Annotated in this window: 51 protein-coding genes (1 of these 51 only partly in view); 18 read left to right on the top strand and 33 right to left on the bottom strand. The window is 69.8% G+C overall.

Annotated features, from left to right (window positions below; translation table 11 throughout):
* The 8 genes from BZB76_RS13460 to BZB76_RS13425 form a co-directional block, all read right to left on the bottom strand.
* A protein-coding gene (locus tag BZB76_RS13460; RefSeq protein WP_121434725.1) for a hypothetical protein crosses the window boundary here: on the bottom strand, positions 1–1,026 show its 5' portion. 447 nt of this gene lie to the left of the window's left edge; the window shows 1,026 of its 1,473 coding nt (coding positions 1–1,026); its start codon is at positions 1,024–1,026; its stop codon lies beyond the left edge, outside the window.
* A gap of 7 nt (positions 1,027–1,033) precedes the next feature.
* Entirely contained in the window at positions 1,034–2,128 is a 1,095-nt protein-coding gene (locus tag BZB76_RS13455) for a hypothetical protein (protein WP_121434724.1), read from the bottom strand.
* A complete protein-coding gene (locus BZB76_RS13450; protein WP_121434723.1) occupies positions 2,125–2,937 on the bottom strand; it encodes a serine/threonine-protein kinase in 813 nt (270 codons plus the stop codon). The genes BZB76_RS13455 and BZB76_RS13450 overlap by 4 nt, the downstream gene beginning before the upstream one ends.
* Before the next feature lie 52 nt (positions 2,938–2,989).
* On the bottom strand, positions 2,990–3,589 hold the full coding sequence (locus BZB76_RS13445; protein WP_121434722.1) for a class I SAM-dependent methyltransferase: 600 nt from the start codon (positions 3,587–3,589) through the stop codon (positions 2,990–2,992).
* 67 nt (positions 3,590–3,656) lie between these two features.
* Complete coding sequence (locus tag BZB76_RS13440) at positions 3,657–4,523, bottom strand: NAD(P)-dependent oxidoreductase (RefSeq protein ID WP_121434721.1); 867 nt, start codon at positions 4,521–4,523, stop codon at positions 3,657–3,659.
* Positions 4,524–4,597: 74 nt separating this feature from the next.
* On the bottom strand, positions 4,598–5,614 hold the full coding sequence (locus BZB76_RS13435; protein WP_121434720.1) for a phosphotransferase enzyme family protein: 1,017 nt from the start codon (positions 5,612–5,614) through the stop codon (positions 4,598–4,600).
* Positions 5,615–5,746: 132 nt separating this feature from the next.
* Entirely contained in the window at positions 5,747–6,148 is a 402-nt protein-coding gene (locus tag BZB76_RS13430; protein ID WP_121434719.1) for a nitroreductase family deazaflavin-dependent oxidoreductase, read from the bottom strand.
* 1,150 nt (positions 6,149–7,298) lie between these two features.
* Entirely contained in the window at positions 7,299–8,165 is an 867-nt protein-coding gene (locus BZB76_RS13425) for a helix-turn-helix domain-containing protein (RefSeq protein ID WP_246007014.1), read from the bottom strand.
* A gap of 599 nt (positions 8,166–8,764) precedes the next feature.
* On the opposite strand from BZB76_RS13425, the gene BZB76_RS13420 reads away from it, so the two are divergent.
* Entirely contained in the window at positions 8,765–9,073 is a 309-nt protein-coding gene (locus BZB76_RS13420) for a hypothetical protein (protein ID WP_121435456.1), read from the top strand.
* A 106-nt stretch (positions 9,074–9,179) separates the two neighbouring features.
* Here the strand turns inward: BZB76_RS13420 and BZB76_RS13415 are convergent, their stop codons facing one another.
* The 4 genes from BZB76_RS13415 to BZB76_RS13400 form a co-directional block, all read right to left on the bottom strand.
* Entirely contained in the window at positions 9,180–9,869 is a 690-nt protein-coding gene (locus tag BZB76_RS13415; RefSeq protein WP_121434717.1) for an alpha/beta fold hydrolase, read from the bottom strand.
* A 294-nt stretch (positions 9,870–10,163) separates the two neighbouring features.
* Positions 10,164–10,805 (bottom strand): nucleoside triphosphate pyrophosphohydrolase, encoded by a 642-nt coding sequence (locus tag BZB76_RS35855; protein WP_246006931.1) that lies wholly within the window; start codon positions 10,803–10,805, stop codon positions 10,164–10,166.
* 314 nt (positions 10,806–11,119) lie between these two features.
* A complete protein-coding gene (locus BZB76_RS13405; RefSeq protein WP_121434716.1) occupies positions 11,120–12,022 on the bottom strand; it encodes a hypothetical protein in 903 nt (300 codons plus the stop codon).
* 554 nt (positions 12,023–12,576) lie between these two features.
* A complete protein-coding gene (locus BZB76_RS13400) occupies positions 12,577–13,860 on the bottom strand; it encodes a citrate synthase (protein WP_121434715.1) in 1,284 nt (427 codons plus the stop codon).
* 129 nt (positions 13,861–13,989) lie between these two features.
* Between BZB76_RS13400 and BZB76_RS13395 the strand changes: the two genes are divergently transcribed.
* Positions 13,990–14,652: a thiaminase II/PqqC family protein gene (locus BZB76_RS13395; protein ID WP_121434714.1), complete on the top strand. Its 663-nt coding sequence runs from the start codon at positions 13,990–13,992 to the stop codon at positions 14,650–14,652.
* A 384-nt stretch (positions 14,653–15,036) separates the two neighbouring features.
* Here BZB76_RS13395 and BZB76_RS13390 read toward each other — a convergent pair whose 3' ends face one another.
* Both BZB76_RS13390 and BZB76_RS13385 read right to left on the bottom strand, forming a co-directional pair.
* Complete coding sequence (locus BZB76_RS13390) at positions 15,037–15,978, bottom strand: serine/threonine-protein kinase (protein ID WP_121434713.1); 942 nt, start codon at positions 15,976–15,978, stop codon at positions 15,037–15,039.
* A 31-nt stretch (positions 15,979–16,009) separates the two neighbouring features.
* Positions 16,010–16,840: an aldo/keto reductase gene (locus tag BZB76_RS13385; RefSeq protein ID WP_475647901.1), complete on the bottom strand. Its 831-nt coding sequence runs from the start codon at positions 16,838–16,840 to the stop codon at positions 16,010–16,012.
* A gap of 247 nt (positions 16,841–17,087) precedes the next feature.
* On the opposite strand from BZB76_RS13385, the gene BZB76_RS13380 reads away from it, so the two are divergent.
* Positions 17,088–17,876 carry a hypothetical protein gene (locus BZB76_RS13380; RefSeq protein WP_121434711.1) on the top strand — a complete coding sequence of 263 codons (789 nt, stop codon included), beginning with the start codon at positions 17,088–17,090 and terminating at the stop codon, positions 17,874–17,876.
* A gap of 883 nt (positions 17,877–18,759) precedes the next feature.
* Here BZB76_RS13380 and BZB76_RS13375 read toward each other — a convergent pair.
* From BZB76_RS13375 to BZB76_RS13360, 4 genes are all read right to left on the bottom strand, one after another.
* Positions 18,760–19,998 (bottom strand): hypothetical protein, encoded by a 1,239-nt coding sequence (locus BZB76_RS13375; RefSeq protein ID WP_147449429.1) that lies wholly within the window; start codon positions 19,996–19,998, stop codon positions 18,760–18,762.
* A 141-nt stretch (positions 19,999–20,139) separates the two neighbouring features.
* Positions 20,140–20,466, bottom strand: a complete 327-nt coding sequence (locus tag BZB76_RS13370; RefSeq protein ID WP_121434709.1) for a hypothetical protein — start codon at positions 20,464–20,466, stop codon at positions 20,140–20,142.
* Positions 20,467–20,638: 172 nt separating this feature from the next.
* Positions 20,639–21,598 carry a hypothetical protein gene (locus BZB76_RS13365; RefSeq protein WP_121434708.1) on the bottom strand — a complete coding sequence of 320 codons (960 nt, stop codon included), beginning with the start codon at positions 21,596–21,598 and terminating at the stop codon, positions 20,639–20,641.
* A gap of 94 nt (positions 21,599–21,692) precedes the next feature.
* Positions 21,693–22,226, bottom strand: a complete 534-nt coding sequence (locus BZB76_RS13360) for a 2,4'-dihydroxyacetophenone dioxygenase family protein (RefSeq protein ID WP_121434707.1) — start codon at positions 22,224–22,226, stop codon at positions 21,693–21,695.
* 298 nt (positions 22,227–22,524) lie between these two features.
* Here BZB76_RS13360 and BZB76_RS13355 point away from each other — a divergent pair, with 298 nt between their 5' ends.
* Positions 22,525–22,737 (top strand): helix-turn-helix domain-containing protein, encoded by a 213-nt coding sequence (locus BZB76_RS13355; protein WP_117404772.1) that lies wholly within the window; start codon positions 22,525–22,527, stop codon positions 22,735–22,737.
* Positions 22,738–22,809: 72 nt separating this feature from the next.
* Here the strand turns inward: BZB76_RS13355 and BZB76_RS13350 are convergent, their stop codons facing one another.
* From BZB76_RS13350 to BZB76_RS13340, 3 genes are all read right to left on the bottom strand, one after another.
* Positions 22,810–24,114: a DUF2786 domain-containing protein gene (locus tag BZB76_RS13350; RefSeq protein ID WP_121434706.1), complete on the bottom strand. Its 1,305-nt coding sequence runs from the start codon at positions 24,112–24,114 to the stop codon at positions 22,810–22,812.
* Positions 24,115–24,240: 126 nt separating this feature from the next.
* Positions 24,241–24,507, bottom strand: coding sequence for a hypothetical protein (locus BZB76_RS13345; protein WP_121434705.1), 267 nt, complete (start codon positions 24,505–24,507; stop codon positions 24,241–24,243).
* 269 nt (positions 24,508–24,776) lie between these two features.
* Entirely contained in the window at positions 24,777–25,877 is a 1,101-nt protein-coding gene (locus BZB76_RS13340) for a winged helix DNA-binding domain-containing protein (RefSeq protein ID WP_121434704.1), read from the bottom strand.
* A gap of 243 nt (positions 25,878–26,120) precedes the next feature.
* On the opposite strand from BZB76_RS13340, the gene BZB76_RS36375 reads away from it, so the two are divergent.
* From BZB76_RS36375 to BZB76_RS13330, 3 genes are all read left to right on the top strand, one after another.
* Positions 26,121–26,252, top strand: a complete 132-nt coding sequence (locus tag BZB76_RS36375) for a hypothetical protein (RefSeq protein WP_281273870.1) — start codon at positions 26,121–26,123, stop codon at positions 26,250–26,252.
* 164 nt (positions 26,253–26,416) lie between these two features.
* Positions 26,417–26,848, top strand: coding sequence for a hypothetical protein (locus BZB76_RS13335; protein WP_147449428.1), 432 nt, complete (start codon positions 26,417–26,419; stop codon positions 26,846–26,848).
* Between the two features lie 1,367 nt (positions 26,849–28,215).
* On the top strand, positions 28,216–28,920 hold the full coding sequence (locus BZB76_RS13330; RefSeq protein WP_121434702.1) for an RlpA-like double-psi beta-barrel domain-containing protein: 705 nt from the start codon (positions 28,216–28,218) through the stop codon (positions 28,918–28,920).
* A gap of 100 nt (positions 28,921–29,020) precedes the next feature.
* Here the strand turns inward: BZB76_RS13330 and BZB76_RS13325 are convergent, their stop codons facing one another.
* From BZB76_RS13325 to BZB76_RS13305, 5 genes are all read right to left on the bottom strand, one after another.
* On the bottom strand, positions 29,021–29,809 hold the full coding sequence (locus BZB76_RS13325) for an IclR family transcriptional regulator (protein WP_121434701.1): 789 nt from the start codon (positions 29,807–29,809) through the stop codon (positions 29,021–29,023).
* A gap of 71 nt (positions 29,810–29,880) precedes the next feature.
* Positions 29,881–31,527: a thiamine pyrophosphate-binding protein gene (locus tag BZB76_RS13320; RefSeq protein WP_211343005.1), complete on the bottom strand. Its 1,647-nt coding sequence runs from the start codon at positions 31,525–31,527 to the stop codon at positions 29,881–29,883.
* A gap of 135 nt (positions 31,528–31,662) precedes the next feature.
* On the bottom strand, positions 31,663–32,415 hold the full coding sequence (locus BZB76_RS13315) for an SDR family NAD(P)-dependent oxidoreductase (RefSeq protein WP_121434700.1): 753 nt from the start codon (positions 32,413–32,415) through the stop codon (positions 31,663–31,665).
* 498 nt (positions 32,416–32,913) lie between these two features.
* The gene (locus tag BZB76_RS13310) at positions 32,914–33,852 is read right to left on the bottom strand and encodes a TIGR03621 family F420-dependent LLM class oxidoreductase (RefSeq protein ID WP_121434699.1); all 939 of its coding nucleotides are present in this window, start codon (positions 33,850–33,852) and stop codon (positions 32,914–32,916) included.
* A 377-nt stretch (positions 33,853–34,229) separates the two neighbouring features.
* Entirely contained in the window at positions 34,230–35,294 is a 1,065-nt protein-coding gene (locus BZB76_RS13305) for a phosphotransferase family protein (RefSeq protein WP_337959750.1), read from the bottom strand.
* Between the two features lie 147 nt (positions 35,295–35,441).
* On the opposite strand from BZB76_RS13305, the gene BZB76_RS13300 reads away from it, so the two are divergent.
* Complete coding sequence (locus tag BZB76_RS13300; RefSeq protein ID WP_121434698.1) at positions 35,442–35,804, top strand: VOC family protein; 363 nt, start codon at positions 35,442–35,444, stop codon at positions 35,802–35,804.
* Between the two features lie 76 nt (positions 35,805–35,880).
* The gene (locus BZB76_RS13295) at positions 35,881–36,423 is read left to right on the top strand and encodes a GNAT family N-acetyltransferase (RefSeq protein WP_246007013.1); all 543 of its coding nucleotides are present in this window, start codon (positions 35,881–35,883) and stop codon (positions 36,421–36,423) included.
* 60 nt (positions 36,424–36,483) lie between these two features.
* Here BZB76_RS13295 and BZB76_RS13290 read toward each other — a convergent pair whose 3' ends face one another.
* Positions 36,484–37,296: a PIG-L family deacetylase gene (locus BZB76_RS13290; protein WP_121434697.1), complete on the bottom strand. Its 813-nt coding sequence runs from the start codon at positions 37,294–37,296 to the stop codon at positions 36,484–36,486.
* Positions 37,297–37,426: 130 nt separating this feature from the next.
* Between BZB76_RS13290 and BZB76_RS13285 the strand changes: the two genes are divergently transcribed.
* Positions 37,427–37,927, top strand: coding sequence for an HAD domain-containing protein (locus BZB76_RS13285; RefSeq protein ID WP_121434696.1), 501 nt, complete (start codon positions 37,427–37,429; stop codon positions 37,925–37,927).
* A 36-nt stretch (positions 37,928–37,963) separates the two neighbouring features.
* Here BZB76_RS13285 and BZB76_RS13280 read toward each other — a convergent pair whose 3' ends face one another.
* Positions 37,964–38,596 carry an HNH endonuclease family protein gene (locus tag BZB76_RS13280; protein ID WP_121434695.1) on the bottom strand — a complete coding sequence of 211 codons (633 nt, stop codon included), beginning with the start codon at positions 38,594–38,596 and terminating at the stop codon, positions 37,964–37,966.
* A gap of 228 nt (positions 38,597–38,824) precedes the next feature.
* On the opposite strand from BZB76_RS13280, the gene BZB76_RS13275 reads away from it, so the two are divergent.
* On the top strand, positions 38,825–39,832 hold the full coding sequence (locus tag BZB76_RS13275; protein ID WP_147449427.1) for a methyltransferase: 1,008 nt from the start codon (positions 38,825–38,827) through the stop codon (positions 39,830–39,832).
* 42 nt (positions 39,833–39,874) lie between these two features.
* Here the strand turns inward: BZB76_RS13275 and BZB76_RS13270 are convergent, their stop codons facing one another.
* Positions 39,875–40,714: a helix-turn-helix domain-containing protein gene (locus BZB76_RS13270; RefSeq protein ID WP_211343003.1), complete on the bottom strand. Its 840-nt coding sequence runs from the start codon at positions 40,712–40,714 to the stop codon at positions 39,875–39,877.
* A 61-nt stretch (positions 40,715–40,775) separates the two neighbouring features.
* Here BZB76_RS13270 and BZB76_RS13265 point away from each other — a divergent pair, with 61 nt between their 5' ends.
* Positions 40,776–41,384, top strand: coding sequence for a TIGR03086 family metal-binding protein (locus BZB76_RS13265; RefSeq protein WP_246006930.1), 609 nt, complete (start codon positions 40,776–40,778; stop codon positions 41,382–41,384).
* Between the two features lie 36 nt (positions 41,385–41,420).
* A complete protein-coding gene (gene gltX / locus BZB76_RS13260) occupies positions 41,421–42,827 on the top strand; it encodes a glutamate--tRNA ligase (protein ID WP_121434693.1) in 1,407 nt (468 codons plus the stop codon).
* 477 nt (positions 42,828–43,304) lie between these two features.
* On the opposite strand, the gene BZB76_RS13255 is transcribed toward gltX, so the two are convergent.
* Positions 43,305–43,937 (bottom strand): response regulator, encoded by a 633-nt coding sequence (locus BZB76_RS13255; protein ID WP_121434692.1) that lies wholly within the window; start codon positions 43,935–43,937, stop codon positions 43,305–43,307.
* 80 nt (positions 43,938–44,017) lie between these two features.
* Complete coding sequence (locus BZB76_RS13250; protein WP_121434691.1) at positions 44,018–48,256, bottom strand: HAMP domain-containing protein; 4,239 nt, start codon at positions 48,254–48,256, stop codon at positions 44,018–44,020.
* 331 nt (positions 48,257–48,587) lie between these two features.
* On the opposite strand from BZB76_RS13250, the gene BZB76_RS13245 reads away from it, so the two are divergent.
* From BZB76_RS13245 to BZB76_RS13235, 3 genes are read left to right on the top strand one after another with little or no spacing between them, the layout of a single operon-like run.
* Positions 48,588–50,894, top strand: a complete 2,307-nt coding sequence (locus BZB76_RS13245; protein WP_246006928.1) for a SpoIIE family protein phosphatase — start codon at positions 48,588–48,590, stop codon at positions 50,892–50,894.
* A 31-nt stretch (positions 50,895–50,925) separates the two neighbouring features.
* Positions 50,926–51,264, top strand: coding sequence for an STAS domain-containing protein (locus BZB76_RS13240; RefSeq protein ID WP_121434690.1), 339 nt, complete (start codon positions 50,926–50,928; stop codon positions 51,262–51,264).
* A gap of 42 nt (positions 51,265–51,306) precedes the next feature.
* Positions 51,307–51,675 carry an ATP-binding protein gene (locus BZB76_RS13235; protein ID WP_033333276.1) on the top strand — a complete coding sequence of 123 codons (369 nt, stop codon included), beginning with the start codon at positions 51,307–51,309 and terminating at the stop codon, positions 51,673–51,675.
* Between the two features lie 800 nt (positions 51,676–52,475).
* Here the strand turns inward: BZB76_RS13235 and BZB76_RS13230 are convergent.
* Both BZB76_RS13230 and BZB76_RS13225 read right to left on the bottom strand, forming a co-directional pair.
* Complete coding sequence (locus BZB76_RS13230; RefSeq protein WP_211343002.1) at positions 52,476–53,822, bottom strand: class II 3-deoxy-7-phosphoheptulonate synthase; 1,347 nt, start codon at positions 53,820–53,822, stop codon at positions 52,476–52,478.
* Between the two features lie 187 nt (positions 53,823–54,009).
* The gene (locus tag BZB76_RS13225) at positions 54,010–55,032 is read right to left on the bottom strand and encodes a sigma-70 family RNA polymerase sigma factor (protein WP_246006927.1); all 1,023 of its coding nucleotides are present in this window, start codon (positions 55,030–55,032) and stop codon (positions 54,010–54,012) included.
* 130 nt (positions 55,033–55,162) lie between these two features.
* Here BZB76_RS13225 and trxA point away from each other — a divergent pair, with 130 nt between their 5' ends.
* Entirely contained in the window at positions 55,163–55,516 is a 354-nt protein-coding gene (trxA, locus tag BZB76_RS13220; RefSeq protein WP_121434689.1) for a thioredoxin, read from the top strand.
* 107 nt (positions 55,517–55,623) lie between these two features.
* Entirely contained in the window at positions 55,624–56,475 is an 852-nt protein-coding gene (locus tag BZB76_RS13215) for a putative RNA methyltransferase (protein ID WP_246006926.1), read from the top strand.
* Positions 56,476–57,162: the final 687 nt, after the last annotated feature.

The raw sequence follows: 57,162 nt of genomic DNA, 5'->3' as shown, positions 1-57,162 counted from the left end.
GGCCCGCTGCGCCTCGTAGGCGTCCTGGGCGCGTTCGAGGTCGTGCAGGCGCCGCGCGGCCCGGACGGGCGGGTCGCGGCGGGGCTGCGGATACGCCTCACCGAACGTCTGGTGGTAGTAGGTGAACGCGTCCCGGTCGCGTTCCCAGCGTCCCCGCACGCCGGCGCCCTCCGGCAGCGCGCGCAGCAGGCCCACGGCACGCCACATGAGGTCCCAGGTCGGGGCGAGCTGGGAGGTGAGGGCGGCGCGGAGCCGTTCCTCGGCGGCGGAGCCGGGGCCGGACCGGTCGTAGGCGGCGATCGCCGGGGCGAGGACCTCGTTGTCGAACGTGGGATCGGTCGCCGGACCCGCCGGGGGGCTGAGCACCGGGTCTTCGGCACGGGCGGCGGCGGTCGGACCGTCCAGGCCGTCCGGCGGGTCGATCCAGCCGAGGAGCGCGGCGAGGTTGCCGTCCTCCAGAGAGCTCTGGCCCGTCGCCCAGTGCAGCCGGAGCAACTGCGTCATCGCGCCCATCAGCGACGAACCGGGATGGTCGTGGCGGTCGGCGAACCAGGTCAGCCACCGCCCGAACACCGGCACCGCCGCGTCGACCGCGTACTGGCCCTCCGTGCTGCGGAACCGTGTCGAACGTCCCAGCAGCCGGAGGAACGCGACCCCGCCGAGGTTCGGGACGAGGAGTTGCGGCGCGTCCCCGTACCGGATCCGTTCCTCGCCGTCCTTGCCGGGCGGAAGCTCCTCAACCGCGCCGCGGCTCGCCTCGATGTGGTTCAGGACGATCTTGGCGAGGGCGGACGCGAACGCGAACCGCAGATCGCGGTTGCGCGGCTGCGGCACGATCAGCGTCGTCGGGTCGTCCGGCTCGCCGCCGAGCATGACCGCCAGCGGCGCGGCCGCCTCCCCGGCGAGCTTCAACGGGACGATCACCAGCGGCCGGTCCGACACATGGCAGTGCCGGACCGTCGCGAGCGGTTGCGCGACACCGGCGGCCGCCGCCTCCAGCCGCGCCAGCGAGGACAGTGCGCTCATCGGCCGATCACACGGCCCCGCGCAGCGCCTCGGCGCGCAGGCGGGACGCGGCGCGCAGCTGCTCGGCGGTCTCGGCCAGATCATCGGACGGGGTCAGCGACCCGTCCGCCAGCGCCAGCGCGGTCCCGATCGTGTCGATGCCGCCGAGATCGTCGCGGACGGACCGGCCGAGCGCGCCCGTCTCCCCGCACGCCCGCGCCTCGTCCCGGCAGAACAACGCCATCTCGCACCCCGAGATGCACTCCGGGGCGTACCGGGCCTTCACCGTGCGGACCGACGCGGCGAGCGTCGCGCCGGGCTCGAACGTCAGGTCGTCGGGCAGTTCCGCCAGCAGCTCGTCGACGCGGGTGAGGCGCGCGAGCTGCCGTTCGAGGACGGCGAGCTGCGGCCGGACGTCCAACGGCGTCGCGGTCGGACGGTTGGAGAAGTTCTCCGGGCAGACCAGGAACACCTCGTGCGAGACCCGTCCCGGATCGTGCCCCAGCTCAGCCACGAGACGGCGCAACGCCAGCACGTACACGGCCGCCTGGCGGGCCGCGGCGGCGACCTGCTCCGGCTCCGCCTGCCCGTCCACCACGGCGAACGACTTGATCTCGACGACGTGCAGCCGTCCCGCGAGCTGGAACGCGATCACGTCGGGCTCCAGATAGGCGGGGCTCCCGGCGATCTCCAGCCGGAGCAGCGGATGGTCGAACAGCGTGCCCGCGCCGGTCTCCAGCGCGCGGGCGATCAGCCGCCTGGTCCGCGAATGCCGCAGTTCGCGCCCTTCGTCACCGGCGACGACCTCCAGGTCGTCGTAGGCGACCTCGGGCACGTCGAGGCCGAGCTGGTCGCGCAGCAGCGCCAGCAGCTCCGCGCCGCCGTCGGCCTTCACCTGCGCCTCGAACGCGTTCCCCCGCGTGATCGCGAACTGGGACTGGCCGAACGGCGCGGGAAAGCCCAGTTCCCGCGCCACCGCGTCCTTGTCGACACCGGCGGCGTCCAGCACGCCCCGGCGGGCACAGCCGGGATTGGACGTCAGCGCGGCGATCGTGCGGGCGTCGTGGTTGCGCGGGGGAGCGCCGCCGCGCAGCCGCTCCAGGTCCGGTGCGGTGTCGATCATCGGTCCGTCTTTCCGTCGATGGCGCGCTTTCCCTTGGGGGCGGGGCCCCGGCCGAAGAGCCGTTCCGCGTCGTGCAGCCGGTCGCGGGCGCGCCGCGCGGCGGACTCGCGGTGCCGCCGGTCCGTTTCCCGGTGCACGTCCAGCTCTGCGCGGGCGGCCTCGGCGAGCGCGGCCGGATCGACTGTACCGGCCGTACCGGTCGCGGCGCCGGGAATGGCGTACGCGAAACGCCGCAGCAGCCGCCGCGACTCGGACGACCGCGTCCCGAGCCCGGCGGTGTGCTCGGCGAGCCGGATCGCGGCGGTGAGGAAGTCGGCGCGAAGGCTCAGCGGCCCGACGATCCGCTGCTCCAACGGCCAGGTGCTGAGGGTGATCAGCCCCCGGGCGGGCGCGAACGCGTCGGCCGTGAGGGCGGCGCACAGGTAGTACGGCCGGGAGTACGGCGCCCTCCGGAAGGAGCGCTCCTCGTCGCGCCGCAGGCTCGTCAGCCGGGCCCCCGGGATCTCCCCGGGGAAGAACGCCGCGTACACCGAGCAGATCAGCTTCGGCGCGGCGGGCGCGCCGAGCAGGGTCAGCGCCTGGTGGGCGCGTTCGCGGACCGGCGGCAGCCCACGCGACCGGCCGCCACCGGGGGAGTCGTCGCCGAGGACGGCCTCGTCCCAGGCGCGTTCCGCCGCGCGCAGCTCGGCGCGCAGCTCACGGGCCGTCCGGCGGTCGCCGGTCGCCATGGCCCTGCGCACGGCGGCGCGCAGCTCGGTGATGCGCGTCTCCAGCTCGTCGGGGGTCGGGACGCCGGGGGCCCGGGACATGCGGCAGACAGTACAGGAGGCTTCGGACGCTTCCGGCGTTCCCGCCCGCAGGTCAACGCGGTTTGCGCCACACGATGGAGTAGCGCCACAGCAGATGCCGCTGGAAGACGGCGCCGGGCAGCAGCCGCAGCGCCTCCTCGCGCACCTCGTCCCAGGTCATGTGCGGATCGGAGAGCGGCGCTCCCGGCTCGCCCACGCGCCGCCGGTTGCGGAGCCGGTGCACGTGATGCAGGGGGAAGCCCGCCACCGCGAACGCCCAGTCACGAAGGTTCCCGTTGACGGCGAGGCCGATCACGGCGAGGCTCCCACCCGGACGGACGGCGTCGCGCATCGCCGTCATGCCCTTGGTGAAGTCCATGTGGTGGATCGCGGCGACGCTGCACACGAGGTCGTAGTGCTCCTCGGGCAGGTCGTACTCCGGCAGCCCGGCCTCGACGAAGTCGACGTTGTCGAACCCGGCACCGAGCGTCTTCGCCTTGAGGATCATGTCGGGCGACCGGTCGATGCCGGTGACGCGCCGGGCGCGGGGAGCGAGCCGCCGGACGAGCAGGCCGTCCCCGCAGCCGACGTCCAGCGCCTCGTCGCATCCGCGCGGCATGGCCCGCAGCACGATGCCGTGGTAGTGCGTGTTGTGGTTCCAGTAATCGGTCATCGTCTCCGCCTGATCTGGAGCGTGCCGCAGGGGACGGTCGTCCGGACCACGATAACGATCTCCGGGATCAGCCGGGGAAGCTCGCGCGGTAGGTGGCGGCCATGTCCTCGTCGCCGTGCCCCTGCGCGATGACGCGCCGCAACCGTTCGCCCGTCGCGTCGTTGACGTCGACCCGGATCCCCGCGGACTCCGCCGCTTCGTGGATCAGCCGGGTGTTCTTCTCCGCGTTGTCGACGGCGAAGCTCGTGGAGAAGTCGCCGGTCACCATGGCCTTCATCTTGACCTGCAGGTAAGCGTTGTCGAGTGGCCCGCCGGTGAGAACCTCGCCGAGCAGGGACGGGTCGAGGCCGAGCCCCTCCGTCAGCGCGACCGACTCGGCGATCACGGACGTCAGCGAGATCGCGTAGCTCACGGCGGCGAGCTTCAGCCTGGTGCCCGCCCCGCTGGCCCCGTCCTCGTCCAGCCAGTGCGTCCTGGACCCGACCGTGTCGAACAGCGGGTCGAGGACGGTCCGCGCGTCCTTGGGACCGGCCGCGAGGATCACCAGCTTTCCCTGTTCCGCGGGCTGCTTCGTCCCCTGGACGGGAGCGTCCACGAACGCGAGCCCCCGCTCGGCCGCGAAACCCGCGAGTCGCGGCACGTCCGCCACACCGACCGTCCCCATCTGCGCCCACACCTGCCCGGCGCGCAACGACTCCGCCGCCTGCTCCATGACGGACAGGGCCGTCGCGCCGTCGTTCAACATCGTGATGACGACGTTCGCGTCGGCGACGGCCTCGGCGGGGGAGTCGACCACCCTTGCCCCGTCCGCCGCCAACGGCTCGGCCCGAGACCGGGTGCGGTTCCACGCCGTGACCGCGTGGCCGTCCTTGAGCAGGTTGCGGGCCATCGCCGCGCCCATGATCCCGGTACCGAGCATCGCGATCGAGCTCATCGTCCCCTCCTTTTGGACTGTACGATCCAGAATTTCTACCACACACCGATCATCCCGTCCGCGCGCGGCCCCGGTCACCCGTAGGCGGGACTGTCCCCCAACGCGTCGTCGGTGTACGGCGCGGCGAACGCGTCCAACGTGCGGTCGAGGTGAACCGACCACCAGGCCACAAGCGCGATGTCGGCGGGCGCCGACCCGGGCCCGCCCAGATACCGGTGCCGCAGCGGCGCCACGTCGCAGAGCCGCTCCCACCACTCCCGGTGCACCGCCGACTGGATCTGCCCGGCGTCCAGCGGGAACGCCGTCCGGTGCCCGCGGACGAACGCCTGAACCCGGTCGAGGTCGAGACCGCGTTCGTCGTCGCACACGAACAGCCGCGCCGCCGCCCGCACCACCTCACCGGCGACCGGCCCGGTCGTGAGCCCACCCCAGCCGAGAACGGCGGTGACATTGCCCGCCCCGCCGTACCGCAGATGCCCGGCATGGAAGGACCCGTGCAGATGCCCGACCGTGCTGGTCTCGATCTCCGGCGGCTGGTGACCGGCGAACTCGGCGAGCAGGTCGCGGCGCTCCCGCAGCCGCCGCGCGGTCAACGCGTCGAAGTCGGTGCCGTCCCCGGGGACGTCCCGCGCCATCTCCTCGACGGCGACCGCCGCGTCGGCGGCCCGCGGCGTCGGCACCAGCAGGCTCTGCTGCACGGGCGGCGTCAGCCGGTCGAGCGCCGCGTGCAGGCGCCCGAGCAACTCCCCGAGCGCCTCGCACTGACCGAACGTGAGCTCCAGCCCGCCACGCCCACGCCCCCCGACCCACGGATACAGGACATAGCCGCGCCCGGCGGCGGTGACCAGCGTCCGACCGCCACGCGCCGCCATCGGCGCGAGAACGGGCAGGCCCGCCTCGTCCAACGCGGCGGTGACGGCATGCCGGAACACCAGCCGCCGCCGCTCGGGCTCGACGTACTCCTTCAGATAGAACACACCGTCCGCGGAGTCGACGCGCCAGGACCGGCGACCGGTGCCCACCGCCTCCACACCGGACGCGTCGATCTCCCAGCGCCTCAGCAGCCGCGGCGGCGGGTCAGCGTCGAGCACTTCTCGTCCCCGGCCGGAACGACTGTTCGCTCTGTGACGTCGGCACCTCGACACCTCGGACGGACGACGGTCGAATGAATGTTCTACGGCGACGCTACACGTCCCGTCCGCGCCGCGAAAGTGAAACGGGGTTCAGACGCGTTCAAGGACGACCACGGGTATATCGCGGTCCGTCTTGGTCTGGTATGTCGCGAAATCGGGCCAGACGGCCACCATCTTCTCCCACAACGCGGGCTTTTCCTCGGGTGTCGCCGTCCGGGCGCGCGCGGTGAACTTGTCCCCCTTCACCTGGACTTTCACCTCGGGGTTAGCCTGCAGATTCTTGTACCAGAGGGGATGGTCGTCGGCCCCGCCCTTGGACGCCACCACGGCGTAGGCGTCCCCTGCGGGCTGGTAGATGAGCGGCGTCGTGCGCTCCTTCCCACTGTGCCGCCCGATCGTCGTGAGCAGCAGCGTGACGGTCCCCTGCCACTCGTGCCCTACTTCACCGTCGGTCTCCTGGTAACGCGCGACATGCTCCTTACCGAACAGCATGAATTCTCCTCAACGTTGAGTTCGGTCCGCTCCGGTACGGCCCCCCACATAACAGCCGAACCTTCCGCGACCTTCCCCCACAGAACGCCCCTCATTCAGCCCCCCTCCCACCTGCACCAATCCCGCCCCAACACAGTTCCCAGCACCCACACCGCCATCACCCCTGGCAGGATCCATTCGCAGCATCCGCCACGCGTGAGCCGCACCTCCTACGGCCCCGGACGAAGATCGAAGACCCTCCCGCCCAGCGGCGCCCGCACCACGCGACCCGCCCAGGCCCCTCCCGTGTCATCGGTGCGCAGGGCAGGGTCAGAGTCGTTTCGTCGCGTCCGCGATCGGTGAGCTGCACCTTGTACGGGGACGTCCACGACCTCATTGCAGGCAGCCTGGAGGGAGGACTTCCCCGCCCGGCGGTGTCCGCACCCGCACAAGCCGCCAGGGCCCCTCCCGTGTCATTGGTGCGCTGGGCAGGGTCAGAGTCGTTTCGTCGCGTCCGCGATCGGTGAGCTGCACCTTGTACGGGGACGTCCACGACCTCATTGCAGGCAGCCTGGAGGGAGGACTTCCCCGCCCGGCGGTGTCCGCACCCGCACAAGCCGCCAGGGCCCCTCCCGTGTCATTGGTGCGCTGGGCAGGGTCAGAGTCGTTTCGTCGCGTCCGCGACCAGTGAGCCGCACCTCGTACGGGGAGACCCACGACGTCATCGCAGGTAGCCCGGACGGGGGCTAAGGTCTCGCCTGCTCAGCTCGGTGTCCGCACCAGGCGAGCCGCCAACGCACCTCTTGCGCCATGAGTGCGCCTGGGACGATCAGGGATCGTTTCGTTGCCTTCGTGATCGGTGAGCTGCGCCTTGTACGGACTCAGCGACCCCACGACGTCATCGCAGAAGGCTGGGAGCTGGGGACGCGCCTGCCCGGCCTGGTGTCCGCACCGCGCGAGCTGCCAAGGCACCTCCCGTGTCATCGGTGTGCTGGGCAGGGTCAGAGTCGTTTCGTCGCGTCCGCGATCGGTTAGCCGCGCCTCGTAGAGGCTCAGCGCACTCACGTCGTCGTTGCAGGTGGCCCGGACGGAGAGCGGAAGGCACTCCTGCCCGGGCCTGGTGTCCGTACCGGACGAGCCCGCGAACGGCCTGTTGGTGTGTTCGGCGGAATCAGATGTCTTTGAGGATGCCGGCGAGAAGGTCCGCGGTTCGGTCGGGACGGGCGGCCGTGATGCAGAGGTTGTTCATGGCGCGCATGTAGGTGTCGACGTCCGTCGGCTTGTCGAGGTAGAGCGCGCTGGTGAGCTGCTCCAGGTAGACGACGTCGGACAGGCCTGGCTCAGCGAACCGCAGGATGGTGAACGGGCCGCCCGCCGCGGCGTGGCCTCCGGCGCCGAACGGCACGAGCTGCAGCGTCACGTTGGGCAGTTCCGACATTTCGATCAGATGCTCGATCTGCTGCCGCATCACCGTGCGGCCACCGAGTGGACGCCGGACGACCGCCTCGTCCACGACGGCCCACAGCGTCGGGGCGCTCGCGGATGTGAAACGTTCCTGCCGGGTCGCGCGGAGTTGCACGCGCCGCTCGACCTCGTCCTCGGCGGCGTCGGAGAAGCCGAGCCGGACGACGGCCCGCGCGTAGTCCTCGGTCTGCAACAGGCCGGGTACGAACTGCAGTTCGTAGGTGCGCAGGAGCGACGCCGCCTCTTCCAGCCCGAGGTAGACCTCGAACCAGCTCGGTAGGACGTCGCCGTAGCGGTGCCACCAACCGGGAGTGTTGGCCTCCTTCGCCAGCTCCAGCAGCGGCGCGCGTTCGGCGGGGTCGGAGACCCCGTAGAGGGTGAGCAGGTCGGAGACGTCGCGCTCCTTGAAACCGACGCGACCGAGCTCCATCCGGCTGATCTTGGAGTGCGAGCCGCGGATCTCGTATCCCGCCTGCTCGGTGGAGATCCCGCGGGCCTCGCGGAGACGGCGTAGCTGCGCGCCGAGCAGGATGCGCAGGACCGTGGGCCCGCCGCGGCGGGGATACTCGATCAGCCGTCCGACCGGTTCACCTTCGGACGGAGGTGTTGGGGCAGCTGAACTCTGGGCCAAGGGGTCACCAGCCAGTCGACGGGTCTGCTCGGAGAGGGCATGGCACCGCACTATGTTAGAGGATGCGACCGCCTTTTTGGGAAGCATGAATTCGCCTTCCTTGGATGGTGTAAGGCGACGAGCCAGGTAGTGCGTCCACCCGCTGGCGGGCACGGTCGGTGAGTCCGTGCCGTGGGTGTTTACATGAATGCGGAACGTGGCACCCCCGAGGAAGCGGGGACGGGCGGACGGACCGTATCCGGAGCCGAGGTCCGGCTGGTGCACGAATTGACAGGCGTTCTCCGACGCCGCCGTCGACCAATCTGGGGCGCGTGATTTCACGTGCGGCACATGGCGTTCGAAAGACGTTCACTCCGCATTCCGGTGAACAAACGGGGGCCTGCCGCCAAAGGGATGATGTCGGAACCCGGCCCGCCGCCGCACCGATCTCGCGGCGAGGTGATGAAGCTCTCGTCCGATCCGGGTGAGTTCTGGGACGCGTGCGACGTTCTGTGTTCAGTGAGGCGAAGCGCCTCCGCACCATCGCGTCACTGGGGGGAGTCATGAACGCGACCCGTGAGGGGCCGCAGATCCGGTTTCTGACCTCGGGTGATGTCACGGCGCACGAACGCGGGGCGGCGGAGCGTGCCGTCCGGCAGGCGCTGGCGTCCGCGGGCGATGTCACGTCCGTCCAAGTCACGTTGAGTGTCGTGGCCGACCGGTCGCTGCCGCGCCCGGCGCTGGCGCAGGCCGTCGTGGACCTGGAGGGCCGCCGCGTCCGCGCCCAGGCCGCCGCGCCGCACATCGTCGAGGCCGTCGACATGCTCCGCGAGCGCCTGGCCGTCCGGACATCGGCCCTTCAACCGCGCTGAAGGCTCGCCTTCGTCCTGACGTGCCGCCTCAGGCGTCGCGGCGCGCCAGGACGAAGGCGGCGAGCGTGCACGCCGCCGCGCCCGAGCCTCAGGTCCGTGGACGCGATCAGAGGGAAGTTCGCTCCACGCGATACCTCTCAAGACGTTCGGCGAGTTCCTTGGGGCGACTCAGGGAAACCAGATGGCCGCCCGGCATCTCGTCCACCGGTATGCCGAGCCTCTCTCGGACGACGCGACGTTGGAAGTCGAGCGGGAAGAAGCGGTCGTCCCTCCCCTGGAGGAACACGGTCGGCGTGTCGGGCCACGCCTGAAGCGGCCATGGCTCGGCGAAAGGCGTCGACGACTGCGGCGGCTCGCCCTGAGCGAATGCTTCCGCCTTCACGTCCGGTGGGACGTCATGGAAGAAGCTGTCCCCGTCGTCGAGCGGGCCTCGCCCCTCACGCGCCGCAAGGTCGGCCATGGCCTGCGCCTGGCCGGTGTTGCCCCACCAGTCGCCGCCTGTTTCACCAGGTCTCGGCACCATGGCGTTGAGCAGGACCAGCAGGGCCACCGGTACGCGTTCGCAGACCAGCGGAGCCGTGAGACCGCCCATGGACTGGGCCACCAGGATCACGTTCGTCCGTCCGGCGATCGCTTCCACCACGGTGTCGGTGTACGCGCCGAGACCTGCGGAATCGTCCCCGGCCGGAAGATCGACCGCGATGGTGTCGTGCCCCCGCGCCTGCAACTCGGGAACAAGCCGATGCCAGTACCAGGCCCGACCGCCTGCACCCGGGATGAGTGTGAACGTCGCCATGCTTCCCCATTTCCGGCTCTTCGCGATGGGCTGATGACTACCAGCCGCCCCCGACAGCGGTATCCCTGCTCTCTCCTCAACCTTCCACGCTGAGTGACATCCCATCTCTTACGACGGCCTCATGGTGTGACGCATACGTGTGCGGACTTCGGTCCGTCGGAGCCTGCAGGGCACGCCGCTTGTTGTCTTCGCGGTGTGGCGGTGGATGGTCGGGTCGACGCCTCAGGGGCGGCCACGGCGGGCCGGCCTTCGTTGAGGCGGAAGCGCCGTCGGCTCCGTTCGCGTTCGACGCCGTTACGGTTGGTGTAGGACGATGCGGTCGGAGAAGGCGCCGCGGATCGCGGCCTTGGCGGAACGTCGCTTCTCCAGTTCGGCGGGCGTGACTCCGTGAAGCGCGGCCAAGGCATGGAGCACCTCCAGCACGTCAGCGAGTTCTTCGGGGTCTCCGCTTGCGGCGTACTCTCCGACCTCCTCGTAGAGCTTGGCGCGCAGCAGATGGACGTACTCGTCGGGATGCGCGATGCGGGTCTGCGGCACCCGCCCTGACTTCCGGATGATTTCGGGTATCCGATCGCGAACGAGCTTCTCGGTTCCTCCCTTGCTCTGACGTGTTGTCGTGCCGTGGCGGAGATCCAGCGACTGGATCCACTTCACGGCGACGGCCGCCGTTTGGACGAGTTCTGTCCGCAGGGCTTCGGGGTCCGACTCGGCGAGGGCCTCGTAGAACTCTTCGGTCAGGACGTGCCGCCATGTCAACTCGCCGCGCGTCGCGGCCGCGGCGCATTCCCGTTTCGCCCCCTCCGCGCGTTCGGTGAACTCCGGGCCGCTCCCATCGGGGAAGTCCTGGAGACCCCACATTCGATCCTGGGCCTGACGCTCGGCCGCGACGTCCGCCAGGACCCTCTCCAACGTGCCTCCTGCTCCATCGCTCTCCATGACGATCGACGCTAGCGACTGACGCCGACCGATGGTGCGGTTGCCGTCAGGGTGTCCGCGGCTCGGCGACGGCAACTGACTCTTGGGCAACGTTTCTGGCGACGCGGGCACTAGCCCCTGGCCGCACCCGTGTGGCACTGATGGCCGCGACAGCAGACCCGACTCGACCGGTAGCGGGGAGGAGGCTTCTTCTCTCTTCTTGGAGGAGAGAAGAACCGCCGCACCCGTGCGGCCACCCCTCCTCGTGTTGGACGGCTCCGTGCGCGGTCAGTGGCTGGTGTGACCGCCCATGTCGGCCGCGTGTACTACCGGTCTCAGTTCGGTTCGGGGCGGTCTGGCTCGCAGCTCAGGAGTTCGTGCAGGATGGGCGGGAGTTCGTCCCAGAGCCATTCGTTCAGTGTCCCGGGAAAGTCGATCGGTGGTCGGATGGCCAGGCGGGTGGGGTTCACCTCCACGAGGTCGATCGGGAGGGGGCCGTCGTCCCACATCGGGTCGCTGTATCCCCAGTAGGTGGCGAAGTCGGTGCTTGTCAGCATGAGTTCGTTGGGCACGGTGTGCTCGCCCGGGTGTCTGCCGAGGGGGAGGAGCCGCTGCGCCGTGGTGCGGAGGACGTTGAGCGCGGCCAGACTGTGCGGGCAGGCCACGTCGGTGATCTCCAGTTCGGGCAACCCGAACCGGTGGAGGCCACGTGTGGTGAGGTCGACACAGGCGCAGCCGTCGATGTCCTCCTCTTCGGCCGTGCAGTCACCGGAGTTCCGATGGGGCGGCAGAGCGACGCCGAGCCAGTTGTCGGCAAGGAGGAACTCGTCGAGGCGTTCGAACGGGACGATGGGCAGGGGTTCGTTCGACGCGAGGTCCACAGGGACTCCGGAGACCGATTCGGCGATCGCCATGGCGATGGCACGGGCCGTGTGAGGCCCGGACGGGAGATCACCGACCGGCAGGGCGGACGTGACGCCGATATGACAGGTGGCCTTCACGGCCCGTGCGGCGTCCTCCTCGTCGAGGCCGACGACATCGCCGAGATCCCACGGCGAATCCGTGGCGCGGTAAGACGTGATCGTGAGTCGGGGGCTGCCGACCCGTCGCGACACCGCGTCTGCGAGCGAGTCGGGGAGCCCATGCCGGATCACCGCCGACAGGTCGTCGAATTTCCTGTCGGCGGCGACGACGAAACCGGAGGTCGTCTCCTCCGGAACCGTGATCGTGATGGGCAACGCGGCCTCCTCTGGCTTGTTTCGGCGTGTGGTGTCCAGCTTCGAGGAGAGGGCCGAGCAGGAACAGTAGAACGGAACACTGTGGATAACCTCAGGGAGAAGTCGGAAATGTCGGCTCAAGGGGTCGGAATCTGCCAGACGCAAGACTGGTCTTGCGGCTGAGTACGGTGGATCGCCCTGCCGGTGCCTTCGAGGCGTTCAGGCTTTGGAGACGCATGTGATGCAGTGGCATCGTGAGCATGCGGTGCGAATCGTCCGAGCAACTGTGCTTGCGGTTGGTCGAGAACAGAAAACCTCAGGTCTTTAGGTGGTCGCATTGCCGTTTGCTGGTACCGGGTAGGCGCACAGATTCTGGTGCGTCGGGTCAAGTTCGCACAGTTGGAGGCTTCGCGAGAACTTCAGGGCTCGGCAGGTTCACGGGCGTGAAGGAGCCGCCTTGGAGAAGTCGTCCACAGGCTGTATCGGCAGTCCGTGGGAGCGCGCGAAAAAGCGGGCGGGTAGGTGAACCCGCCCGCTTCACGCGGTCGAACGGTGTGGTGGTAATGGACGAACCGTCAGCGCGCGGACGGCTCCACGTAGTGCCGCTCGCCCGGTCCCACGTACACCTGACGGGGACGTCCGATCTTGGTCGCCGGGTCGTTCAGCATCTCCCGCCACTGGGCGATCCACCCGGGCAGTCGTCCGAGAGCGAAAAGGACGGTGAAGGCGTTGGTCGGGAAGCCGATCGCCTTGTAGATGACGCCGGTGTAGAAGTCCACGTTCGGGTAGAGCTTGCGTTCGACGAAGTAGTCGTCGCTCAGTGCGACCTCTTCCAGACGCATGGCCAGGTCGAGCAGCGGGTCGGACTTGCCGAGCGCCCCGAGTACCTTGCCCGTCGCCTTCTTCACGACCGCCGCACGCGGGTCGTAGTTGCGGTAGACGCGGTGCCCGAAACCCATCAGTTTGACGCCGGGTTCCTTCTTCTTCACGCGCTCGACGAACGAGTCGACGTCGTCGCCGTCCTCGTGAATGCGTTCCAGCATCTCCAGGACGGCCTGGTTGGCGCCACCGTGCAGCGGGCCGAACAGTGCGTCCACACCCGCGGAGACGGAAGAGAACAGGTTCGCCTGGCTGGAGCCGACCAGCCGCACGGTGGACGTGGAACAGTTCTGCTCGTGGTCGGCGTGCAGGACGAACAGCATGTCCAGGACACGGACGATCTCGGGGTCGATCTCGTACGGCTGCGTCGGCAGGCCGAACGTCATGCGCAGGAAATTCTCCACGTACCCGAGAGAATTGTCCGGGTAGAGCAGCGGTTGGCCGTTCGAGGTCTTGTACGCGTACGCCGCGATCGTGGGGAGCTTGGCGATGAGCCGGAAGCTGGACTGGTCGACCTGCTCAGGGTCGAACGGGTCGAGACTGTCCTGGTAGAACGTCGACAGTGCGCTGACCGCGGACGACAGCACCGCCATGGGATGCGCCCGACGCGGGAATGCGGAGAAGAACGCGCGGAACTTCTCGTCCAGCAATGTGTGGTTACGAATGTTGTCGGTGAACTTGCTCAACTCGTGCGGCTTCGGAAGTTCACCATAGATAAGCAGATAGGCCACTTCCAAGAAGGACGATTTCTCCGCCAGTTCCTCGATCGGGTAGCCCCGGTAGCGCAGGATGCCCGCCTCACCGTCGATGTAGGTGATGGCCGACGTGGTGGACGCGGTATTGGTGAAGCCGGGGTCAAGGGTGACGTGACCGGTCTCTTTCATGAGGTTGCCCACGCCCAGTCCCGAGGGGCCCTCGGTCGACTCGGTCACCTCCAGCGGCATCCGTCCGCCTGCGTGGCCCAGTTCGAAATCCGACATGCACGCTCACTCCCAACTGCGTCCGCACCTGCGTAGACGTTCCGCTCTTCATCGTATCCACGTGATCACACACGCCGATCGGCGGCCACCTCGTTGACTCCGTGTGGCCGCGAGTGCTGCGGTGGACCCATGACCCGACACAGTGCCGCCCAGCTCGTCGCACGTGCTCGCCGGGAACTCGCGGATGCGACCGTCCCGAACCGCTTCGTCGACCTGCTGGAATCCGGTGAGCTGCCCAGAGAACGCCTGGTCTGGCTGGCCGCCGAGGAGTCCCTGATCGTTCGTAGTGATCGGCGCAGTTTCGCGCTCCTGGCCGCGCGGTTTCCCGAGCCGCCGGCCGGCGAGTTCTTCCTCGGGCTCGCCCAGGGCGAGGGACGCGCGCTGGAGCTTCTCGGTGACTTCGTCGGCGCGCTCGGTGAGAGTGAGAAGAATCTCAGTACCTACGAGCCGAAGCCGTTCGCGCAGGCCTACCCCGCCTACCTCGCGCAGAGGGCGGCATTCGGTACCGCGAGTGAGGTCGCTCTGGCCATGTTGGCCAACCTGGAGGAGTGGGGCGCGTACTGCTCCCGCACCGCGCTGGCGGTCCAGGCACATCACGGCTTCAGCGAAAAGGACGTCGCCTTCTTCACCTTCTTCGCCCAGACGCCGCCGGGTTTCGAGGAACTGGCCCTGGACGTCATCGCGTACGGGCTCGAGTCCGGCGACGACCCGGAGGGGACGGTGCGCGCCGCACGCCTCCTACACGCGTACGAGATCGCCTTCTGGGACGTCCTGGCAGCGGACCTGCCTTAAGCCACCAACGCAGCACCGAGGCAGTGCCACGCGTGACAGCCGGGTCCGAAGCACGGTGCATGGAAGGCCTCTGGCGTCAGCGCTCCGCCGCTTCCGCGGAAGCCGTCTCCATCGGTAAGGCTCGTGAATCCGGTCAGGCGCGCGTCCAGCGGCCGACCTGAGTCCCGACCGATCACGAAGGCCGACGAAGTCGATCCAGCGGCGGACGCGGCGGCTGAGAAGGAAAACGGGCTGCCAGGGGGGAGCGGCGCCCGGCTGTGGCGCAGGGGCGGGGTGACGGTCACGGAGCCGTGGTTCCGGGGGGCCATCTCGACGGCCATCGTGTCGATGTGAGCTGGTCCTACCGCGAACCAAGCGGAGGAGTGCCCCAGGCTGCTCCTCGAACTAGCCTGGCGGTTCGCGCAGGGTCGGCAACTCCGCGGTGATTTCGACCAGTGTCCGTTCCTGCACGCCGATCAACTGCTCGACGTCCACCGGCGGCCACTCCTCGCCGTAGTGCGCGTCCAGCAACGTGGACAGCGCGACGAGGACCTGCTCCGGAGTGGGACGCTCCGCAGGATCCTTGACGAGACAGCGTGTCACCAGTCCACGCATGGGGTCGGGCAACCGGCTCAGGTCAGGCTCGCGGTGGACGATACGTGCGCGAACCTTGTGGCCGGTTCCGAACGGTGCCGCGCCGGTCGCCGCGAAAACGAGCGTCGAACCGAGAGAGAACACGTCGCTTTCCGGTTGGACGGGTTCGCCCAGGGCCTGTTCCGGTGACATGTACGCGGGTGTCCCCAGAATCTCCGTCTTCGACAGGGGCAGCGCGTCGAGAGGCCGCGCGATGCCGAAATCGATGACCCTCGGGCCGTCCGCCGCTAGTAGGACGTTCGACGGTTTCAGGTCCCGGTGGACGATCCCCGCCCGATGGATCGCGATCAGAGCTTCGGCCAGCCCGGCTCCCAGATGACATGCGGCCTGTTCACGCAGTGGCCCCTTCTCCGAAACGACTCTGGACAGGCTCACACCACGGATGTACTGCGTCGCGAGCCATGGCTGGTCGGCGTCCGGATCCGCGTCGACGACCGGCGCCGTGTAGAAGCCGCTGACCGACCGCGCGGATGTGACCTCACGGCGGAACCTCGCCCTCCACCTGGGATCGTCCAGAAACTCGGACCGGATGACCTTCACCGCGACCAGCCGTCTGCTCGGTGACGCGCCGAGGAACACCTCTCCCATCCCACCGGAACCGAGCCGGGCGACCACGCGGTACGGGCCGATTATCTGAGGAAGGTCTGGCTGCATGGAGATCCGATCGTGCTGGGGCGCGCTCAATCGTGCCATGCCCCACCCCGTTCGTCCGACCGGAAGGTCCTCACGTCCAGGGAAGGGCGCTTCGTTCGGCCCAGTACGCCTCAGCCGAGACGCTCAGATCCGCCATGGTGCCCAGATCGGTCTCATCGAGGACCAGGTCCGCCCCGGCCAGATTGGCTCGCAACTGCGCGGGACTGACCGCGCCGAGGAGAACCGTGCCCGCCCACGGCCGGCTCAGTGCCGCCGCAAGGGCGACGGCGTCCGGTCCGACACGCTTCTCCGCCGCGATCGTCCGCACCGCCAGGGGCGGCTCCGCGGCGAGTCTTCCATTGGCGAGTACCTCCTTGACAAGCACATGAAGTCCTGCGGCGTGGGCTTCTCGTAGTGCGTCCTCAGCGGACGTCTCAAGGACGTTCCAAGTCGATTGGACGGTACTGAAAAGCCGACGACCGGACACCTCCAGCGCCATCGCCTTCCTTATCGTTTCAGCCTGCCTCGGTCCGGACGTCGAGAAACCGACACGAACACCATCGGCGGCAGCCTCGGCCAGGGCGGCCTGTAGCCGAACGTCCTGGAACAAAGGACTCGCCTCGGTGAGTGAATGCACCTGATAGACAGACAAATAATCGTTGAGAAGGGCGCGGGTCTCGTCGTACTGATCCCGGTAACGGGTGATGCTGTGCTCCTTGACCTCGTGCACAGTTGCGTCGATCTTCCAATCACCGACGTAGGTGTATCCCCATTTGCTCGACACCACCAACTCTTCCGGACGGCGTGCCGTGAGCCAGCCCCCCAGGAACTCTTCGGCTCTACCGTACGACCGCGCCGTGTCCACCCATCGAATCCCCGCGGCGTAGGCGGTGTCGAGCACGCTCCAGGTGGCCGCGCGCATCTGTTCCACGCTCCGACCTGGAAGCTCGTCCGCCCGGCCCACGTTGATGTACGCCGGCCGCCCCAAGGCCGCCAACCCGATGCCCAGCCTCCGTATCGCGCTCATTCTCCCACCCTGAGACGCCAATCGCCGACAAACAGGAAAAATCGCCCCTCAAGTTATCCACAGAATCACATTCTATTGTCCGGGGCGGCCCCCGTGAACGAGGCTGGTCAACGTCTCACCGCGGCAAAGAAAGGCGAAAAGCGTGCCCGAACAGACTTTTCGCGCCTACTTCGGCGCCCACCAGTTCGCCCGGCATCTCGGGCTCACCCGATGGCAGATGCGCGTAGGCCTAGAGCACGGAATCCTCCCCGATCCCGATCTCGACGGCGAACGATGGTCCGCGAGTCTCGCCGAGAAATACCGGGGTCATGCCGAGGAGGTCATCGCCAGATTCGGTGACGACCCGCCGATCGGGTCCGCCAGGGCGGCCACCATCCTGGCCGCACGGCTCGGGCTCGACGTCGACAGGCGCGACGTCGAAGTCCTGGCCGCCCAGGGCGACCTCGACGTCATCAGCAGCTTCCGCGGATACCCGGTCTACCTCCTGCGCGACCTGGGCCAACTCGACCCTCACGCCGTCGAAAAAGTCGTCTCCGCCCGTAAGGGGCCGTTGACCGACACCGTCGACGCCGCTGGAGCCGCAACGATCCTCTCCTGGCCCCGCAGAACGTTCGCCCGGATCGCCGTCGAACGCGACCTCGCAACAGACCGCCTCGGCCGCTACTCGGTCGCCGACATCCGGGCCCTGAGCGCGGACGAGACACTGATGCGCCGGGTCGCCGAGGAGAAACGCGAACTGGACCTGCGCAGAACACGGCAGGCCGAGACCAGAACGGAGGACGTCGTCCGCGGCTGGATACTGCGCTGCGCGTCCTACATCGACCGACAAGCCGACGAGCCGCCGGACCTGAGAACCCTCAACAACGCCCTACGCCGCCTCTCGGCCCTCCGCACCGAGATCGCAAAACACCAACGGACACCGTCCCCTTAAGGCCCACCACAGATGGCTGTAGCCGCACGCCCGGACGCCGCCAACCGATCCATCACGAACCGCCCTAGCCCGTGCCTCAATCCCACTCCTGGCCGACCTCCCCCAAGAACCGTCCAGTGCCGCCTTCTCCCGGCAAACCATCGGCCCGCCCGCGCCCGGACGCCCCCGTGCTGGAACTCGTCCGGCCGGGTTGAGTCCCTCCGCTAGCCAGATCCAGACGTTGCCTTCTCTCTCAGCCCGACTGAGTGCTTGTGAGCGTCCTAGCGGCGGGCGGTGTGTGAGGATCGCGTCATTCCAATCACAGTCGGGCGTGTTGATGTGCTTGCGCTGGCTGAGTGGGTGGGTTTGTGGGGCTTTCGGGTCGAGGTGGGTTTGGCGCTGGGTGTTGCCGCTGCTGACGGTGGCTGGGATCACGTACGTGCTGAACTCCTGGCCCTGGTTGTCCGCCCCCGCTAGGAGGACGAACCGTCTCGGGGCGTTGAGTGCTTGTGGGCGTCGCGGAGGCGGGCGGTGTGTGAGCGTCGTGTCGCTCCACTGGACAGTCGGGGACGTGCCAGTGCGCTGGGGCCGAGTGCCTTCTGTGGGTGGGCTCTTGGTCGAGGCGGGCTTCGGCTGTGTGTGCCCGTCTCGCCAGCTCGAGTGCGTGTGAGCGCTGGAGGTGGGCCGTGGGTGAATGCGGCGTTGCGGCGGATTGGCTACTCGGACGCGGCGACGCTCTGCGCGGGGTGCGCTCGAGGTTTTGCGGGTGGGTTGGCTCCTCATCGAGATGGGCCCTGTGTTTCTCGTTTGGGGCGGTGAGATTGGTCGGAGGTGCGCATGACCTAAGTCGTGGGTGGGGGTTGCGCGGTTCCGGGCCTGAACCGTCGTTGTGTGGTGGTGGGGGTCAGGGGCGGCGTGGGGTGGAGCGGCGTTTGGAAGGGGGTTCTCGATCTTGTTGTTGGCGGGCGAGTGCGGAGAGGAGGCGTTCGCGGGCCTCGACGCGGGAGATGGCGGGTAGGCGGTTCGGCAGAGTGGCGGCCAGGGCCGGAGGGGCGTCGACCAGCCCTTCCTCGTCGACGGTGGCCTGGTCGCCGGTCCAGGAGCCGAGCAATATCGCGCAGACGGCGCCGGGATGCCGGCCGAGAAGTTTGTGGATCCGGTCGCCCTCGGTCGCGCAGTCCGCCACCAGGAGGAGGCGGCGTCCCTGGGTGACGCCGGTGTTCTGGCGGATGACGAGTTCGGTCTCGAGGTACGCCAAGGCGGCGTCGAGGTTGCCGGGGATGAAGAGACCGGCGGTGTCGTCGTCGAGAAGCTCGTCCTCACCCAGGCCGAACAGAGCGATGGCGTCGGGGCGGGGGATCACCACGAGAGAACTGTGGCCGTACTCGTCGAGGGCGGTCAGCGCCAGTGCCCGAGCGGATGCGATGGCACCCGGACCCGTCAGTCCGGTGGCGGGAGCGGCGAAGGGATCGAGTTCGGAGCGAAAGGTGAGCAGGGCGGGTTGTGGGCTCGCGGTCATGGCCGCGGAGATCGCGGACAGCCCGACGGCGGCGCAAAGGCGGCGCCGGAACGAGTAGCAGATCGCCGCGGCGGCCGGTAGCAGGAGGCCGAAGAGTAGGAGCGGCTCCAAAAGGAACGGTCGCGAGTCGAGGTTCTGCGCCTGGCGGGGGGTGAGGGTTGGTTGTGGAGCCGGTGAGACACGTGGTGGCGAGCTGCGAGGACGCGACGGGGAGGGGGAGGTGACCTTCGGGGCGTCCACCACGGTGGGCCGGGGGCGGGGCTCGTCGACCCGCTTCGGCGTCTGGGGATCCCGTCTGACCTTGAACTTCCATTCGAATCGGTCGCTCCGACGGGAGAATTCCCGGCCGCGTCCGGATCGCCTCCGGGATCGCTCGTACATCGCCAGCCATGCCTCCTTGCACTTGTACGTCGCGTGCCTGTCGCCGGATATCTGGGCACGACGACAGACCGGCGGTAGGGACCTGTGCGGCTCAGGTGCGGCGGAGGCGACCGCCTCGACGGGGGTGGCCGCGCTGATCGAGATGAAGCCGGCCAGGGCGGTGCAGCCCAGTACTCCGGTGGTGTACCGGAGCAGGTCGCTGAACATCGCGACAGAAACGGGCTGTGTCAGGAAACGGTACATCTCTGCCCCGGGGGATCGCGTCGGTCACCGTGTGAATGCCGATCGTAGTCACTCCGGCTACAGAGTGTTCGGTATTGCTCACAGTCAATTGGGAGATCATTTGAGTCCGCTCGATCTCCCCGGACGATATGCCTGACATCTCTAGACATATCCGGATGGGCACTTGCCGCCGGACGCCGTACTCGGGGAGGCGCGCCTTCGGCCATCGGTGACCAGAATTCGCGCCGCGCTTCCGGAGATCCGGCGGATCGCCGACGGGTTCGGCGTCACGCCCGCGCAGCTCGCGATCGCCTTCTGCCTCGCCCATCCGGCGTTGTCGAACGTCCTGTCGGCGTCAGCAGGATCGGTCGGTTCGAGGACAACCCGGCCGCGCTCGGGCTGTGCGCCCGCCGCGGCGACGGCCCAGTCCATGTGGCGGACGTCGTCCTCGCCGGGCGTCCCCGCGGCCCCCTTGACTTTCGTCAGCAACCTCGCAGCTCACCGGCTTGTAGCGCGGAGTACGTGAACGACCCGGCGGGGCTCTGGTCGACCTCGCCCCAGCGTGGACTTCGGCCCCACTGCGCAGGTGAGGTGGTGGGCGCCGGTGCGGCTGAGGACAGTGCGGATGTGGGCGCGAGTGCGCGGGTGGTTTCAGGTGGGGTTAGGCGGCTGTGGGGAGGGGGTCGGGGTGGGCTTGAAGGACGTCGTACATGCCCAGGGGGAGGGTGTCGTCCCAGAGCCAGTCGTTGATCGTGCCGTCGAAGTCTGCGGGTGGGGCCACCGTGAGGAGACGTGGGGTTCGCGGGGACAGGGTGACGTGGAAGGCGGTCGGGGGAGTGGGTGGGGTGCGGCGGGTGGAGCCCCAGAAGTCGTTGAAGTCGCCCCGGGCCAGTCGGAGGTCGGCGGCGATCGTTCGGGTGCGCGCCGCGGGGCCAGTGGCCAGCCAGGACCAGTGGTCGGTCAGGAGTCGGCGGGCCGTTGTGCGCAGGACGTTGAGGGCGGCCAGGTCGTGGGGGCAGGCGACCTCGCTGATCTGGAGTTCGGGGAGGCCGAACCGGCGGAGCCCGCGGGTCTGCAGGCGGACGCAGGCGCAGCCGTTCACGCCCTCGGGGTCCATCTCGGGGTCGGGGGCCGTGCAGTGGCCGTTGGCCCGGGAGGGTGGCAGAACGTCGCCGAGCCAGTGATCGCCCAGCACGAACCGTGTTCTCTCGGGCGCGGACGGTGTGAGGACGTGGCCCGTGACCAGGTCGGCCATGATTCCGCCGGTGGCCTCGGCGATGGTGTGCGCGGCGGAGCGGGCGACCTGGACGCCGCGGGGCTGGTCGGTGATCGGCGCGAAGGCGGTGACGACGGCGAACTCGGTCGCGTCGTTGAAAGCTCGTGCGGCGTGCCGGTCTTCGAGCCGGACCGCCCTGATCTGCCCGGGATCCCAGCACAAGGAGGAGAGGTCCTCACGGGCGACCTGGAGTTGGGGTGAGCCGAGGCGGCCGGTGATGTGGGCGTGGAAGGGGCCGGTCGGATGTCTGTGCAGGAGGCCGGGGAGGTCCTGCGGGACGCTCTCGGCGGCGACGGCGAACCGGGAGGTCGTGGTCGACGGGACGGGGAACGTGATCGTGGCCATGGGGCCGCTCCTTCCTCGCGGCGGCGGGACGTGGCCAGCATGTACCGCCGCCGCGGCGGAAAGCAGCAGAATCTCGTTCTGTGGATAACGCGGGTCAGCGGAAGAGCGGGTCGATGAAGTCGGCTCCCAGACCGACCTTCTCGAAGTGCTCGCGGCACAGCGCGATGTAGTCGTGGACGTCGAAGTACCCGTCGGGGTCGCCGTTCTCGTCCAGCCAGACGAGGGGGCCCTTGACGATGAACAGCGTCTTCATCGGCTCCTCGTGCTCGTAGGCGACGAGGGTGTGGCCCTCGCCGGGCGCCTCGTAGATGAAGTCACCGGCGGTGGCCGTCCAGGGACGTTCGAGATACCCCCACTTGCCGGAGATGGTGTAGGCGAACACCTCGTGCGGGTGGTAGTGCCGGTTCACCAGACCGGCGCTGGTGGCGCGCAGGATGTCCGACCAGGTGTTGTCCTTGACGTTGATCCACAGCGGGCGGGAGCCGACGGTCTCGGTGAACGGCACGTAGTAGCGGTCGTCGTCGGTGGCGACCTTCGACAGGTAGAGCTCCGGTAGGGCGTCCGGCTTCTGCGAGTTCTCGATGGGCTTCAGGCTCTTCCAGAACTCCGTGGTCGCGTCCTCGGGCATGGACGGGTGCCTCCCCAATGTGCGTGATCCGTTGTCCAGCAGTGAACCGTGTCGGGGCCGGGGTTGTCTTGGTCTACGGGATCTCTGTTGGATCCGGCGGGTCCGTGTGGCTCGGGAGGAGTGTCGGTACATGGGCGACACGCCGTTGACCATGAAAAAGACCAGCTTCGGCCGAATTCGCGGTGATTCGCGCGGCATCGACGGTGTAATCGGGGGAATGTGTACGTTGGGGAGATCAACACTGCTGTGAGCTGCGGGGACGGGCCCCGCTGCCCAGCCTTGCGAACAGGAGGTCCCCGTGGCTCGAACATTGTCGAGGGGCACCCGCGTCACCGGTGCCGAACGCACCCGGCTCGCCGCCGAGCTGGCACCGCGGTACGCGGCCGGTGAGAGCATCCGTGACCTGGCGGCCGAGACCGGTCGGTCGTACGGGTTCATCTACAACGTGCTGAAGGAGGCGGGTGTGCCGCTGCGTGGCCGTGGCGGCAACACCAGGCGCAGGAAGGCCTGACCCGCTCCCGAGACGAGGAAGAACGAGCACATGATCGGAAGTCCCCCTCGCCCCCCGGGGGGACGCCGTGCCCTAGGAACGGCGGAACGCCCCGGTGACCTCGAGGCGTCCGTTCAGGCTGGCGAGGTCCGCGGCGGCACGCCCGGCCACCCAGCCTTCGTAGTTGGACACCGAACCGGCCCGTCCCTTGGCGAGGTTCGGGAACATCGTGTCGACGGCCTCATCGACGGCCCGGTCGCGCGCGGCCAGTACGGGAAGCAGATCCTTCCCGCCGGCGCCCGCGGCCGCCCGGTGCGCCGCCTCGTGCAGCCGCTCCCCGATACGGGCGGCGTAGGCGTTCAGGAAGGCGTGGCGGAACGAACGCGTGCGTGACCGTCCCCGCGCATCCCGCCTGGGACCCGCGTGGACCATCGCGGACGTCGCCTGGACGAGCAGCGACGTGAACAGCATCTCCACCGCCGCCAGATCGGTCGGGAAACCCAGGACCGTGGAGAACCCCAGATCTCGATGCCACACCGCCCGGCAGCGGTTGGCGTCGGCGACGACCGTGAGCAGGACCGCCTTCGGCGCGTCGTAGGGGCTGTCCACCGGGATTCGCCGCCCGGCGGGGCCGCGCGTGTCGCCCGTCTCCGCGGCAAGTAGCGCGTCGTCGATGCTGTGGCGCGCCATCAACTCCTGGGCGCGTGCGCTGAGCGCCTCGGCTTCCTCCGGGTATTCGGTCGACTCGGCCTTGGCCAGGAGCGCTCTGACGCGGCCGAGCATCCGTTGGTCGGTCGACCCCGTGTTCCGCGCGCCGGTGCCGGTGGACGCCCCGGGGGGCGGGCCCAGGCTCGGCAACCTCGGGACGTTCTCCAGGAGGTGGACGAGCTCAAGGACGGAGGCGACATAGACCGCGCGCTCCACGCCCTCGCGTTCGCACCAGAGTTCCGGGTGTGCATCGTCGTCCTCCCACCACACCTTCGCCGCGAGGACGGCGAGTTGCTCGTGCCATTGGTGGTCGATGTCGGCGGCGGAACAGGCCCGCAGCTCGCTCGCGATCGCGTCCGTCAGCAGCCGTCCGTGCCTGGACGTGTGACGGCGGGACGCGTACCGGACCACGTCGGCCGGTTGCCAACCGCGGTCCCAGGCCATCGTGACGGCCCGGCGGAGCCGTGTGGCGAGGCAGCGGTCGGCGGTGAGTCTCCAACGAGCCGTGTCGCCCTCGGGGGCCTCGGGCCGGCCGGTCAGCAGCGCGACGAGCGTCTCGAACGTGACGGTGTCGCCCCGTGCGAACGACCGCAGCGCCTCGGCCGTCAGGTCGTCCGCGGCAGCGGCGGGCGACGGCCGGGTCTCCTGCTCTCCCGGCCACGAACGCCGCCATGCCTGTCGCACCGCCACTCCCCGTCCTCCGAGACCACGTGCCAGACGCATACTGCCATCCGGGGCCGACGGTCAGGGGCGGGGCGATGCCGGCGTACGAAAGCCCCTGACCGTGGCGGCCAGGGGCATCGGGCTAACGGCGGTCTACTCGCCGCCCTCGCCTCGCATCTCCTCGATCACGACGCTCTGGTAGGCGCGGGACGGGTCGGGCACATAGCTCAGCCGCGCGAGGGCCTTGCCCTCGTGGTCCCTGATCTCGAAGTGGTATCCCTCGGCGGTGTCGCCGATGTGCGCCACGGCCTGGTCGTGCCGCAGCCGGCACATCGTGTCGACCTTCTCCAACGCCACCTGCAGGCTCCCCGCGTCGCTGATGAGCCGTGCCGGCTCACTCGTCTCCCAGATCTCGAACATGCGTCGTGTCCTGTCGGCGGTCGGAAGGAACGGGCGGGGCATTCCAGACGTCGGAGACAGCTTGGACCCATCTGATGAAAGTTTCAATCAGCGCGGGTATCGGATTGATCACTATTCGAAGTTGTTCGGGCTCACACCGTCATGTCCGCATGTGGCGGCGGGTCGATGCTCTCGTCGGGCGCGCTTGGACCGATGAAATCCGCCGCGCACGGCCGAGCGTGTCCGAACGGTAGGGCATGCCCGGGACGACCGGCCGTCATGGGCTCGCGTCAGTCTCCTTCGACGAAGGACACTACCGTCTCCTTCGCCTCCGGTTCGAGGAAACGCAGAAGTGACTCTCCCTCGGCGGTCAGTTCGTCGATGGCGGCCCGGGGGAGCGGCTCGAAGGGGCGCAACCGCAGTGTGGCGACCTTGCGCTTGTACTCCGTCTCCCAGACACCGTGAGCGAAGCCGTCCCAGAGGAAGACGGCCCGGACGCGGAGGTTCTTCGTCGTCAGGGACGGGCGATGCGCGTCGGCGATGACGCGCCTGCGGTCGGCGTGGGCCAGTACGAGACTGTCGAACTCGGGCAGGAACCGTGCCGGGGCTGGAACGTCCTCATCCGGGCGTGGGGCGTCGGGCAGGTCGAACAGCTCCCGCCCCTTGTCGTCGGTGAAGACACGGAGCCCGGGGCGTAGGCGCTCCCATGCCTCACCGGTCGCCGCCAGGCCGGACCACGTTTGCGCGTCGGCGGCGGACGCGGGCCCGTAGGCGGCCAGGTAGCGGAGCAGCAGTTCGTCGGTCGCCGGTTCGGTCGCCAGGTCGGCGCCCAGCCAGTCATCGGCCAGGGTGAACCGTGAGTTGCGGGGGAACCCCCACCTGTCCTCGGTGGGAACCATGACCAGCGGCAAACAGAGTCGGACGGTGTACCCGAGGGCTCGGTCGTTGACGTCCGGGAACTCCTGCTGGAGCAGCGCACGCGCCTCGTTGAACGTGCGCGGTGCCCCCGCGAAGAGCGCACGCGCCACCGGGACGACCTCGGACACATCGAGGTTCTTGGCGCGGTCGCCCAGCACGCGCAGGGCGCTGTCCAGCATCGGCTGGAGCGCCGTCCGGAACGCCGCGTAGTCGTCGCCCGTCGTCAGGTGCAGGGTGGCGCGCATCATGGTCGCTCGGACGAGTGACCGGTCGTGCAGCGCGCCGTGCAGATCGGACGCCCGGAAGCCGTCCAGCCGTGTCCAGAGCCCCAGGTACGGCGGTTTCGGTTCCTGCGCCTGCATCCCACAGAGCCGTCCCACCGCCTCGGTCACCGTGATCGGCTCCCGTGCGAGCAGAAGCTGGCGGGCCAGCGTGGCTCGGTTGAGGGCTCGGACGCTGAGTGTGTCTGTCACCCGTCCAGGATGCCGTGACCGTACGACACTGGTCGGCGCCGCATGAGCCGCCCCTTCGTCCGCTGGAGTCGGTGTCGAACGCGACCGTTGCCTCGACGAAACCGTGATTCGTCCGGGCAGAGTGCCGTGGAGGCGGGCGGTGGAGGCGGGCGGTGGGCGTTCGTGGCGGGTGCCCGCGGGTCGCCGACCTGATGGACATGCGAGGGCGCAGTGGAGGTCCGGCTCGCATCCCGGAGGGTTCCGGTGGGTCGGCGTTGGCGGTACCTGCCGATCGAGCAGGACGTCCCGGTCGGCTGGTTCGCGAGCGTCTCGCCGGTGAACCGGGGGCCGGTCGCGCAGGTCTGTGCTGGTCAGCGCGTCTTCAACGCCGGGTGAGGGTGGGACGGGTAGATCGCGAACGAGCGAAGGGCGCCGGGGTTACGGGCAGGAACTTTTCCAAATGCACGTGCATCAGCCCTTGCACCTGCACGCCATCCCTAGCAGGATGAGCGCCGGACCTGCCGCACGTGAACTCCCCGGAGATCGCGATGAACGCACACTTGAGTGACAGTGACCGCCAGGCGCTGCGACTTGCCCAGGATCTCCGTGAGGAGATGCGGGCGGCGCTGCCGCCGCTACCGACCGCACCATCGGTCTCGCCGTTCGTCGACCAGACGGGGACGCCGAGCGTCCTGCTTCGGTTGGACGCCGACGCCGCGCGTGCGCTGATGGCCCTGCTGGCCGGGAGACGCGTGGAACAGAACGTCGCGCCGCCCGTGGAGCCGCGCCGGGCGGACGGCACCCATGTGCCGCCCTCCGTCCCGCCGCCCACGGCTCAGGCGGTGCCCGCGGCGCAGGGACCGGTGATCGCCGCGGTCTCCCCCCTCGGGGAACCCGCCTACGCCGAGTCGCCGTTCATCGCGCCGCAGCAGGTCGTCGGGGGCACGGGCCCGATGCCGCTCATGCAGTCGCCGATCTATCCGGCGCGCTGATCCGGCACTCCCGCTTCTCCACCACCCGTGGGCCTCTGTTCCGGCGCACAGCGGAGATCAGAGGCCCGGACGGATGGACGAACCGGTCTTTCATCGCCTCTCCGGCACGTGCGTGCTTGTGAACCTTGAGGTCCCTGGGTCCGGTTGGACAGCAGGACGATGTGGGCGGGTGGCGGGTCGGTGACCGACCACATCGCACAGACGGCGGTCAACCGCGGCCACACGCCCGGGCACCGCGGCCCGGCAAGGCTGAACCCGGGGAAACGCGGGCTGCGCGCGGACTGCTTCGTACTGAGGCGTCGGCGAGACGCCGTGCCTCGGGTCGGTCGACCGGGGCCGTCTATTCACTCTAAGCGGCAAGGACATCGGAGACCGCGCCCACAGTCTCCGGCGCCGGTGAAGCGTCCGCGCTTCCTCGGCTGCCCCACTCGGCGCGCACCCGGCTCACGACCGCGTCAAGGCCGTGAGCTCGGCCACATCCTCATCGCCGTCCCCTGAGTCAGAGCCACACCAAAAACCGCGTGCCGGCGCGGCACAGGCGGTTCTCGCCGCTTGTCCTTGGCCTCCAAGCCCCTGAACCCCCTGGTCCTGTGACGATTCGCACACGGACCATCGCGGCCTTCGGTCGACCCTCAGACCCCGTCTATAGGGGTCCATGGCAAGTAATCTCAGGTGCCGCGCCTCCTTCCGCGACGAACGCGCCGAGAACCCTCTGACGCCTGCCCAGAGCGGCTTGCGCGGCGTTCTCGTGACCTCGGGCGCGGGGTGTTTCACCGGCGCCCGTACATGGCGCCTCCTTGGCGTTCCGAGGCGCGCGGGTCGGCCGCGCCCCATGGCCGCAAAGATCTTTTCGCTTGGCGCAGGGAGAGGCCCGACTGGACGTCGGCGCCGCCGCCATAAGGGCTCCGGATTAGTTCCCGAGAAAAAGATCTACCTGGCCGAAGGTAAAGAAATCGCCCGTTTGGCGAAACCACGGTAATGCCGTATATAGTCAACCCCAGGTCAGGGTCAATGAACCGTTGACCTGGCCATACGCAGAGCCGTCGCATCCCGCCCGCCAGGCGGGGTCAACGTTGCCGAACTGCGGCCGTCCCATGCACCGGCCGTGCACCGGCTGGGCCCGTGAGCCCCCGGTCGGCATTTCTCCCGCTTCATCGAAGCCCGTGTCACACGCACGCCCAAAGACGGTCGTGCGCCGTTGAGCGCGGGCGCGGTCCGCCATGCCCGTGGGCCGTTTCACGCGGGTGTTCTTTCGCGGCGGTGATCTCCCGAGTCCTGAGTCTCGGAGCCGTTTCCCTCTGCCCGGATCCCGGCATGCGCCGGTCCGGCGCGGAACGGCAGCCCTGTACCCCGAACGAAGGAAATTCATGCAGCAGCGAGCGATCAATGTCATCCTCACCGGCGTCACCGGCACCGCCCTGGCGGGCATGCTCGTCGCCGGCGTCGCAGCCGCGAGCGATGACTCCGCTCCCAGCGAGAACCAGTTCCACCCGAAGCAGGCCGTGGCCGCCCAGCAGCAGCAGAAGGCCACCACGCCGCACTCCGACCGGAGCGCGGTGAAGGGCGCCGACCAGAGCGCCGTCAAGGGCGCTGAGAAGAGCGCTGAGAAGAGCGCTGAGAAGCGCGACGCGAAGTCCGAGGCGTCGGAGAGCAAGCGCGAGCAGAAGGACCCCGAGGTCCTCCTCAGCGGCGAGACCACCGCGTCCTACTTCTGGGACGACGGCTCCGGCGTGCGGGGCGACACCGGCGCGCCCGCGAGCGGGAAGCCGATGCAGAAGGGCATGTTCGCCAGCCCGAGCTGGCCCATGCTCACCAAGGTCAAGGTCAGCTACAACGGCCGCAGCGTCGTCGGCTTCGTCGGCGACCGGGGGCCGGGCGCGCCCTCGCACCGCGGCATCATGCTCGACCTGGACACCTACACGTTCCGGTACCTGCTGGACGGCGAGAAGCCCAAGAGCAAGTACCACGCCGGAACCGGCCAGGGCCACCTGAAGGGCCTCAAGTGGGAGGTCCTCGACTGGGGTCCCGGCAAGGGCAAGAAGGGCGAGCCGCGCCCGTTCGGCTCAGGATGAGCTGAGGCCGCGCGGCGGGGTCACCCCCCGCGCGGCCTCCCCAGACCCGGCACAGGGCTGCCGGTGCATGGAAAATCGGGGATTCCCCGGTGTCACGAGATCACCGGGGAATCCCCATTTTCAGGTCGCTCTCGCGGGCCAGCTCCCTCGACAGCGCCAGCGCCGCGGTCCGGACGGCCGGGGCCAGCCGGTCGAGGTCCAGCCGGTAGGCGTTCCCGGTGATGGAGAGCGCGGCGATCGGTTGGCGTTGCCGGTCGAAGACCGGAGCCGCCACCGCGGACACCCCGGCCTCCGACTCCTCCCGGTTGACGGCGTAGCCGCGGGCGCTGGTACGCGCCAGCTCCCGCTTCAGCAGGCCCGGCATGACGATCGTGTGCGGCGTGTAACGCACGAGGCCCGCCGCCAGGACGCTCTGCAGCCGCTCAGGCGGCCCGAGGGACAGGAACAGCTTCCCGGTCGCGGTGCAGTACGCGGGCAGCCGCCCGCCCACCCTGGACACGATGGGCATGGAACGACGCCCGCTGACCTTCTCCAGGAAGAGCGTGTCCGTTCCGTCCATGACGGCGAGGTGGATGTTCTCGTGCGTCGCCTCGTACAGGTCCTCCATGTAGGGGAGCGCGGCCTCGCGCAGCCCTCGGGGACGCGGCGCACGCTGACCGAGGACGAACAGCCGCATGCTCAACCGGTAGCCGTACTCGGTGCGCTCGACACCGCCCCACCGCACCAGCTCGTTCAACAACCGGTGCGCGGTCGGTTTCGGCAGTCCGGTGCGCGCGGACAGCTCGGTGAGGTTCAGCTCGCCGTCGCCGGAACCGAACGCGTCCAGCAGGCTGAGGCCCCGTGCCAGGACCGACTTCGGCGGTTCCTCACCCGTCCCATCGATGGCCATGCTCCGATGGTCACCGTGATCGTGCCTGTCGGCAAGTGCGGGGAACCGGGTGACGGTCCTGGTCACCGGCGTCAAGCGTTTTCACCGTGCCCGGTGATGGGCGCCTCGATGAGAAGCGGGGCGTCGAGCGACTTGACACTCGCGACGGCGTCGCGCAGCTCCTCCGCCGAGCCGGCGCGGACCGCGTCGATGCCGAACAGGCGCGCGGCGCTCTGCCAGTCGAGCGACGGCGGGTTGAGGTCCATGCCGACGTACTGCCCGTGCTTCGCCGAGGCGCCGCCACCCTCGTCAAGGGTGTTCTTCAACGTTCTGTACTCGCCGTTGTTCATCACGACGAAGGCTACGGGAACTTCGTACCTGGCCGCGCTCCAAAGCCCCTGAATCCCGAACATCGCGCATCCGTCGCCGAGCACCGCCACCACGGGACGCTCCGGGTTGCCGAGCCTGGTGCCGACGGCCGCGCCGATGCCCCAGCCGAGACCGCCGCCGACCGTGTGCACGTACGAGCCGGGCAGGTCCTGGCGCAGCACCGCGCGCAGCTCCAGCCCCGCGGTGATCGCCTCCTCGACCACCACCGTCCCGTGGGGGAGCCCGGCGGCGACGGCGTGGGCGGCGGCGCGCGGCGCCATCGGGGACGTCCCGTACGCGGCGCGGGCGCGCTCCTCCACCTCGCTCCTGGCGGCGGAGTGTTCCGCGCCGAGCCGCTCGATGCGCTCCCGCGCCGCCGGGACGCGCCCGTCCAGCCGTCCGGCGAGCGCCCACAGCGTCTGCGACAGGTCGCCGGTGAGGCCGTGCCGGACGGCGAAGTTCCGGCCGATCTCCGCGGGGTCCTCGTCCACCTGCACGATCGCGAGACCGTCCGGGACGGACGGGCCGGGCGTGTAGTGGTGCGGCATGAACGCGTGGCAGCCGACGATGAGCGCCACGTCGTGCGCGCCGAGCCGCTCGCGGATGATCGCGTTGCGCGGCGGCAGCATCCCCGCGTACAGCGGATGGCCGGTGGGGAAGTCGATCCCGTCGTTCATCGGCTGGTGGTAGACGGTCGCGCCGAGCCGTTCGGCCACCGCGACCAGGTCGGCGACGGCGCCCGCGCGGCCGACCCCGTCACCGGCGACCACCACGGGACGTTCGGCGCCGGCAAGCAGCGCCACCACGTCGTCCACCGGGGCCGCGCCCGGGCCCGTCACCGGGGAGCGCGCCGGCACCGCGACGTCGACGTCCTCCTCCAGCAGGTCCATGGGGATCGACACCAGCACGGGACCTGCGGGCGGGCGCGCGGCGAGCGCGAACGCGCGCCGCAGCACGATCGGCAGGTCGTAGGCGTGCTGGACCTCCACCGCGTACTTGGTCGTGGACGCGGCAAGCCCCACCAGATCGCCCGACAGCATCGGGTCCTGGACGAGGTGACGCCGGTCCTGCTGCCCCGCGATGATCACCATCGGGGTGCGGGACCGCATGGCGTTCAGCATGCCGATCAGCCCGTTGGCGACGCCCGCCGCGACATGCAGGCTGACCAGGGACGTCCGGCGCGACGCACGGGCGTACCCGTCCGCCATCGCCACGACGGACCCCTCCTGCAGGCCCAGCACGTACTGCAGATCGGGCGCCTCCACCAGCGCGTCCATCAGGGGGAGTTCTGTGGTGCCGGGATTGCCGAAGATCCGGGTGACGCCCTCGTCGCGAGCGATCTCCAGCAGCGCCTCGATCGGCCTCATCATCTGCCTTTCAGTGCCCCGCCGGGATCGTGGGGCTGTTTCGGTAGCCGCCCCCGGAAGGGGGCTCACATGGTCAACGCCCCGAGGGGAGGGGCGGTTGCGGGTGTGCCGCCCCCGCCGGTCGGGCGGGGGCCGCCGTCAGTGCTTGGCGGAACCGCCGTCGATGTTGATCGTCTGCCCGGTGAGGAAGCCGCTGCCCTCGTCGACCACGTACAGCAGCGTGGACACCAGGTCGGCGGGTTCCTCGACGGCCCGCACGACCTGCAGGTCGCGGACCCGCTCGAACCCGCCGTCCGCGCCGGTCGTCCGCGCCGCCGTCTCGGTGCGGGTGAGGCCGGGCGCGATCGCGTTCACCGTGATGCCGTGCTCGCCGACCGCGCTGGACAGCGCCCGCGTGAACCCGACGAGACCGGCCTTGGACGTGGTGTAGGCGACCAGGTCGGGGGGACCGAGGAACACCACGGCCGAGACGATGTTCACGATCCGTCCCCACCCGGCGGCCTTCAGGTACGGGAGCGCCGCGGACGTGACCAGGAACGGTCCATCCAGGTTCACCCGCATGATCCGGCGCCAGTCCTCCAGCGTCGTCTTCTCGAACTCCAGCGGCGGGTAGATCCCGGCGTTGTTGACCACGATGTGCAGCCCGCCGAACCGGGTGGCGACCTCCGCCACCGCGGACTCGACCTCCTCCGGGTCCGTCACGTCCGCGCGCACGGGATGGAACGCGTCGCCGATCAGCTCGGCGGTCTCGGACATGTCGGCGAGGTCGAGGCCCGCGACCCGGTGCCCGCGGCGGGCGAGGGCGGCCGCGAACTCCCGTCCCAGACCGCCCGCCGCGCCGGTGACGAGGGCGACCCGCTGCGGCGCGTTCCTGGAGGGTGTTTCGCTCATGGGTGGCAGCGTGCGTCATTCCCGCCATAACCGACAAGACGCCCTTTTCACTCATTGAAACGTTGGCCTTGTGGTGACCGGCACACGGTCACATGCTCGCCGCATGCCCGTTCCAACAGCGCCGCCGGTCCCCGCCGAGGGGAGCGGAGCGGCGCCCGCCGCGCCGGACCTGACCGTCCGGTCGTTAGAACGGGCCCTGGACGCACCGGACGGGACGCGCGCACGCGCCTCGGCCGTCGCGGCCCGCGTCTCATGGAGGCGCCGTGCACATCGCGACCCGGAGCACCGCACCGCGGTGTTGCCGGGTCGTCCTCCCGGGAGCCCGGTCGCCGTGGTCGGCCCGAGCTCCCCGGCGTCCGCGATGCCCGGGTGGCCGGCCCGGCACGCGGCGCCGACGGCCGCCGCCCCGCGCCGCCCCGGCGGGGCGGCGGCCGTCCCCGCACGGGAGACTCGCCGCGCCCGGCTCGGCCCGCGGACGGCCCCACGGGTCCCCCCGGATCAGCCGGTCAGGAGCGGGATGACGGGGGCGAACTCCTCCAGCAGCGCGTCCGGCACCTGGTAGTAGGTGAAGCCGTAGCGGTCACGGCGGGCGAGCATCTGCTCGGCGATGTGCTCCGGCGGGCCGACGAACTGGGACGGCATGTCGAGGACCAGTTCGGCCGCCGCCGTCCCCCAGCCCCGCAGCACGGCGATCTTGGCGGCGGTGCGGCGCGGATCGGGACCGAACACGGGCGTCACCATCATGCTCAGCTCGACGTCGCGTCCGTCCGCCGCCTCCCTGATCCAGCCGACCTTGCGCGCGATGGTGTCCGGAAGCCGCTCGGTGATCTCGTCGGAGATCGTCCCCTCGGGGAGGGCGCGGGGGAGGACGCCGACGGTGTCGGCGAGCCGCCCGGCGATACCGAGCATGCGCCTGCTCCCGGCCCCGACGACGAGCGGCGGACGCCGTCCGGGCGTCGGGAACACCGTCAGACCGTCCACGCGGTAGTGCTCCCCGGCGAACGTGGTCTTCTCCCCGTCGAGGAGGCTTCGCAGGATGCGCAGCGACTCCTCCAGCCGCCCGACCCGCGTCCCCGCCGGGTCGAACGGCAGCCCGGCGGCGGCGTACTCCTCGCGCAGCCAACCCGCGCCTATGCCCAGTTCGAACCGTCCGCCCGAGAGATGGTCGAGGGTCGCCGCCTCCTTGGCGAGCATCACCGGGTGCCGGTAGTCGTTGGCCAGGACCATCGTGCCCAGGCGGAGCGTGCCGGTGACGGACGCGGCCGAGGCCAGCGCCACTATCGGCGCGAGCTGGTCGCCGAACGGATCGGCGACGAAGTGGTCGCGCAGCACCAGCACGTCGTATCCGAGGTCCTCGGCACGCCGCGCCGTGTCGGCGAGTTCGGCGCCGGAACGGATCGACTCGCCGACGACACCGAAGCGGAATTTCCCGTCCATGGGATGAGCATGCCCGGCGCGGGCGCCGTCGCGCTGGCAGGAATCCGACCTGGCCTTTCACCGCCCGCGCGTCGACCGGCGGAACGGGGCGAGTGGCTCGATTCGCCGTCTACTCGGCGCAAGGGCGTCACCGACTGCCCCGCTCTCACCGATCACATCCAGGCTGCGTCGCGCGGCCCGATTTTTCAACCCGCGCCCCCGACGACCTGTTTCGAGGTGACCTCAGCCCGCGCGCGAACGCGTGATCCGCCCGGTGGAGCGAAGCCGAAGGCGAGCGCACCCGGGCGGATCGCGAAGCGATGCGCGTTCGCCCCAGGACAGGTCACGTAGCGAGCCGCTAGGCGAGCGCAGTGGGCCTGGCCTGCAATGAACACAGCCTAGGACGCCATGAAGGTCTGGGCGCGGCGGAACAGGTCGAGGGCGATCGAGTGCAGCAGGTCGCCCGTCTCCCTCGGTGCCTTTCCGGCGAACGCGCGGGCGTTCGTGCCCTCCAGGACGATGCCGAGCTTGAAGCACGCGAGCGCCCCGTACCAGGAGAGGGCGGACAGGTCGCGTCCGGCGACGGCGTCCGCGCGTTCGGCGTAGGCGTCGGCCAGCTCGTCCGCCGTGGGCAGGCCGCCCGCGTCACCGAGCGGCCCGGCCAGCGCCGCGCACGCGTCGGCGCGGTCGGGCCAGGTGGCCAGCAGCCAGCCGAGATCGAGCAACGGGTCGCCGACCGTGCACGTCTCCCAGTCGACGATCGCGGCCACCGCGGGACCGTCGGGGGAGAACATCAGGTTGGCCAGGTGGAAGTCGCCGTGCAGGATCCCCGGCCGCCACCGCGCCGGGCGACGCTCCTCCAGCCAGCGGGCCACATCGTCCACGCCGGGGATGTCGGGGCCCGGGTAGCCGTCCAGCGCGTTGTAGGAGTCGAGCTCCGACAGCCAGCGGCTCACCTGCCGCTCCAGGAACCCTGCGGGCCTGCCGAAGTCGCCCAACCCGACGGCCTCGTGGTCGACCGCGCCCAGGGCGGACGCCGCGCGGGCCGCGTTCAGCCCCATCTCATGGCGGACGGACGCGTCGCCCGCGTGCGGCTCCGGCAACGTCACCGAGGCGTTGAAACCGTCCACCAGGGTCATCAGGTAGAACACGGCGCCGCCCATGACGGACTCGTCCGTACAGGCGGCGACGAGACGCGGCGCGGGGACGTCGGTGCCGGCCAGCGCGGCCAGGACGCGGGCCTCCCGGCGCAGGACGTCGTTCGTGCGGGCGCGCAGCCGGCTCGGGCCCCGCCGCAGCACGTAGTCGCGGCCACCCCGCCGGAACCCGACCATCGTGTTCTCGGTGCGCCCGGCCAGCGGCCGGACGTCCTCGAACGGGCCGCCCGGCAGGCCCTGACCGCTCATCCACCCGTCGAGGACGTCGAAGTCCACGAGCGCGCGGTCGATCTGCTCTGGCTGCACGGTGCGGGTTTCCTTCCGACACGGGCGAACAACGGAGAGTAACAGTCGCGGGAGCGGGCGCCCCGGCCACGGAAGTCACATTCGTCCAAGACGGACGGATCCGTTACCAACAGGCTGGGCGGGTAGGCAACGAGCAAGGAGGAAACCATGACCTTGGAGATCCGCAGGACCTTCTACCCGCTGATCAACTGCGCCGACACCGCGAAATCCATGGAATGGCTGGAGAAGGCGTTCGGCTTCGAGCCGGTGGCCGTCCACAAGGACGACGGCGGCAGGATCGTCCACGCCGAGATGCGGTACGACACCGGTCTGCTCATGTTCGGCAACGGCGAGCCGGGCACCTCGGCGCTCTACGTCGCGGTCGACGACCCGGACGCCCACCACGATCGCGCGAAGGCCGCCGGTGCCGAGATCTTCCGCGAGCTCACCGACCAGGACTACGGCTCCCGTGACTACGGGGCCCGCGACCCGGACGGCAACGAATGGTATTTCGGCACTTACCGGCCCTGAGCGGCACCCGCCCTGACGGACGACATGCGCCAAGTCGGAGTCGTGCACGCCGCAGTCCGAAAGAATCACAGCCGTGATGGCGGCGCTGTATCTGCGTGATGTCGAACTGGGTGACGTGGACGCCTACGTCCGGATGCGCTGCGATCCGGTCATGATGGCCGAACTCGGCGGTCCACTGCCCCGAGCCGGTATCGAGGAGAAGGTGCGCCGCGATGTCGGCGAGGCGGCGGCGGGCCTGGCCTGGATCAAGATGATCGTCCCCGACCCGCGCCGGCCCGATGTCGTGGCGGGCATGGTGACGCTCTGGCCACACGACGTGGACGGCACGGTCTTCTCCGAAATCGGCTGGATGGTTCTTCCGGAATTCCAGGGCCGGGGCGTGGGCAAGCGCGCCGTGCGGATGGTCCTGGAAAAGGCGCGTGACGAGAACCGGTGGGGGATCGTCCATGCCTTTCCGGCGACGACGAACGCCCCGTCCAACGGGATCTGCCGCTCCCTGGGGTTCACCTTCCTCGAACAGAAGGACGTCGTCTTCGCGGGACGGATCGTCCCGGCGAACCATTGGTTCATCGACCCGGCCACGGACCTCATCCCCGAAAAGCCCGGACCGGCCGCGTGATGAGAGCGGCCCACGAAGGACCGGACGGCCGCCTTCCCGCGTGACCGTGTTCGGAGCGGGTCACCTGAGCCCGGCGAAGAGGTCGTCCTCCTTGTCGGGCGCCTGGACACGGCTGTAGTGCCGGACGAACGCCTCGAACGAGAACGCCATCCGCTGCGTCTCGTCCGGCAGCCGCAGCAGGAAGATGTTCTCGCCCTGGCTCGCGTGCGCCCGCAGGGCGTCGCGCTTGGCGTCCACGTGCGCGGACACGTCCAGGGTGCTCGTGATCAGCTCGTCGGGCGTCCCGAAGTCCTCGGGCGGATCGAAGTCGATCTCCACGCCCGCCGTGCGGACGGCGTCGAACAGGCGGCGGATACCCGAGCGGGGAATGGCGGAGAAGTACAGCTTGTCGGGAACGCCGGTCTTCTCGGCCGCGGCGAGCGCGATGCGGTGCGCCTGGATGTGGTCGGGATGACCGTAGCCGCCGTTCTCGTCGTAGGTGACGACGACCTGCGGTCGGTAGTGCTCCATGAGTTCGGCCAGCCGTCCGGCGGACTCGTCCAGCGGGACGTTCGCGAACGCGTCGGGGTCGTCGTTGGCCGCCCAGCCCGCCATGCCGGAGTCGCGGTAGCCGAGCAGCTCCAGATGATCGATGTCGAGCAGGTCCGCGGACGCGCGGAGCTCGGCGAGGCGACGCTGCGCCACCTCGGCGGCGTCGTGCCCCGGCTCGCCGGGCTTCACGCCGCCGGAGTCGTCGCCCTGCTCCCCGTTGGTACAGGTGACCAGGACCGTGCGAACGCCCTCGGCGGCGCAGCGCGCGAGAAGGCCGCCGGTCCCCAGGACCTCGTCGTCGGGGTGGGCGTGGACGGCCATCAGCGTCAGTTCGCGGTTCATCCGGGACTCCTCCGTTTCAGGCGTCCACTCTACGTCCGGGACGCCCGGTGTTGATCACATTCGGTGCGCGGGTGCCGCGCGCCGAAATCGACCTTCGACGAGTGGGTGTCCGATGCCGTACGGTCCCGGTATGGGGTCGCCGGTGATTCTTCTCGACGTGGACGGGGTTCTCAATCCGCTGGAAAGGCCGCATCGCGGATATAAGCGACGGCGGTGCTCGCCGAACGGCATGACGTTCAAGCTCTGGCTCAATCCCGCGCACGGTCCGGACCTGCTCGAACTGGCGGAGTCCACCGGCGCGGAACTGGCCTGGGCCAGTTACTGGTGTGACAACGCCAATGTGTGGATAGCGCCCAGGGTCGGTTTGCCTGAGTTGCCGTTCGTACCGATTCCGCAGTTCCCGGGGGTCGACGAGGGGCGGACGCTCGGCGCGTGGAAGGCCCGTCACGTGGCGGCGTGGGCGAAGGGCAGGCCGTTCGTGTGGTTCGAGGACGAGCCGGACGCCACCAGGTGCATCGCCGACGAACCTGACGTCGCCGAGCATCTGCTCGTGGAGATCGATCCGCTCACCGGCCTGACCGACGGGCACATCGCGGCGGCCGAGACCTGGCTGAACGCGCTCGGCCGCTGAACGCGCCCGCCGGTGGGCCGGCGGGCGGAGCGGGGATCAGCAGGTGCCGAGCAGGCGGCTCAGCGCCGACTTCTCCGCCGAGTCGACGGTCAGGCCGTAGCGGTACTTCACGTCGATCCACGACCTGGCGTACATGCAGTGGAACGAGGCGCGCGGCGGCGTCCACTCCGCCGGGTCCTTGTCGCCCTTGGCCTGGTTGACGTTGTCGGTGACGGCCCAGAGTTGCGAGCTGTTCAGGTCGTTGGCGAACGTCCGGCGGCGGGCCGTCGACCAGGACGAGGCGCCCGACCGCCACGCCTCGGCGAGCGGCACCATGTGGTCGATGTCGATGTCGGACGCCTTCGTCCAGGTCGCGCCGTCGTAGGGGCTGGTCCACGATCCGCTGGTCGGGGAGCAGTTGGTCCCGGTCTTGACGCCCGTCCCGTCCCGTTTGAGGACGACTTCGCGGGTGTTGCAGCTGTCGCCCTGGTCGCTCCAGTGGGGGAACTTGTCCCGGTTGTAGCCGTCGCCGGAGCCTTCGGCGCGGACGGTGAGGGCGGCGAGGTGCCGTGCCGCCGTGTCGGCTCCGGGCGGTGGCGGCGGCGCGGCGGCGGCCGTGCCGGCGGCGGGCGAGAGCAGGGCGAGAGTGGTGAGGGTGGCGGCGGTCGCGATGGTCCCCGTTCTGTGCACGGGTGGCTCCTTGTTCGCTGGGGAGCAGGAGCCGTCAGTCTTAAATATTTTGATAAACCCGACATGTCCATTTGGTTAGCGGTGGACACGGTCCGGTAACGGCGTTGGCCAAGAAGTGGCCATCCGCAGGGAGATCACCGAGGTGAAGGTCACATTCGTCCAAGACCGGCGGTCGCGCGCTTCGTAACGTCGAACGCGATCCGGAAGCGAACCGAGGGGGAGTCGACCGTGTCGAGATCACCGCTATTGGACCTGGCGTTCGGTTACATGCCGGCGCAGGTCCTGCACGCCGCCGCCGAGATCGGCCTGGCCGACGCGCTCGCCGACGGGCCGCGGACGAGCGCCGAACTCGCGGAGAGGACGGGCACCCACCGGCCGTCCCTGCTCAGGTTGCTGCGCAGCTTGAGCGTCCTCGGCGCCGTCGAACAGAAGGACCGCGACGTGTTCGCGCTCACCGACGAAGGGCGGCGGCTCCGCTCGGACGAACCCGACTCCATCCGCGCCCTCATCAGGCTGTTCTGCGGCCCGGACATGTGGCGGGCGTGGGGCGACCTGTCCGAGACCGTCCACACCGGGGAGTACGCGTGGGGCCGCGTGATCGGCATGACGCCGTTCGAGTTCTTCGAGTCGCGCCCGGAACTGTCCGCGACGTTCAACGCGGCGATGTCCGAACACACCCGCTTCATCGCACCGGGGATCGTCGAGGCCCACGACTTCGGCCGGTACGGGACGATCGCCGACATCGGCGGGGGCGACGGCACGCTGCTCGCCGCGATCCTGCGCGCCGTCCCGGGGCCGCGCGGGCTGCTGTTCGACCTGCCCGGCGGGCTCGACGCCGCGCCCGACACGCTCACCGACGTCGCCGACCGCGTGAAGATCGTCGCGGGGGACTTCTTCGCCTCCGTGCCCGCGGGAGCGGACGCCTATGTCATCAAGAGCGTGATCCACGACTGGGACGACGCGAAGGCCGCCGCGATCCTGCGGAACTGCCGGGCCGCGATGCGCCCGGACGCCCGGCTGCTCCTCCTGGAGCAGGTGATGCCGGAGATCGTCACCCCGGAGTCGCGGGGCATCGTCAACAACGACCTCAACATGCTCGTCGCGACCGGCGGACGGGAACGCACCGAGACCGAGTTCCGCGACCTGCTGGAACGCGCCGGGTTCACCGAGATCTCGCTGACCGGGCCGCTACCGCCCGCCGACTACCACATCATCGAGGCGCGACCGGCCGCCTAGGCATGGTGCGCGTCGACCCCGGCCGGGCGGGCCTCGGGCCGTTCACTCGTCGACCCGGCCGGAACCGGTCTCGCGCGCGTACCTGGCGGGAGGCCTCCCGACCGCCGCGGTGAAGTCACGGGTGAAATGGGCCTGGTCGGCGTAGCCCAACTCGGCCGCGAGACCCGCCCAGTCGACGGCCGTGCCCGCCTCGGCCCGCGCGGCGGCCTCCAGCATCCGGAACCTGCGCAGCACCCACTTCGGGCCGGCGCCCACGTACTCGTGGAACAGGCGTTGCAGGCTCCGGGGGCTCGTCCGCAGCTCGGCGGCCAGCTCGTCCACCCGGACCAGCCCCGGACGGGCCGCGATCCGCGCGACGATCCCGGCCGCCCGCTCGGCGGACGGATCCGGCCCGGGCGCCCGCGCGGTCAGGAAGTCCGCCAGCCGCGCCACGGCCTCCTCGGCGCCGTCCGCCGCGAAGACCCGGTCGGCGAGCGTCCGGCCGTCCGCCCCGAACACCTCCTCCACGGTCGTGAACCGGCCGGTGAGCGAGGCGACCGGCGCGTCCATGAACGGGCGCAGCCCGCCGGGACGGAACTCCACGCCGACCACACGACCCTCGTCGGCGATCTCCTCCACGAAGTCGTCCAGCACCACCCCGACGATCCGGGCCCGCGTCGTCCCGGCGGTCAGGTAGCTGGTGAACGTCATGTGCACCGTCGGGCGGGTGAGCACCTGCTGACGATGCGGCGGACGACCCCGCAGATCCCACCGGAGCACCCAGAAGCGCTCCACGAACGGGGCGAGCGCGGCGGTCGGCGCGATGCGCTCGACGTGGAAGCGCTCCAACCCCGCCCGCGCCCGCAGGATGCCCCGCGTCCCGCCGGGTAGGGATCGTTCCACCGGCTCAGGGTATGTCGCGTTTCTTCAAGACCGGCGCCATGGCCGGTCCTAGCGTGGCCGCATGTTCGAACGAACGAGCGAGGTGACGATCATGAATACGCGGAGCCAGATGCTTCCCGCCGCCGACACCGCGGCACGGATCGTCCGGGACATCCCCCCGGAGCGTCTGGACGCGCCGACCCCCTGCCCCGGCTGGGACGTGCGGACCCTCGTCAACCATCTGTTCCTCTGGACCGCCAGGGCCGAGACCGCCGCGCGGAAGCAGCCGACCACCGGGCCGGGAGAGGACCACGACTTCACCGCCGAACCGGGCTGGGCGGAGCGGTTCGGCGAGCAGGTCCACACGACCGCCGAGGCGTGGCAGGATCCGGCGGCGTGGGAGGGCAACACGAGCCTCACCGGCAACAAGGAGGCCATGCCCGCCACGTTCGTCGCCGGGATCATCTTCGGCGACTGGGTGGTGCACGGCTGGGACCTCGCCGTCGCCACCGGCCACGAACCCGCGTTCCCCGACGACGTCGTCCGCGCCGCCTGGGAACACCTCGTCCCGACGGCGGAGGTCGGCCGCGAGTACGGCGCGTTCGGCCCCGAGGTGTCCGTACCGGAGGACGCGCCGCTGCTCGACCGCCTCGTCGGCCTGTCCGGACGCGACCCGCACTGGGAACCCTGACGACGTCGGGGGCCCGCGCACTCTACGCTGGGAGACATGTCTTCGAGTTCTCCGATCCGTGTCCGTTTCGCTCCCTCCCCGACCGGCATGTTCCATGTCGGTGGCGCCCGCTCGGCGCTGTTCAACTGGGTGATGGCCGTGCAGTCGGGCGGGACGCTCGTACTGCGGATCGAGGACACCGACGCCTCCCGCAACAGCCCCGAGTGGACCGAGGGCATCATCCAGGCCCTGGCCTGGCTCGGGATTGACGGCGAACAGTACGAGGGCCCCTACTTCCAGTCGGCGAACGCCGCCCGGCACGCCGAGGCCGTCCAGACCCTCAAGGGACAGGGCCGCGCCTACTACTGCGACTGCACCCGCGAGGCCGTCATCGCCCGCACCGGCGACCAGCACCGCGGCTACGACGGCTTCTGCCGCGACCGCGGCCTCGACGCCGGACCCGGACGTGCCCTCCGCTTCCGCACGCCCGACGAAGGCCAGACCACCGTCGTCGACCTGCTGCGCGGCAAGCCCGTCTTCGAGAACGCCGTCCTGGAGGACTTCGTCATCGCCCGCGCCGACGGCTCGGTGACCTTCCTGATCGCCAACGCCGTCGACGACATCAGCCAGGGCATCACCCATGTCGTGCGAGGCGAGGAGCACCTGTCCAACGCCCCCAAACAGCAGCTGCTGTGGGAGGCGCTCGGCGCCGAACCGCCCGTCTGGGCGCATGTCCCCGTCATCGTGAACGAGAAGCGGCAGAAGCTGTCCAAGCGCCGCGACAAGGTCGCGCTCGAGGACTACCGCGCCGAGGGATACCTCGCCGAGGCCATGCGCAACTACCTCATGCTGCTCGGCTGGGCCCCGTCCGGCGACCGTGAGATCGTCCCCTGGGACGTGATCGTCGACGAGTTCCGCATCGAGGACGTCAACACCTCACCCGCCTTCTTCGACGAGAAGAAACTCCGCGCGTTCAACGGCGACTACATCCGCGCGCTGCCGCCCGAGAAGTTCATCGCCGAATGCCTGCCGTTCCTCCAGAACGCCCCGTTCGACGTGGACGTCGCCGTCTTCGCTGAACTGGCGCCGCTGGCACAGACCCGGGTGGCGGTGCTGTCGGAGATCGTCCCCATGGTCGACTTCGTGTTCCTGGACGAACCGCCCACCGACGAGAAGTCCTGGACCAAGGCGATGAAGGACCCCGCCGCCGACATCCTCGCCGCCGTCGAAACCGCCTACCAGGACATTCCATGGACCGCCGCCGCCCTCAAGGACCGCCTCGAACAGATCGGCGCCGAACACGGCCTCAAACTCGGCAAGGCACAGGCCCCCGTCCGCGTCGCCGTCACGGGCCGCACCGTGGGCCTGCCCCTGTTCGAATCCCTCGAGATCCTCGGCCGTGACCGCACCCTCACCCGCATAGCCGCAGCCCGGGGTGTGCTTATTGGCGGTAGTTCAGGTTGAGGCGCTGGGGCGCCTCAACCTGAACTACCGCGGTGCGATCGCTGCATCGCTTCGGCTCGCCTTGCGGCTCGCTGCGCGATCAGGTTTCTCGCGGGCTCGAAACCTGCCTTCGGACGCGATCGCAGACCCTGAGGTTGTTGCGGGGTTGCTGTGGTGGCTGGGGGCGGTGGGTGAGGTGGGTTTTGCTTCGTGTCCATGGGGGTGCACTCCCTCTTCGGCCTCGGCGGGCCTCCGTCGTCGTGCACCGCGTGCGATCGCTGGATCGCTTCGGCTCGCCTTGCGGCTCGCTGCGCGATCAGGTTTCTCGCTTCGCTTGAACCTGCTTTCGGACGCGATCGCAAACCCGAGGTTGTTGGGGGGTGCTGGGCGGGCTGGGGTCTGCGAGCAAGGAAGTGCGTTGTGCTCGCTGCAGGGCACTCCTTCTTCGGGCGCTGGGCGCCCTTCCGTCGTGAATTGCGGTGCGTTCGCTGCCGACGCTCAGGGGGAGGGTGGGGGGTCGTCGGTCAGGGCCTGGTGGAGGTCGGTCAGGCGGCGGTCCAGTTCCTCGAAGTCGGGGCGGAGGGGGTCGGGAAGGCGTTTGCCGACCAGTTCGGCCTGTTCCATCACCGCCCTCAGGCGGTCGCCGACCTCGTGGTCCGTGGGACGGGACCGGAGCAGCGCGGCCTGTTCGCGTAGCTGGGCCGCCTGCTCGCGTAGCAGCGTCGTCTGGTGGCGGAGTTGCTTGTTCTTGTTGTGCAGCTCGACGAACACCGACACCTTCGCGCGCAGGACCCACGGGTCGAACGGCTTGGAGATGAAGTCGACCGCGCCCGCCGCGTAGCCGCGGAACGCGTAGTCGGGGTCGCTGTTCACCGCGGTGAGGAAGATGATCGGCAGGTCGCGGGTCTTCTTGCGGCGCTTGATGTCGCGGGCCGTCTCGAAACCGTCCATGCCCGGCATGACGACGTCCAGCAAGATCACCGCGTACTCGTCGGTGAGGAGCGCCTTCAACGCCTCCTCACCGGACCGCGCCCGGACGAGATCCTGATCGAGCGAGCTGAGGATGGCCTCCAGCGCGATCAGGTTCTCCTCGCGGTCGTCCACGAGCAGGATCTTCGCCTTGTCGTCCACGCGCGTCTCTCCGATCCGGTCCCCGCCGTCGCCGGCCGCGTCAGCGCCCGCGGCGTCCCCATCCGCGGTGCCGCCCCTCCTCAGCGGACGATGGACGGTTGCAGCCAATTCCTCATCACGTCAAGAAGGTGGTCGACATCGACCGGTTTCGGCACATAGTCCGACGCGCCCGATTCCAGGCTCTTCTCCCGGTCGCCCTTCATCACCTTCGCCGTGATCACGATAATGGGCAGCTCCGCGAACTGCGGCATCTCCCTGATCGCCGCCGTGGTCGCGTAACCGTCCAGACCCGGCATCATCACGTCCATCAGCACGACCGCGACATCGGGGTGGCGGTGCAGAACGTCGATCCCGGCCTGGCCGTCCTCGGCGTACAGGACGTCCATTCCATAGCCCTCAAGGACACTCGTCAACGCGAACACGTTCCGGACGTCGTCGTCCACGATCAGGACCTTGCGGCCCGACAGGACGGTGTCGACCAGATCCGCGGGCGGGTCCTCCAGTAGGCCGTTCAGGGCCTCGGCGTCCCCGGGGCGGTTTCCGGCGGGCGGACGCTCCTCCGCGGCCGGGCCGGTCTCCTCGGGGACCGCGGCTCCGGTGCGGGCGGCGTTCCGAGGCGTGCCCTCTGGCGTCGCGTCTTCCTCCGGTGTGACCGCGCGGCGGCGGCCGTCGCGCTCGCTGTACCGGGCGGGCAGGTAGAGGGTGAACACGCTGCCGCGGCCGGGGCGGCTCTCCGCGTGGATCTCGCCGCCGAGCAGGCGCGCGATGTTCCGGCTGATCGACAGGCCGAGGCCGGTGCCGCCGTAGCGGCGGCTGGTCGTCCCGTCGGCCTGCTGGAACGGCTCGAAGATCTCCTGCAGCTTGTCCGCGGACACCCCGATGCCGGTGTCGATCACCCGGAACGCGATCACGTCCGGGGTGTTCCACAGCGCGGGCAGGGTGAAGTCGATGTCGCCCGCCCGCTCGATCAGCAGCCGCACCTCGCCCTCCGCGGTGAACTTCACCGCGTTCGACAGCAGGTTCCGCAGCACCTGCTGCAGCCGCTGCTCGTCGGTGATCAGCGTCGGCGGGACGTCCGGAGCGACGTCCACCCCGAACTGCAGGCCCTTGTCGACCGACAACGGGCGGAACGTCGCGTCCACGTAGTCGACCAGCGCCGACACCGTGATCCGGTGCGGATGGGCCTCCATCTTCCCGGCCTCGACCTTGGCCAGGTCGAGAATGTCGTTGATCAACTCCAGCAGGTCGGTGCCGGAGTCGTGGATCGTCTGCGCGAACTCCACCTGCTTGCCGGTGAGGTTGCCGTCCTGGTTCTCCGACAGCAGCTTGGCCAGCACGAGCAGGCTGTTCAGCGGCGTGCGCAGCTCGTGCGACATGTTCGCCAGGAACTCCGACTTGTACCGCGACGAGATCGCCAGCTGTTCGGCGCGCTCCTCCAGCGTCCGCCTGGCCTGCTCGATCTGGAAGTTCTGGATCTCGATCGCGCGGTTCTGCTGGGCCAGCAGCGCCGCCTTCTCCTCCAGTTCGGTGTTGGAGTGCCGCAGCTCGCCCTGCTGGCGTTGCAGCTCGTCCGAGCGTTCCTGCAGCTCCTGGGCGAGCCGCTGCGACTCGCCGAGCAGCTGCTCGGTGCGGGTGTTGGCGCGGATCGCGTTCAACGTCACCCCGATCGTCTCGATCAGCTGGCTGAAGAACGCCAGATGGACGTCGGTGAACCGGCCGAACGACGCCAGCTCGATCGCGCCGAGCACCTCGTCCTCGAACACGATCGGCAGCACGATGATGTTGACGGGAGACGCCTCGCCCAACCCCGAGCCGATCTTGATGTAGTCGGCGGGGGCGTCGGCGATCAGCAGCGCCCTGCGCTCCTGCGCCGCCTGCCCCACCAGGCCCTCGCCCAGCGCGAACCGGAGGTCGCCGTCGCCGTGGGACCGGTTCGCCCGGCGGCGCGTCCCGTAACCGGCGATCAGCGACAGCTCGGTCTCCTCGCCGCTGTTCTCCGCGAGGTAGAACGCGCCGTACTGGGCGCTCGCCGTCGGCGTCAGCTCCCGCATGATCAGGTCGGCGACCTGCTGGAGGTCCCGATGACCCTGCATGAGCCCGCCGATCCGGGCGAGGTTGGTCTTCAGCCAGTCCTGTTCCTCGTTGGCGCGGGTCGTCTCCCGCAGCGTCGCCACCATCAGGTTGACGTTGTCGCTCAGCTCCGCGACCTCGCCGCGCGCCTCCACGGTGATCGTCCGGGTCAGGTCGCCGGTGGCGACGGCGCTCGCCACCTCGCCGATCGCGCGGACCTGGGTCGTCAGGTTCCCGGCGAGCTCGTTGACGCTCTCCGTCAGCCGCTTCCAGGTGCCGGAGACCCCCTCGACCTCCGCCTGTCCGCCGAGCCGCCCCTCGATCCCGACCTCACGGGCGACACGGGTGACCTCGGACGCGAACGACGAGAGCGTGTCGACCATCGTGTTCAGCGTCGTCTTCAGCTCCAGGATCTCGCCCTGCGCGTTGACGTCGATGCGCCGCGTCAGGTCGCCGTGCGCGACCGCGGTCGCGACCTGGGCGATGTTGCGGACCTGGTAGGTCAGGTTGGACGCCATTCCGTTGACGTTGTCGGTCAGGTCCTTCCACATGCCGCCCGCGCCGGGCACGATCGCCTGCCCGCCGAGCCGCCCTTCGGTGCCGACCTCGCGGGCCACCCGGCTGACCTCGTCGGCGAACGCCGACAGCGTGTCGACCATCGTGTTCAGCGTCGTCTTGAGCTGCAGGATCTCGCCCTGCGCGTCCACCTCGATCTTGCGGGTCAGGTCGCCCTGCGCGACGGCCGTGGTGACCTGCGCGATCCCACGGACCTGGTTGGTCAGGTTGTTGGCCATCGAGTTGACGTTGTCGGTCAGGTCCTTCCAGACGCCGCCCGCGCCGGGCACGATCGCCTGCCCGCCGAGCCGCCCTTCGGTGCCGACCTCGCGGGCCACGCGGGTCACCTCGGACGCGAACGCCGACAGCGTGTCCACCATCGCGTTCACGGTGTCCTTCAGCTCCAGGATCTCGCCCTGCGCGTCCACGGTGATTTTCTTGCCGAGATCGCCCTCGGCGACGGCGGTGGTGACCTGCGCGATGTTGCGGACCTGGAAGGTCAGGTTGGACGCCATCCCGTTGACGTTGTTGGTCAGGTCCTTCCAGACGCCGCTCACGCCGAGCACCCGCGCCTGGCCGCCGAGCCGCCCTTCGGTGCCGACCTCGCGGGCCACGCGGGTGACCTCGTCGGCGAACGCCGACAGGGTGTCGACCATCGTGTTGACGGTGTCCTTGAGCTGGGCGATCTCGCCCTGCGCGTCCACGGTGATCTTCTTGCCGAGATCGCCCTCGGCGACGGCGGTGGTGACCTGCGCGATCCCGCGGACCTGGTACGTCAGGTTGTTCGCCATCGCGTTGACGTTGTCGGTCAGGTTCTTCCAGACACCGCTGACGCCCGGCACGTTCGCCTGCCCGCCCAGCTGCCCTTCGGTGCCGACCTCGCGGGCCACGCGGGTGACCTCGTCGGCGAACGCCGACAGCTGGTCGACCATCGTGTTCACGGTGAGCTTCAGCTCCTGGAGTTCACCGGTCGCCTCCACCGTGACCTTGCGGGTCAGGTCGCCCTTCGCCACCGCCGTGGTGACCTCCGCGATGTCGCGGACCTGCGAGGTCAGCCGGGACGCCATCACGTTCACCGACGCCGTCACGTCCCGCCACCGGCCCGTCATGCCGCGCGCCGGGGCCTGCCCGCCGAGGCGGCCCTCGGTGCCGACCTCCCGGGCGAACTGGGTGACCTCCCACGTGAACTGGTCGAGCAGATCCACCATGCCGTTGACGGACTTTGCCATGCGCAGCAGCTCACCGCGCATCGGCCTGCCCCGCACCCGCAGCTCGACCCGCTGGCTCAGGTCGCCCGCCGCGACCGCCTCCACGACCTGGCTCATCCCCGTCACCAGGTCGGTCAGCTTGTCGATGATCGCGTTGGTGTCCTCGGCGGCGGCCGCCCAGGTGCCCCGCAGTGTCCCCGGCGTGAGCCGGCCCCGCAGCTGCCCCTCGCGGCCGATCTCCCGCCGGACGCGGGCCAGCCCGGAGGCCAGCTCCTGGCCGCTCTGCCGGATCTCCTCCAAGATCGCCGCGGCCTCGGCCACGGCGCCCTCACCCGGCACGTTCAGCTCCGACCTCGCCCGCCCGTCCCGGACGGCGACGAGCGCCCTGAGCAGCGGTTCGAGATCGGCGTCGCTGTAGCGCGGAGCGGTGTCGCGGTACCCGCCGCCGGGGCGGGCACGAGACGAGGTACGCGGCATGCTCTTCATCCTCCTGGCCCGCGATCTGTCGGGATCCGGACATCGGCCATGTCCGGACGACACGGACTCCTTACCAGGCCTCTTCCGGCCGCACCCAGTACTCTACGTCGCCGTGCGGTACCGGGCCCGGTCCGCGCGGGGACGGTGCTCGGACGGCGATGACCATGCATCCGCCCTTGTAGTCTTCGTGTTACGGTCTGTCGTTCGTGGCGGGCCGGACACCGAGACCTGACCCGGTGCTCCACCCCTCGGTTCACGGCTCTCGTGGTCGCCTGTCCGTCCCGTCTGCCACGATAGCCAGACCCGGTAGTGACTGACGCTTCGAGCGAAGGACGACAGATTGGATCGGCAGACGGCATCGGCGACCTTCCCGTCCGCTGCCGCGGCGGTGGCGGACGCGCGCCGATTCGTCCGCAAGGTCCTCGCCGACTGGGGCATGGACCAGGTCGCGGACGACGCCGTCCTCGCCACCAGCGAACTCGCCACCAACGCCATCGCCTACGCCGGCACGTCCTTCGAGGTCTCCTGCCATCTGGAGGAGGGGGACGTCAGGATCGAGGTCCGCGACCGGCATCCCACCCGGGGCATCGAGATGCCGGGCGTCACCGCGTCCAGCGGCCGTGGGCTCCCGTCGATCGCGCGGCTCGCCGCGTCCTGGGGCGTGTCCTACGACCGGCGCACCAAGGGCGTCTGGTTCAGGCTCCCTCGGCCCGGCTTCTCCGAAGGCGGCGCCGCGCCCGCGGCCGTCACCGACCGGGACGCCGAGTCCGAGGCCGACCCCGACACTCCGGCATCGTCCGCCGCCGGCCGTGAACCGGGCCACGAGCGCGCCGTCCGGCGCGAAGGGGCGGCCGCCGACGTCTCCCGCGACGGCGCGAGCCAGGTGGGTCCGGCCGGCCCCGTCGATCCCGCGCCCGCCGGCAAGACCGGGGACGGGCGCCTCGGCGACGGAGTGGGCGACATGCCCGTCGCCGGTGACCGGCTCCTGCGCTCCCCGGCGGCCCTGGAGGCCATGGAGGACGGCGTCGCGACCGTCCGGGACGTCCTCGGCGCCGAGGGCGCGGCCGTGCTGCTCACCGAGCGCGACGGCCGTCTGATCATGGGGGCGTCCGCCGGGACCGCCGCCGAGATGCCGCTCGGTGAACTGTCGGTGGCCGGTCTCGGCCCCGCCGCCCGCGCGGGCTCCCCATGGGTGGCCCTGGACGCCTCCGACCCGGCCGCTGCGGCGTTGCAGGCCCGGTCCCTGGCCGCGGCGCCGCTGGAGTCCCAGGGACGCCTCACCGGGCTTGTGGTGGCCGTCTCGTCCGTTTCCGAGCGTTTTGTCGAGGCCGACGCGGCCCGGATCGGCCGGCTCGCCGACGAGATGTCGCTCTCCCTGGAGAAGGCACGGATCGGGGAACTGGAACGGTCCTGGCGGGGTTGGCTCAGCTTCGTCGCCGAGGCCAGCGACCTGCTCGCCGGAACCCTCGACCAGGAGCGCACGATGGCGCTCGTCGCCCAGCTCGTCGTGCCCCGCCTCGCCGTCTGGTGCGCCGTCTACACCGTCACCGAGGTCGAACCCGACCGGCTCGCCTACGTGTGGCACGCCGACGAGAACCGCGCCGACGGGCTCCGCGAACTGCTCGAACACGCGGGCGCCGCCCCGCCGATCGACGCCCCCGGCCCCTGGAACGGGCTGGCCACCGCCCCCGACGACGTCCGCGCCGCCGCCGGCGACACCGCCGCCGACCAGGTCTACGCGTTCCCGCTGATCGCCCGCGGCCGCCGCATCGGCACCATCGTGATCGGTCGTCCGTCCGGAGACCGCTTCCCCCGCAGCGCGATCGAACTGGCCGAGGAACTGAGCCGCCGCGCCGCCCTCGCCGTCGACAACGCCCGCCTCTTCTCCGCGCAGACCGCCATGAGCAGCGCGCTCCAGCGCAGCCTCCTGCCCCCCGGAATCCCCGAGATCCCCGGCCTGGAGGTCGCGGTCGTGTACGAACCGGCGGGGGAGGGCAGCGAGGTCGGCGGCGACTTCTACGACGTCTTCGAAAGCGGCCTGCGACCCCCCGGCGCCGCCCCCGCGTCCCGCTGGCGCTTCGCCATCGGCGACGTCTGCGGCACCGGGCCCGAGGCCGCCGCCGTCACCGGCCTCGCCCGGCACGCGCTGCGCATCCTCGCCGCCGAGGACATGTCCGTCCCGGCGGTCCTCAACCGCCTGAACCGACTGATCCTCGGCGAGGGGGAACGCGGACGGCTGCTCACCCTGCTGCACGGCGAGATCGCCGCCCGGCGCCGCCGCGACGGCGTCACGATCACTCTGACCAGCGCGGGGCACCCGCCCCCGCTGCTGCTCGCCCCGGACGGCCACGTCCGCGAGGCGGCCTCCCCGCAGCCGTTGCTCGGCGTGTTCGACGGTGTCGAATTCCACACCGACACCGTCGACCTGCGCCGCGGGGAGGTCCTGCTCTGCGTGACCGACGGCGTCACGGAGCGCCGCTCCGGCAACCGGCTGCTCGGCGACGGCCACGGCCTCGAAGGGCTTCTGGCCGGCTGCACCGGGCTCAGCGCGCGCGCCGTCGCGGCCCGCATCCAGCGCGCCGTGCGTGACTTCGGCCCAGAGCCGTCGAACGACGACATTGCCCTCATCGTTCTGCGGGCGTCATGATGGAGACCAACAATCGGTAAGGTGGGGTGGCGTGGGGCTTGCCTTGCACACGACACGACAGGACGGCCGCGCGACGATCGCCGCGCGCGGCTCCATCGACCTGCATTCTTCCGACGAGCTGCGGTCTCGGCTGACCGAGCTCGTGGACGCCGGTGAGCGGGCGGTCGTCGTCGACCTCACGGCGGTCGACTTCTGCGACTCCTCAGGTCTTAACGTCCTCGTCCGGGCATACAAGCACGCGCGGGCACAGAACGCGACGCTGACCGTCACCGGTGCCTACGGTCGGGTCGAGAACGTATTGCGAACCACGGGCCTCGACCGCTTCCTGATCGAGGGTCCGACCGAGGAGGCTCCCGCCGATGGACGGTGAGGCGACGATGAAGAACGGCGAGCGGGCGGGGTGACCGACCCGATGACCGAGACGACCCTGCGGGCCGCGCCGCAGACCGAGGCGGTCGAGTACGCCCGGCGCCTCGCCGCGCGCACCATGCGCACCTGGGCGCTGATGGACCGCGAAGAACTCGTCACCGCGATCGTCGCGGAGCTGGTCGCCAACGCCGTCCGGCACGCCGGCACCGCGCTGGAGCTTCGGCTGCTGCGCGGCACCGGCCGCATCCGCGTCGAGGTCCGCGACCGCGCCGCCCAGCTCCCGCGCCTGACCGTCCCCGGCCCGCTGGACGAGTCGCACCGCGGCCTGTTCATCGTCGACCGGTTCGCCAACTCCTGGGGCGCGGACCCGGTCACCGGCGGCAAGGTCGTCTGGGCCGAAGTCGACATCTGACCATCGGGAACGGCCGGCCTGAAGACGCACACCGCGCCCTCGGCGGTGGCGGTCGGCATCAGCCCGACCACACCGTAGCCGGCGATCTCGTCCCGGCATCTCACGGTCCACGGTGTCGTCAGGGCGCGGCACCCGGACGCGACCTCGCCAGGGCTGTCCGGCATCGCGGGCGAACGCCTCCAGCAGGGCCATCGCCTCGACGGCACCGTCCGGCCCACCGCGGCCACGGGTGCACCGAGCGGCTTGGACACGGCGAGGTTCCCTCCACCAGCCGTGGCTGGCCGCGTCGGAAGAGGTTCCGCTGAAGCAGCCGCGTTGACGCCGTGAACAGGGGGCTAGCCGCCTTGCGCAGGTGCCGGTTCCCGGCCTGTGAGCGTTTGGCGGTCACCGCCGCTCGGATGCCCACTCGAGCGGCACCCGCGCGATGGTGACTCAGTGGACGGGGCTCCGACCGCATCATGCAGCCGGTTGCCCTCCGACCGTCCGAGTAGGCACGGGAACAGGTGCCGGTTCCTGCGCTGAGCGCTCGGCGGTCATTGCCGCTTGGAGGCACACCGAGCGGCGCCTGCGCGATGGCGACACGAACCGGCTCGGCATCGTTGGGCACCAGGTCGGGGCCGCGACTGTGGGGCTGGTCGGCCGAGCGCGAGACATGGTCGTTCAGGTGAACCTGTGTTCGCGCACACTGGTCACGGGCGCCCTTCGCCATGCCTGGAGTCGGTTCGGCAGAGCCATATGCGGGCCAGGTGCCGCGTGAGCCGTCAGGCGAGCGTCCTATGGCACTTTGGCACGGGCGCTGGCTACGCGGAGTTGCGGTACAGCTCCGCCACCAGGAACGCCAGGTCAAGGGACTGGCTTCGGTTGAGTCGAGGGTCGCACGCCGTCTCGTACCGCTGGTGCAGATCGGCCTCCGCCAGGCCCTGCGCACCACCGACGCACTCGGTGACGTCGTCGCCCGTGAACTCGATGTGGATGCCGCCCGGATGCGTTCCGAGCGCCCGGTGGACCTCGAAGAACCCGGCCAGCTCGTCCAGCACGTCGTCCAGCCGCCGCGTCTTGTGACCGCTCGGCGCCTCGAACGTGTTGCCGTGCATCGGGTCGCACAGCCACGCCACCGGCGCGCCGCTCTGGTTCACCTTCTCGATCAGCGGCGGCAGGACGTCCCGGATCCGGCCCGCGCCCATCCGGGTGATGAACGTCAGCCGACCGGGCTCGTTGTCGGGATTCAGCCGGTTCATCAGCGCCAGGGCGTCGTCGGCGGACGTCGTCGGGCCGAGCTTCACCCCGATCGGGTTGCGGATATGCCGCAGGAACTCGACATGCGCGCCGTCGAGCTGCCGGGTGCGCTCCCCGATCCACAGGAAATGCGCCGACACGTCGTACGGCAGGCCGCTCAAATGGTCGATACGGGTCAACGCCCGCTCGTACTCCAGCAGCAGCGCCTCATGGCTGGAGTAGAACTCCACCTCATGGAACTCGTCGGGGTCGGCCCCGCACGCCTTCATGAACGTCAACGCCCGGTCGATCTCGCCCGCGAGCCGCTCGTAGCGGTGGCCCGCCGGGCTCTGCGCCACGAAGTCCTGGTTCCAGGCGTGCACCTGCCGCAGATCGGCGTACCCGCCCTTGGTGAACGCCCGGCACAGGTTCAGCGTCACCGCCGAACAGTGGTACGCCTTCAGCAACCTGCTCGGATCGCTGCGGCGGGACTCGGCGTTGAACTCGAACCCGTTGACGGCGTCACCCCGGTACGCGGGCAACTCCACGCCCCCGCGGACCTCCACCGGCTTCGACCGCGGCTTGGCGAACTGCCCCGCCATCCGACCGATCTTCACGACCGGCACGCTCGCGGCGTAGGTGAGCACGACCGCCATCTGCAACAGCGTCTTCAGCTTGTTCTTCACCGCGTCGGCGTTCGAGCCCTCGAACGTCTCGGCGCAGTCACCGCCCTGCAGGACGAAGGCCTCGCCACGTGCGACGTCCGCGAGCTGCGCCTTGAGCTGGTCGCACTCACCCGCGAACACGAGCGGAGGCTGCGCGGAGAGTTCGGCCGTGACGGCCCGGACCTCGTCCGGATCGTCCCAATCGGGCTGCTGGAGGGCGGGGAGGGCGCGCCAGGCGTCCAGGTCCCCTATGGCGGGTGTACTCACGGTGGAAAGGCTATGGCACGTTCGGCCCTGCCGGACGACCAGCTCCCAAAGCGGGCACGGCCGGAACCGGAAGCGCGGCCCGACCGGCGGCCCGATCTGCCGGGACGCGCACGCGCGAGCCGGAGAGACGCGAGCGGGCGGCCCCGGATCCTCCGGGGCCGCCCGATTCGTCAATGTTCGCCGGTTCTCAGGCCGCCCGGCTCCCCGCAGGGGTGCGGACGGCCTCCGAACCGTGACTCGGGCCGTGGCTCGGACCGCCCGCCAGTGTCCGGCGGCCGCTCAGGTCGGCCTCGTTCGCCAGCTGCCGCAACCTCCGCAGGGACCGGTCCGTGATCTGTCTCACCCGGTTGTGGCTCAGGCCGTACCGGGCGCCGATCTGCGCGTACGACAGCGGCTGACCGCTGTCCATCCCGAAACGCGCCCGCAGGATCGCGGACTCGCGCTCGGGGAGGCGATCGAGGAGCCGTCCGAGCCCCTCGATGTCGTCCAGCGCGAGGATCTCCGCCTCCGGCGTCACGGCCTCCGGATCCTCGAGCAGGTCGCCCATCGGGGTCTCTCCCGCGTCGTCGACGGTCGCGTCCAGGCTCGCCGGGTCGCGGCGCCACCGCAGCAACTCGTCCACATGGTCGGGGTCGGCGCCGAGCACACCGGCAAGCTCCTCCCGGGTCGGCTCACGGCCGAGTTCACGCCCCAACTGGCGCTCCGCGCGCCGCAGCCGCGAAAGCTCCTCCTCGACGTGTACGGGCAACCGGATCGTGCGGGCCGTATGACTCAGCCCGCGCCCGATCGCCTGCCGGATCCACCATGTCGCATACGTGGAGAACTTGAAGCCGCGCCGGTAGTCGAACTTCTCCACCGCGCGCATCAGCCCCAGGTTCCCCTCCTGAATGAGGTCGATGAGGGGCAACGAGTCGGTCGGGTATTTCCGGGCGATCGAGACCACCAGCCGCAGATTGGCCTCGACGAAGCGCTGTTTGGCGCGCAGCCCCGCCTCGGCCAGCTCCTCCAGCTCCTCGGGGGCCACCCCCGCGGGTACGTTGCCCTCGACGAGGAGTTGTTCGGCGTACAGGCCCCCTTCGATCGCCTTGGCCAGATCGACCTCCTCCTGCGCGTCGAGCAGGGGGGTGCGGCCGATCCGGTCCAGGTACGCCCCGACAAGGTCCTTGTCCGGGACGTCGACCCTGTCGCCCTTGATACGGGTTGCAGCCATCCTGACCCTTCTCCGGTGCGATCTCCCTGTGAGGAGAACGCTAATTACCGCTCTGTGATTCCCGGGTGGGGAATACTGCGAACCTGTTAGCCGCTCTACGTCCTGATACCCCGACTGAGGAGAAACCGACATGGCGACGGTCACACTCACCGCTGAGAACTTCGATGAGGTCGCTCAGGCCGAAGGCATCGTCCTGGTGGACTTCTGGGCGGAGTGGTGCGGACCGTGCAAGCGGTTCGCGCCGGTGTTCGACCGGTCGGCGAACAAACACGACGACATCGTCTTCGCCAAGGTCGACACCGATGCGGAGCCCGAGCTGTCCGAACGGTTCGGGATCAGGTCCATCCCCACGCTGATGGCGATCCGCGACGGCATGATCGTCTTCGCCGAGCCGGGCGCGCTGCCGGAATCGGTCCTGGAGAACGTCATCGAGCAGGTCAGGGGCCTGGACATGGAGGACGTCCGCCGCCGCGCCAAGTCCTGAACGCGCGTCTCCGGGTTGCCCGCGAGGGAAGCGCCTTCGACGGCGGGACGGCATGTGGGCGGCGCAACGGCAAAGAACCGGGCGGTACCGCCCGTACCACGGCCCCCATGCACGATGATGGACCCGTGCTCGCCGATGTCGTCCCATACCTGGTGTGTCCCGTGTGCGGAGCGGGCCTCGAACTGGCTGACCGGGCGCTACTGTGCCCGACCGGTCACACCTTCGACATCGCACGGCACGGCTACGCGAACCTCCTGCCGGGCAACGCCCGTCCGGGGACGGCCGACACACCGGAGATGGTCCGCGCGCGAGACGAGTTCCTCCAGGCCGGCCACTTCACGGTCCCGGCGGACCGGCTCGCCTGGAACGTGTCACGCGTCAGGCCGTCCCTCGTCCTCGACGCGGGCGCCGGAACCGGCCACTACCTGAGCCGGGCCCTCGACCGATCACCGGACACGATCGGCCTGGCCCTCGACATCTCCAAGCACGCCGCTCGCCGCGCGGCGAAGGCGCACCCACGTGTCGGGTCCGTCGTCGCGGACCTCTGGCGCCCGCTGCCGCTGCGCACCGGCGCCGCCGACACCGTCATCAACGTCTTCGCCCCGCGGAACGCCGCCGAGTTCCACCGGGTCCTCCGCGACGACGGGCTGCTGTTCACCGTGACGCCGTCACCCCGCCACCTCGCCACACTTGTGGAACCGCTAGGACTGTTGTCGGTCGACAAGCACAAGACCGAACGCACGGACGCGGCGCTGGCCGGGTACTTCAAGTTGGACTCGCGCCAGGAGTTGGAGACGGAGGCCGTCCTGACCCACGAGGAGATCGTGACCCTCGTGGGAATGGGGCCGAGCGCCCACCATGTCCCACCGGAACGACTCAGGGAACGACTGGAACGACTCTCCGACCCGCTACCGACGCCCTTGTCGTTCGTTCTGTCGACCTATCGACGCCTCGAGTAGGTGTGCTCTGGCCGAGGCGCGCAACGACCGGCCGGGAGGCGACGGCGCCTGATTTGACGGTCATGGCCCGGCGCTCTAATGTCACTGCTGCCCCAAGGGACGCGGGACGCCGGAAGGCGGCCGACCTCGGGGAAACGCAGGGCAACTGAAGCCGGTTCGAGTTCCGCTCGAACTGGTGTAAGATGACCTGCACAGCCCAGAACGGGATGCAGGACGCCGCACGGTGGCCGGCCCGCAGGGCGCCTCCTACGAAACGTTCCGGGCGGGTCTTCGTGGCCTGCTGGTCGTTAGTGTGGGAACTCGGTACGCCTCCGTCCGTCAAAAAGATCTTCGCGGATTGACTTGACAACGGCGACGAACCGGGTAAGTTAGAAGGGTTGCCCCGGAGCCGGGGCTCGCGGAAGCGGGTTCGGGCGCGGTGGGTGTCCGTTTCTTGAGAACTCAACAGCGTGTTAAAAGCCAGTGCCTTTATCGGCTCGACCGGTTTTCTGGTCGGGTCGCCCCGTGGCTGCCTGTTATGGGTGGTCGGGGATTTCTTTGAGGCAGTGCGACCCATCCGTTGGGTGGGTTGTTTTGCTGGGATTGTTTCCAAGGTTTGGCTGCATCGGAGTTCGCCCTTTGGTGTGGTCGTTTGGCCTTAATGGAGAGTTTGATCCTGGCTCAGGACGAACGCTGGCGGCGTGCTTA

Source organism: Actinomadura pelletieri DSM 43383 (assembly GCF_003634705.1).
In the GTDB taxonomy this organism is placed as follows: Bacteria; Actinomycetota; Actinomycetes; order Streptosporangiales; family Streptosporangiaceae; genus Spirillospora; species Spirillospora pelletieri.
This window is presented reverse-complemented; position numbering and strand designations above follow the sequence as displayed.

Coding starts and splice junctions, on each gene's coding strand:
- BZB76_RS13345 (WP_121434705.1), bottom strand. CDS start 24,507: ATGTTCGAGATCTGGGAGACGAGTGAGCCGGCACGGCTCATCAGCGAC.
- BZB76_RS13395 (WP_121434714.1), top strand. CDS start 13,990: ATGACCCGACACAGTGCCGCCCAGCTCGTCGCACGTGCTCGCCGGGAA.
- BZB76_RS13285 (WP_121434696.1), top strand. CDS start 37,427: ATGGGGTCGCCGGTGATTCTTCTCGACGTGGACGGGGTTCTCAATCCG.
- BZB76_RS13385 (WP_475647901.1), bottom strand. CDS start 16,840: ATGCGCGCGGCCACCTGGAGCGTGCTCGACACCGCCTACGCCGCGGGG.
- BZB76_RS13415 (WP_121434717.1), bottom strand. CDS start 9,869: ATGGCGACGTTCACACTCATCCCGGGTGCAGGCGGTCGGGCCTGGTAC.
- BZB76_RS13325 (WP_121434701.1), bottom strand. CDS start 29,809: ATGGCCATCGATGGGACGGGTGAGGAACCGCCGAAGTCGGTCCTGGCA.
- BZB76_RS13400 (WP_121434715.1), bottom strand. CDS start 13,860: ATGTCGGATTTCGAACTGGGCCACGCAGGCGGACGGATGCCGCTGGAG.
- BZB76_RS13300 (WP_121434698.1), top strand. CDS start 35,442: ATGACCTTGGAGATCCGCAGGACCTTCTACCCGCTGATCAACTGCGCC.
- BZB76_RS13445 (WP_121434722.1), bottom strand. CDS start 3,589: ATGACCGATTACTGGAACCACAACACGCACTACCACGGCATCGTGCTG.
- BZB76_RS13290 (WP_121434697.1), bottom strand. CDS start 37,296: ATGAACCGCGAACTGACGCTGATGGCCGTCCACGCCCACCCCGACGAC.
- BZB76_RS13430 (WP_121434719.1), bottom strand. CDS start 6,148: ATGCTGTTCGGTAAGGAGCATGTCGCGCGTTACCAGGAGACCGACGGT.
- BZB76_RS13440 (WP_121434721.1), bottom strand. CDS start 4,523: ATGAGCTCGATCGCGATGCTCGGTACCGGGATCATGGGCGCGGCGATG.
- BZB76_RS13390 (WP_121434713.1), bottom strand. CDS start 15,978: ATGGCACGATTGAGCGCGCCCCAGCACGATCGGATCTCCATGCAGCCA.
- BZB76_RS13315 (WP_121434700.1), bottom strand. CDS start 32,415: ATGAGCGAAACACCCTCCAGGAACGCGCCGCAGCGGGTCGCCCTCGTC.
- BZB76_RS13420 (WP_121435456.1), top strand. CDS start 8,765: ATGAACGCGACCCGTGAGGGGCCGCAGATCCGGTTTCTGACCTCGGGT.
- trxA (WP_121434689.1), top strand. CDS start 55,163: ATGGCGACGGTCACACTCACCGCTGAGAACTTCGATGAGGTCGCTCAG.
- BZB76_RS13265 (WP_246006930.1), top strand. CDS start 40,776: ATGTTCGAACGAACGAGCGAGGTGACGATCATGAATACGCGGAGCCAG.
- BZB76_RS13450 (WP_121434723.1), bottom strand. CDS start 2,937: ATGTCCCGGGCCCCCGGCGTCCCGACCCCCGACGAGCTGGAGACGCGC.
- BZB76_RS13330 (WP_121434702.1), top strand. CDS start 28,216: ATGCAGCAGCGAGCGATCAATGTCATCCTCACCGGCGTCACCGGCACC.
- BZB76_RS13215 (WP_246006926.1), top strand. CDS start 55,624: ATGCACGATGATGGACCCGTGCTCGCCGATGTCGTCCCATACCTGGTG.
- BZB76_RS13250 (WP_121434691.1), bottom strand. CDS start 48,256: ATGAAGAGCATGCCGCGTACCTCGTCTCGTGCCCGCCCCGGCGGCGGG.
- BZB76_RS13320 (WP_211343005.1), bottom strand. CDS start 31,527: ATGATGAGGCCGATCGAGGCGCTGCTGGAGATCGCTCGCGACGAGGGC.
- BZB76_RS35855 (WP_246006931.1), bottom strand. CDS start 10,805: ATGGAGAGCGATGGAGCAGGAGGCACGTTGGAGAGGGTCCTGGCGGAC.
- BZB76_RS13225 (WP_246006927.1), bottom strand. CDS start 55,032: ATGGCTGCAACCCGTATCAAGGGCGACAGGGTCGACGTCCCGGACAAG.
- BZB76_RS13235 (WP_033333276.1), top strand. CDS start 51,307: ATGACCGAGACGACCCTGCGGGCCGCGCCGCAGACCGAGGCGGTCGAG.
- BZB76_RS13455 (WP_121434724.1), bottom strand. CDS start 2,128: ATGATCGACACCGCACCGGACCTGGAGCGGCTGCGCGGCGGCGCTCCC.
- gltX (WP_121434693.1), top strand. CDS start 41,421: ATGTCTTCGAGTTCTCCGATCCGTGTCCGTTTCGCTCCCTCCCCGACC.
- BZB76_RS13365 (WP_121434708.1), bottom strand. CDS start 21,598: ATGGCCACGATCACGTTCCCCGTCCCGTCGACCACGACCTCCCGGTTC.
- BZB76_RS13295 (WP_246007013.1), top strand. CDS start 35,881: ATGGCGGCGCTGTATCTGCGTGATGTCGAACTGGGTGACGTGGACGCC.
- BZB76_RS13375 (WP_147449429.1), bottom strand. CDS start 19,998: ATGTACCGTTTCCTGACACAGCCCGTTTCTGTCGCGATGTTCAGCGAC.
- BZB76_RS13360 (WP_121434707.1), bottom strand. CDS start 22,226: ATGCCCGAGGACGCGACCACGGAGTTCTGGAAGAGCCTGAAGCCCATC.
- BZB76_RS13310 (WP_121434699.1), bottom strand. CDS start 33,852: ATGGACGGGAAATTCCGCTTCGGTGTCGTCGGCGAGTCGATCCGTTCC.